This window comes from Synechococcus sp. CCY 9618 (genome assembly GCF_019038415.1).
Classification (GTDB): domain Bacteria; phylum Cyanobacteriota; class Cyanobacteriia; order PCC-6307; family Cyanobiaceae; genus Cyanobium.
In genome coordinates this window covers 1-54,621 of record NZ_JAFKRG010000052.1, presented here as the reverse complement: position 1 = coordinate 54,621, position 54,621 = coordinate 1, and the positions used below count along the sequence as shown (strand labels likewise).

The following is a 54,621-nucleotide window of genomic DNA, read 5'->3' as shown; positions in this document are numbered from 1 at the left end:
TGGCCATCGCCTTTCTGGTGGGGGGCCTTGTGGGCTGGATCAGTTCCCTGCTGCGCTCGACGCGGCTGAGCCGGGCGATCACTTTCTGGCGGCTGGTGATCTCCACCCTGTTTCTGGTGATGGGGGTCTGGATGATCCAGCAGCTGGCCTCCGGGCCGATGGCAGCGGCGGCGCAGACGGCTGCCCTGGCCCTGGCCATCGGCGTGGTGTTTCTGGTGGAGGGGGTGGTGGCGATCCTGGTGTCCGCCACCCACCGTCAGATCGTCGGCTGGCGTTGGGGACTGGCGAACGGCGTGGTGACCCTCGCCCTGGGCCTGCTGATCCTCACCATGAAGTTCTGGAGCCTGCTGTGGGTGGTGGGCACCCTGGTGGGCATCAGTTTCCTGTTCAGCGGCATCGATCTGCTGCGCTTCAGCGCCAGCTTCCATCCGGAAGAGGACTGAAGCGCCAGGGCCGCGGCCCTGGAGACGGTCAGGGGCGGCTGTCCCCGTTGGAGCCCTCCAGGGGCAGGAGCCAGATGGAGCCGGTCTCCTTGTGGATCTCGATCCTGAATTCCTGGCCCGGCTCGAGTCCCATGCGCCGGGTGTAGGCCTGGCCGATCAGCAGGTTGCCGTTGCCATGGACCCGGGTGCGGAATTCGGCCTGGCGCCCCTTGCCCGCTCCGGGAGTGCCGCTGGCCACACTGGAGGGGAAGGTGTATCCCTTGGCGGCCACCAGGGCGCGATAGAAGCTCTTCTTCAGCACCCGGCCGCTCGGGCCCACGTAGCCGCAGGCCCTGGCGATCTGGTCTTCGGGGCGGTTGCTGAGGGCACGGGCCCGTTCGAGCAGGGCCTGGCCCTCCAGCATGCCCGCGCTGGCTGGGCTCTCCTCGTTGGCTGGACCTTTCTGGGCTCCCATCAGCCTTGATTCCGGATACTTCTCTTTGAATTGTGCCGATGGTTGTGCTGAACGGGCAAGCGTTAGGGAATCAGAGCAGGTAAAGAATCCCGTAAAGGATCACCCAGATCCCATCCACGAAATGCCAGTAAAGCTCGGCCGCCTCGAGGCCGAAGGGAGCCCCGCTGCTGACCCGGCCACCCTGGCGGGTCTGCACCCAGACCAGCAGGATGCAGATGACCCCGAGGGTCACGTGCAGGCCATGGAAGCCCGTCAACGCATAGAAGGTGCTGGCGAAGAGGTTGTCCGTCAGGCCGAAGGGAAGGCTGAAGTACTCCACCATCTGGCCGGCCAGGAAGGCGGCCCCCAGCCCCGCCGTGAGCAGCAGCCAGGCCCGGCACGGACCCATGCGGCCCAGCAGCAGGTTGCGCCCCGAGCGGTGGAAGGTGTAGCTGCTGACCAGCAGCAGCACGGTGTTGATCGAGGGAAGCAGCAGCTCCAGTTCGTAGGTGGAGCCCGCCGGCAGGGGGTTCACCGCCCGGAAGGTGAGATAGGCCGCGAAGAAACCGGCGAAGGTCATCCCATCGGCCACCAGGAAGGTGGCCAGGCCGAAGAGCCTCAGGTCGGCGTGTTCGCCATGGGCTTCGGCGACAACGGCTTCGCCGGTGCTGGCGCTGGCGCTGGTGCTGGTGGCGATGCTGGTCATGGGACAGGGAGCTGATGAGCGGAGGGTCAGGAGCGATCAGCGGCGGCCGGCGCCGCTCCAGAGGTCCCTGCCGGTGGCGGCCGCCACGCTGAGGGTGTCTTCGGGGACGCCGTAACCGTAAGGGTGTTCCACCAGTGGCGCCTCACCCACCCAGTTCTCCACCGGAGGAGGCGAAGAGGTGAGCCACTCGGGGGTGAGGGCGTTCCAGGGGTTGTCGCCTGCCACCCGGCCGCGGAAGGCGCTCACCAGCACGTTGTAGAGGAAGGGCAGGCTGCTGATGGCCATCAGCAGAGCCCCCACGCTGCTGATCTGGTTGAGGGTGGTGAAGCTGGGGTCGTACTCGGCCACGCGGCGGGGCATGCCGTTGAGGCCGAGCCAGTGCTGGGGGGCGAAGCAGAGGTTGAAGCCGATGAAGGTGAGCAGAAAATGCAGCCGGCCCAGATCCTCGTTGAGCATGCGACCGGTGAACTTCGGATACCAGTGATAGATGGAGGCGAAGATCACGAACACCGTGCCGCCGTAGACGATGTAGTGGAAATGGCCCACCACGAAGTAGGTGTCGTGGACATGGATGTCGAAGGGCACCTGGGCCAGGGCCACGCCGGTGATGCCACCGAAGACGAAATTGACGATGAAGGCACAGGAGAACAGCATGGCGCTGTTCAGGGCGAGTTTCCCTCCCCAGAGGGTGGCCAGCCAGTTGAAGAATTTGATCCCCGTCGGCACGGCGATGAAGGAGGTGGCGATGGTGAAGAACAGCCGCATCCAGGGAGGTGTGCCGCTGGTGAACATGTGGTGGGCCCAGACCACCAGGCCCAGCACCACGATGGCCATGATCGAGTACACCATGGTGGTGTAGCCGAACAGGGGCTTGCGGGAGTGGATCGGCAGGATCTCGCTCACCAGGCCGAAGGCCGGCAGCACCATGATGTAGACCGCCGGGTGGGAATAGAACCAGAACAGGTGCTGGTAGACCACCACGTTGCCGCCCATGGCCGGGTTGAAGAAGCCGGTGTGGGCCACGATGTCGAAGCTCAGCAGCAGCAGGGTGCCCGCCAGAACCGGGGTGGAGAGCACCACCAGGATGCTGGTGCCGAGCATGGCCCAGCAGTACATCGGCAGCTGCATCAGCTTGAGTCCGGGCCGGCGCAACTTCAGGATCGTGGCGATGAAGTTGATGCCCCCGAAGATCGAGCTGCCCCCCAGCAGCAGCACGCTCACGATCCACACCACCTGGCCCAGGGCCGGGGTGGTGATGCTCAGCGGGGGGTAGGCCGTCCAGCCTGACTGGGCCGAGCCGGTGATGAAGTAGCTGCCGATCAGCAGGATTCCCGCCGGTGGAATCATCCAGAAGGCCACGGCGTTGAGCCGGGGGAAGGCCATGTCCCTGGCCCCCACGTAGAAGGGGATCAGGTAGTTGCCGAAGCCGCCGTTCACCACCGGCACGATCCACAGGAAGATCATCACCGTGCCGTGCAGGGTGAGCACTTCGTTGTAGGTTTCGCGACCGACGAAATCGGAGATCGGGCTGGCCAGTTCAGCGCGGATCACGCCGGCGAGGGCGCCGCCGATGAAATAGAAGATGAACCCGGTCACCAGGTACTGAAGGCCGATCACCTTGTGATCGAGGCTGAAACTGAAATAACGCAGCCAGCCCTGGGGCTGGAGGCTCTCCTGAAAGTCGTTGGGTGAGGCGACGGTCATCGGGTCTGGGGGATCTGGCGGGGGGATCGGTACGAGCCGGGATCAGGCGGTGGGAGTGAGCGAAGCACTGGCCACGGTGGCCGCCAGGGGGCTGTTCTTCTCGAACCAGGCGTCGTAGGCGTCAGGTTCGTGCACCACCACCGTGGAGCGCATGCCGCCGTGGTAAGGGCCACAGAGCTCTGCGCAGACGATGGGGTAGCTGCCGGACTTGGTGGGTGTGAAGGTGAGCACGGTGGGCTGGCCGGGGATGACGTCCTGCTTGATCCGGAACTGGGGCACCCAGAAGGCGTGGATCACATCGTTGGCCTTCATGCGCAACTCCACCGGACGGCCGTTGGGCACATGCAGTTCACCGCTGGTGATGTCCCCGTCGGGGTAGTGGAAGATGAAGGCGAACTGCATGGCCGTCACCTCCACCGGCAGCACGTTGACGTCGTCGGCTGCCACGCCGATGCCCCCCCAGACCCTGGCCGCCGGGGCTGAGACCGCCGATCCGGCTCCCACCGACGCTTCCATGGTTTCGGTCTCCGTGGGGGCCATCCGGTGCATGGCGGCGTGGTCGTTGAGGCTGCTCATGCCGCCCATGCGCTCGTAGATGTCGTAGCTGTAGAGGCCGACGAACAGGACCACGATCGCGGGGATCGCCGTCCAGACGATCTCGAGCAGGAGGTTGCCCTCGATCGCCTGACCGTCGGTGATGTCGCCGGCCCTGCGGCGGAAACGGACCAGGCTGAACAGCACTAGGCCGACGATGCCGACGAAGAGGATTGTTCCGATGCTGAACAGGACCCGGAACAAGGCGTCGTAGACGGGTGCGTTCGCGCTCGCGTCGAGGGGCAGCACATTGACGTTGTACCCGACCCAGAGGCCGGACAGAACGAGCGCCATGCCCACCAGGAGGGTGACCAGGGCGGAGGGGATCGGCACGGCTCGGGAACGGACGGACGTCGGAGGAAGCGGAGACTCCCTCAGCACGTCAGCTTATGGAAGGCCGTTGAGGGCCCGTGCGTTCGTTGTAGCCAGGGAAGCAATTTCCGAGAAATTTCACATTTAGTTCGGGTGATGTGCTGAATCGCACATCTTCCCGAGCTCGCTAACTTGAATCCCCAGAACAGCACTCGTTCATGGCCGTTGCGCCATCCGCGCCAGCTCTCTCCACTGTCGGCTCCAGCTCCCCTTTCCGCTCCAGCAACGGGGGCTGGCCCGGCCGGCTCGTGCCCCTGCTCACCGCTCACCTGGTCGTCGCCCTGGTGGCGCTGGTGGGCATCGGTGGCGCCACCCGGGTGATGGAGGCGGGCCTGGCCTGTCCCGACTGGCCCCTCTGCTACGGGGTGCTGCTGCCGGGACGGCAGATGAATCTCCAGGTGTTCCTGGAATGGTTCCATCGCCTCGACGCCTTTCTGGTCGGCCTCGCCCTGCTGGCGCTGTTCGGCCTGAGCCTGCGTTACCGCGCCCGCTTTCCGGTCTGGTTGCCCTGGAGCGCTGGCCTGGCCCTGGTTCTGGTGGCCGTCCAGGGCGGTCTTGGGGCCCTCACGGTGCTCAGCCAGCTGGCGGCTCCCACCGTCACCCTGCACCTGGCCACGGCCCTCACTCTGGTGCTGCTGCTGGCGGCCACCCACCAGGGGCTCGAGGCCTCCGGCCGCGCCGTCCCTGCTGCCGCTTCCTTGCCGCCGCCGCGCTGGTGGTGGCCCCTCCCTCCCCTGGCTGCCCTTCTTGTGGGCAGTCAGTGCCTGCTGGGAGGAGCCATGGCCAGTCGCTGGGCGGCCGATCTCTGTCTGCAGGCGGGCGAGGGCTGTCGCTGGCTGCTCCTGCATCGCCAGGGGGCCTACCCGGCGGCCCTGGTCGTGCTGCTGATGGCCCTCGGTTCCCTGTTCCTCCCCCGTGACCAGGCCAGGTCCCGCACCTTCGCCCTCGCAGCCGCCGCTCTCGTGGTTCTGCAGGTGGCGCTCGGGGTGCTCACCCTGCGCCTTCAACTCACCGCCCCGGCTGTCACCGTGGCCCACCAGCTCACCGCTGCCCTGCTGGTGGCGGTGCTGGGCGGGCTCTGGGGCCTCTCGATCCCTGTCCCTACCTTCTCAACCCGTCCCGAGGTGGCCCATGGTTAGCGCCAGTGTCGTGACGGCCGGCGCCGTTGCCGCCCCCCCCTCTCCGGCGCCGATCCGCCCCTCGGTGAAGCTGCCGGCCTGGCTGGAGGTCGCCAAGCCGCGGCTGATCCCCCTGCTCCTGGCCACCACGGTCGGCGGCATGGCCCTCACCCCCGCCTGGCCGCTGGATCCGCTGCGGATGGCCTTCACCCTGGTGGGCGGAGCGATGGCCTCGGCCGCTGCCGGTGTCCTCAACTGCCTCTGGGAGCAGGAGCTGGATGGGCGCATGCAGCGCACCAGCCGCCGCGCCCTGCCCTCGGGCCGGCTGGCCCAGCGCCAGGCCTTCGCCCTCGCCGTGGCCCTCACCGTCGCTTCGGTGCTGGTGCTTGTGCTGGGCGTCAATGCCCTGGCGGCCTCTCTGGCCCTGCTGGGCCTGTGCAGCTACGTGCTCCTCTACACGGCCCTGCTCAAGCCCCGCACCACCCAGAACATCGTCATCGGCGGCATGGCCGGCGCCATTCCCCCCCTGGTGGGGGCGGCCGCGGCCACCGGCCATCTCGGCTGGAGCAGCTGGTGGCTGTTCGCCCTGGTGATGGTCTGGACCCCCGCCCATTTCTGGGCCCTGGCCCTGCTCCTCCACGATGACTACCGCTCGGTGGGCATTCCGATGCTGCCGGTGGTGAAGGGTCTGGGGGTCACGGCCCGGGCCATCGGCCGCTACAGCTGGGTCACGGCGGCCCTGAGCCTGGCCGGGGTGGTCGCCCTGCCCAGCGGAGGCTGGCTCTACGGCCTGCTGGTGCTGCCCTTCAATGCCCGCCTGCTCCAGCTCAGTGCCAGCCTCGGACAGGATCCCCATGATCCGCGCCGGGCCCGCAGCATGTTTCGGTGGTCGATCTTCTATCTCTTCGGCATCTGTCTGCTGCTGGTGCTGGCGCGCACGCCCCTGGCCGCCTCCGTCGATCCGGCGGCCCTGCTCGCCGCCGTGGTGCGTCTGCCCTCCGGCGGGGCTGCCTAGATTGGCCCCGCTTCCGGCCCTTCGCGATTGACCCCGGCTTGATCGAGCTCCAGCACCTCAGCAAGCGTTTCGGCGGCCGCAAGGCCCAGCCGGTCCAGGCCCTGGACGACCTCTCCCTGAGCGTGCCCGCGGGCTCGCTCTACGGCCTGCTCGGCCCCAACGGGGCGGGCAAGACCACGGCCCTGCGCATCCTCTGCACCCTGCTGGCCCCCGATTCGGGGACGGTGAAGGTGGCCGGTGTCGACGCCCTGGCCGAACCCCGGTCCGTGCGGCGCCTGCTCGGCTATGTGGCCCAGGAGGTGGCCATCGACAAGATCCTCAGCGGCCGGGAACTGCTGCATCTGCAGGCAGCGCTGTATCACATGGATGCCGCCGATCGCTCGGCCCGCTCCGCCGAACTGATCGACCTGCTGGGAATGGGCGACTGGATCGATCGCCGCTGCGGCACCTATTCCGGTGGCATGCGCCGGCGCCTCGACCTGGCCGCCGGCCTGCTGCACCGCCCCAAGGTGCTGGTGCTCGATGAGCCCACCGTGGGTCTTGACATCGAGAGCCGGAGCGCCATCTGGCAGGTGCTGCGCCAGCTGCGGGATCAGGGCACCACGGTGCTGCTCAGCAGCCACTACCTCGAGGAGGTGGACGCCCTGGCCGACCGGCTGGCCATCATCGATGGTGGCCGGGTGATCGCCGAGGGCACCCCCGCTGAGCTCAAGGGAGCCCTCGGTGGCGACAGGGTGACCCTGCGGGTACGGGAGTTCAGCGATGAGCAGGAGGCCTCCCGGGTGCGCACCCTCCTCCAGGCCTGCCAGGGCGTGCGCCAGGTGGTGGTGAACCGGGCCCAGGGCTACTCCCTCAACCTGGTGGTGGAGGACGCCTCGGTGGTCGAAACCCTGCGCCGGCAGCTGGTCGACGCCCGGCTGCCGGTGTTCGCCCTGGCCCAGAGCCGCCCCAGCCTGGACGATGTCTATCTCCAGGCCACCGGCCGCACCCTGATCGATGCCGAACTCTCCGTGGCCGGTCGCCGGGACCTCAAGGAGGAACGCAAGCAGTCGATGCGATGACCCGATTCACCCCTTCCCCATGACCAGCGCAAGCCCTTCCCTCACCCCCGTGGCCGCCGGCGGCGGTGAGCCCTCCGCCCTCGCCGAGATCGCCCAGGAGACCCTGGCCCTCACCCGGCGCCTGTTCGTTCAGCTGGCCCGGCGCCCCTCCACCCTGGTGGCGGGAGTGCTGCAGCCCCTGATCTGGCTGGTGCTGTTCGGTGCCCTTTTCGCCAACGCGCCGGAGGGTCTGCTGCCCGGTGGCATGAGCTACGGCCGCTTCCTGGGGGCCGGGGTGATCGTGTTCACCGCCTTCAGTGCCGCCCTGAACGCCGGCCTGCCGGTGATGTTCGACCGCGAGTTCGGCTTCCTCAACCGGCTGCTCGTGGCCCCTTTGCGTTCCCGCAGCTCGATCGTCTTCGCCTCGGTGCTTTACATCACCAGCCTCAGCCTGGTGCAGAGCCTGGCGATCATGGGCACCGCCGCCCTGCTGGGCTACGGCTGGCCGGGGGGGGCCGGTCTGCTGCTGGTGCTGGTGACCCTGCTGCTGCTGGTGTTCGCGGTCACGGCACTCAGCCTGGGGCTGGCCTTCGCTCTGCCGGGTCACATCGAGCTGATCGCGGTGATCTTCGTGGCCAACCTTCCCCTGCTCTTCGCCAGCACCGCCCTGGCTCCCATTTCCTTCATGCCCACCTGGCTGGGCTGGCTTGCGGCCCTGAATCCCCTTACCTTCGCGATTGAACCGATCCGCGCCGCCTACACGGGATCCTTCCACCTCACCGATGTGGTGCTGGTGGCCCCCTACGGCTCCCTCACCGCCGGTGCCTGCCTCGCCATCCTGGCGGGCCTGGCGGCGGGTCTGTTCCTGCTGATCCGCCCGATGCTGGATCGCAAGCTCACCTGAAGCCCCCCCACCTTGCCCCTGTCCTCCCGCCGGCCCGAGCTCTCCAATCAGCTCCTGGAGGCCATCCGCCGTCGGGATGCCGCCACCACCGGCAGGCTGACCCGACAGTGGGTCCATCGCCATGGGGTTGGGTCCCTGGCGGCGTTCCGGCGCGACACCCTGGTCGCCGAGCATGGCCAGGACACCGATGACTGGCTGCAGGGCCAGCTGGATGCTGCGCCGCCACCACCCCTGACCCCGGACCCACCCGCCGCCGGCAAAGCCCCTGCCGCTCCGGCCCTGGCGGACGCCTTCGCCGCCCTCGAGGACGCTTTCCTTCCTCCTCCCTTGAACCTGCCGGCAGACCTGCCCGACCCGGCGGCGGCCGACGGGACCGGGCAGGGGGCCTCGGCCCTGCCCGCCGCGTCCCTGCTCCGGTCCATCCCCGCCAGCACCCAGCCGGCACCGGCGCCCGCCACCCTGGCCGACCTGCGCTCCTGGCTCTCCGGCGCCCCCCAGCATCGGCGGGCCAGCTGATTTCCCCCTTCCAGCCCGCCATGGTTTCCAACCGCCCCCTGCCCGGCCGTGCCGACCTGGCCGGCGGGTTGATCGTCTCGGTGCAGGCGCCCGAAGGTTCGCCGATGCGCGATCCGGCCGTGATCGCGGCGATGGCCGAGGCCAGCCTGCGCCAGGGGGCCGCCGGGGTGCGGCTGGAGAGTCCGGAGCACATCGGGGCGGTGCGCCGTCGTTGTCCCGGGGCCCTGATCGTGGGGCTCTGGAAGCGCAGTTTCCCCGACAGCCCGGTGTACATCACTCCTGGCTGGGAGGAGATCCGTGCCGTCTGGGCGGCCGGAGCCGATGTGGTCGCGCTCGATGCCACCGACCGCCCCCGGCCTGAGGGCCAGCGGCTGGAATCGCTCGTGGCCCGTGCCCGGGACGAGCTCGGTGCCTCCCTGATGGCGGATGTGGACAGCGTGGCGAACGGGCTGCGGGCGGCATCCCTGGGTTGCGCCTGGGTGGGCACCACCCTGTACGGCTACACCGTCGACACTGCCATCGTTTCCCCTCCCGCCTGGGACCTGCTGGCTCCGCTGAGGCGGGAGCTGCCTGAGGGGGTGGTGCTGATCTGCGAGGGCGGCATCGCCTCAAGGCAGCAGGCAGGCCAGGCCCTGGCCACTGGTGCCGATGCCGTCGTGGTGGGCACCGCCATCACCGGAGTGGATCTGCAGGTGGCCGCCTATGTGAAGGCCCTGGCCGGATGAGGCCAGGGCCAGTGGGACTCACATCATCCCGGGCATGCCCATGCCACCCATACCTCCCATTCCACCCATTCCACCCATGCCACCGTCGCCGGCCGGGGGGGCCGGAGGCTCGGGCTTGTCGGCGATCACCGCCTCGGTGGTGATCAGCAGGGCGGCGATCGAAACGGCATCCTGCAGGGCCAGGCGCACCACCTTGGCCGCGTCGAGGATGCCGACGGCCAGCAGGTCGTCATAGGTGCCGGTGAGGGCGTTGTACCCCTTGCCCTGGCTCAGGATCTGCTGCACCACCACATCACCGTTGGCGCCGGCGTTGATGGCGATCTGGCGCGCCGGGGCCGCCAGGGCCCGCTGCACGATTTCCACGCCGGTGCGCACGTCGCCATCGCAGCGGCTGGCCAGTGCCCCCAGTTCATCGGTGAGCTGCAGCAGGGTGCTGCCGCCGCCGCCGACGATGCCCTCGTCGATCGCAGCCCGGGTGGCGTTGAGGGCGTCCTCGATGCGCAGCTTGCGGTTGCGCAGTTCGGTTTCGGTGGGCGCTCCCACCTTGATCACCGCCACGCCGCCGGCGAGCTTGGCAATCCGCTCGTTGAGCTTTTCCTTGTCGTAGTCGGAATCGGTGGCCTCCAGTTCCCGCTTGATGGCCGCCACCCGATCGGTCACTGCCGCCTTCTGGTCATCGGAGGCCACGATCGTGGTCTCGTCCTTGCTGATCGTGATGCGGTGGGCATGGCCCAGGTCGGCCAGGGTGGCCTTCTCGAGGGTCATGGCCCGGTCTTCGCTGATCACCGTGGCACCGGTGAGGATGGCGATGTCCTCGAGCATGGCCTTGCGGCGGTCGCCGAAGCCGGGGGCGCGCACGGCGGCCACCTGGAGCACGCCTCGGGTCTTGTTGACCACCAGCGTGGCCAGGGCCTCGCCCTCCACTTCCTCGGCCAGGATCACCAGGGGCCGGCCGCTCTTGGAAACGGCCTCCAGCACCGGCACCAGATCCACAATGGTGCTGATCTTGCGGTCGGTGATCAGCAGCAGGGGGTTGTCGAAGGCGCACTCGCGCCGGTCCTGGTCGGTGACGAAGTAGGGGGAGGAATAGCCGCGATCGAAGGCCATGCCTTCGGTGATCTCCAGCTCGGTGGCCAGGGATTTCGACTCCTCCACGGTGATCACCCCATCGGCGCTGACCCGCTCGACGGCTTCCGCGATCATGCGACCGATCTCCTCATCGTTGCCGGAGCTCACCGTGGCCACCTGGCGGATGGCGTCGCCCGCCACGGCCTGGGAGCGGGCGGCGATGCCCGCCACCACCAGGGCCGTGGCCTGCTCCATGCCGCGCCGCAGGGCGACGGGGCTGGCCCCGGCGGCCACGTTGCGCAGCCCCTCCTGCACCAGGGACTGGGCCAGGACGGCGGCGGTGGTGGTGCCGTCGCCGGCGGTGTCCTTGGTTTTGGAGGCCACCTGCTGGATCAGCTTGGCGCCGAGGTTCTCGAAGGGATCCTCCAGCTCGATCTCCTTGGCGATGGTGACGCCGTCATTGACGATGTCGGGGGCACCGAATTTCTTCTCCAGCACCACGTTGCGACCCTTCGGCCCGATGGTGACCTTCACCGCATCGGCCAGGGCGTTCACGCCGCGCTCGAGAGATTCGCGGGACGCGTCGGCGAACTGGATCAGTTTGGCCATCGAAAGGGGTTGGCAGCAACAATCCCCGAAGCGTCCCACAGGGACCCCGCAGCCCGCATCCGGCCGCCGGTGGGGAAAGCCGAATGCCCAGTCTCCGAAAGGCTGCAGCCCCTTTGCCGAGGGGGTACCTTCGAAGCATGGAAGACCTCCTGCAGCAGACACTCGACAGCGCTGCCTCCGAATCCGCCCTGACTCCCACCGGAGCCGCGGATGGCATGGTGTTTCTGCTGATCGCCGCCCTTGGCCTGTTGATGGCCCTGGTCTACGTACCCATCCGCCTGTTCCTCACGCTCACGGCCCGCAGCCGCCGGCTGCGCCTGCTGCAGCGCATCCGCAAGCTTCGGGAGGACCTGGGCCAGCCCCTGGCACCGGAATCCTGAGCCTCAGCGCATCACCATCCCCCCGTCCACCTGCAGCACCTGGCCGGTGATGTAGGCGCCCGCCGGCTCCGCCGCCAGGAACCTCACCGCCCCGGCCACGTCCTGGGGCTGGCCCATCCGGCCCAGGGGAATGGCCGCCAGGATCGGCTCCTTGTCCAGATCCCGGGTCATGTCGCTGTCGATGAATCCCGGCGCCACGGCGTTCACGGTCACGCCCCGGCTGGCGAATTCGGCTGCGCTGCTCCGGGTCAGGCCGATGACGCCGGCCTTGGCGGCGCTGTAGTTGGCCTGGCCCGGGTTTCCCATCAGGGCCACCACCGAGGTGATGTTGATGATGCGGCCGCTGCGGGCCTTGAGCATGCTGCGGCTCACGGCCCGGGTGCAGAGGAACACCCCGGTCAGGTTGAGGTCGATCACGCTCTGCCAGTCCGCTGTCTTCATGCGCATGAGCAGGCCGTCGCGGGTGATGCCGGCGTTGTTCACCAGCACATCGAGGCGGCCTTCCCGCTCCAGCACGGCTTTCACCATGGCCTCCACCTCAGCTTCCTGGGCCACATCCGCCTGATGGCTCCAGGCCCGGCCCCCGGCCGCCCCGATCGCCGCCACCACCGCCTCGGCGGCCTCGGGGGAGCGGGCGTAGTTCACCACCACCGTGGCCCCGGCTGCGGCCAGGTCCTCGGCGATGGCCCGGCCGATCCCCCGGCTGGAACCGGTCACCAGGGCCACCTGGCCGGAGAGGGGAGCGGCGCTGGACATGGAAGTGGGGGACGGAATCAGGCGATCGTATGCCTTGCCCCCGACCGGCCAGCCCGCCTCAATCGGCCATGGGTTCGGCACTCTCCAGGGCCGGGCCGAGCACCTCGGCAAAGCGTTTGAGCTGCTCCTTGCTGCCCATCACCACCAGCAGCTGGCCAGCCCCCAGGCGCACATCGCCGCCAGGGTTGGTGACCAGCTTCGCCTCCGGGGTGCCGTAGGTGGTGCCCCGGTAGGAATAGGGATTCACCACGGTGGGGGCCGGTACCCGGATGGCCAGCACCTGGGCGCCGCTGCGGCGGCCGAACTCCATGTCCGCCAGGCTGCGCCCCTCCAGCGCGCCCATCCGCTCCCTGTCCTCGCTGAGCTGGAATTCCTCCACTTCGCAGTCGGAGCCGGCCAGCAATTCCATGAAATCGACCGCCAGGGGGCGCAGGGCGGTGGCGGCCATCACCCGGCCACCGGCCACGTAGGGACTCACCACCTGGTCGGCACCGGCCAGGCGCAGCTTGCGTCCCGCCTCCTCGCTGTCGGAGCGGGCGATCAGGCGGCAGCGGGGAGCCAGCCCCCGGGCGCTGAGCACCACGTAGAGGTTGGCGGCGTTGCTGGTGAGGGCCGCCACCAGGCTGCGGCAGTGGTGGATGCCCGCTTCCAGCAGGGTCTCGTCCAGGGTGGCGTCGGCGAACAGCACCGGCAGGCCCCGCTCTTCGGCCGCATCACGGCAGGCCGGGTCCATCTCCACCACCAGCAGGGGAACCCCCTCCCTTTGCAGCTGGTCGGCGATCTCCTGGCCGATGCGACCGAAGCCGCAGAGAATCACGTGGTTGTTCATGCTTTGGACCCAGTTGCGGAAACGGCGCTCCCGCAGGCGCCGGAAGTAGCCGGTTTCGGAGAGCCCCACCAGGTTCTGGATGGTGAGCTGCACCACCACGAGCCCCCCGGCGATGGAGAACACGGTGATGATCCGTCCCGCTGTGGAGAGGGGATGGACCTCGCCATAGCCGATGGTGGCGATGGTGATCGCCACCATCCAGTAGCAGTCGCCCCAGTCCCAGCCCTCGGTGATCCGGTAGCCCAGGGCGCTGGCGTTCACCACCACGATCATGGCGATGAGGGGGGTGATCCAGGGCCGCCGGGAGCGGGCGGACGGGGGGCGGTGCCTGCGGGCGAACCACAGGCGGCTCATCGGCGCTGCTCAGCCCAGGCCGAGGGCCTTGAGCACGTCGTTGCTGGGGAGGTCACGCAGGTGGCCATCGGAACCCAGCCCTTGTACTCCGCTCCGGCTCGGCAGGCTGTCGCTGCTGCGACCCAGTGCCACCACCGGGGTGCCGCAGAGCAGCGCCAGTTCGATGCTGACGGGGTCGCTGGCCAGCACCACATCGCTCGCGGCGACAAGGGCGGCCCGGGCGGCCAGGCCGGCGGGGGGCGCCGGAGGCACCTGCAGGCAGCGCAGGCCGCTCAGGCTGGCGCCGACGTGGCCGGGGAGCTCCTGCCAGGCAGCGTCCGGCCAGTCGCCGGGGGTGCCGGCGGGGGCCAGCAGCAGCATGGGCCCGTCGCCAGGGGGCAGGGTGGCAACAGCCTCATCGAGGGCGGCCTTGGACAGGCTGAGGCGGAAGGCGTCCGCCTCCAGGCGCACGCCGATCGGCCGCAGGTAGGCCTCCAGGGCCTGGGCGGGCCAGAGGCCCTCGGGCACGCTCACTTTTTCGGTGGCGGAGAACCCCCCGGTGGCCACCCGATTGGGGATATGGCTCATCGAGAGCATCAGATCCACCTGACGGCCGCTGGCCAGGTTGATGCAGGCCTGGAAGTCCGGCTCCCGCACCGATCCCAGCAGGTTGGCCCAGTCGGCCAGGCTGGCGTCGTCGAAGTTGAAGGGGATCACCTTCTCCACCGCCGGCAGCAGCTTCCAGAGCCCCGCCAGGGAGGGATGGCAGGCCACCTGCATCTGGAAGTGCAGTTGCTCTGCGGTGGCGGCCACGGCCGGAAAGCTCTGCAGCTGGCTGACGCCATCGCCCGGGATCAGAAACAGTGCGCGCATCGGGCGTTGGGTCGGGCGGGCCTCGCGGGCTGATTGTATGGAGGGGACTCCAGGGTTCCGCCCGGGCGGGCCATCGCTTGTGCATTTGCTGATCGCCGCCGCCGGCAGTGGCCGCCGTATGGGAGCCGCCACCAACAAGTTGTTGCTGCCCCTGGCCGGCCGTCCCGTGCTGGCCTGGACCCTGGAGGCCGCCCTCGCCTGCGAGGCGATCAGCTGGATCGGGGTGATGGGCCGGCCCGAGGACGAGACGGCCATCGGCGCGATCCTGGCCGCGGCGGAGCCCCGCCGCTCCCTGGCCGAACCGGTGACCTGGATCGTCGGCGGAGACACCCGCCAGGCCTCCGTGCGGCGGGGCCTGGCGGCCCTGCCCCCCGGGGCGGAGGCGGTGCTGATCCATGACGGCGCCCGCTGCCTGGCGGAGCCGGAGCTGCTGGAGCGCTGCGCCGTCGCCCTGAGCGAGGCCATGCTGGAGGGGGCCGGCATCATCGCCGCCACCCCCGTCACCGACACGATCAAGCAGGTGGACAGCTGCGGCGCCATCACGGCCACCCCCGATCGCAGCGGCCTGTGGGCCGCTCAGACGCCCCAGGGCTTCGGGGTGGCCCAGCTGCGGGAGGCCCATGGGCGGGCCGAGCGGGAGGGCTGGAGCGTCACCGACGACGCGGCGCTCTACGAGCGGCTGGGGCTGGCGGTGCGGGTGCTGGAGGCGCCGGCCTCGAACATCAAGCTCACCTCCCCCTTCGACCTCACCATCGCCGGCGCCGTTCTGGCGGCCCGGGGGGCATGAGTCCTGCCATGGACGCCGCCGCCCAGCTGGAGACGATCGCCGCCCGCTGGCAGGGGCGGTTCCACAACCGTCGCCAGGTGGCCGCCACCCTGGCCCGGGGCGGGCCGGTGGCGCCGGAGCTCAGCCGTGAAGCCCGCTGGATGGCGGTGGAGCGGCTGGAGGCACCCCAGCTGGGGGAGGTGGTGCTCTACTTCCAGGAGTTCCGCGCCGGCGCACCGGAGCTCGCCCACCGCCAGCGGGTGGTGGTGCTGCGGCTGGATCCCCAGCGGGAGGCCGTGCGGGCCGAGCAGCTGTTCTTCACGGGCGGCCCCACCTACGACCGGCCAGCTCTGGAGGCCTCCCGGGTGGCGGTGCTGGGGCCGGAGGCCTTCGATCGCCATCCGGGTTGCGATCTGTTCTTCACCGCCGAGCCGGAGCTGGATCGCTTCAGGGGCCGCATGGACCCCGGCGCCTGTCGCTACCACCATCCCCACGACGGGGAGGTGTGCGCCGATTTCGAAATGCTGCTCCACCCCGACCAGCTCTGGTACCGGGACCGCAGCGTGCGTCTGGCCGACGGCACGGTGCGCGGCGAGATCGACGGCTTCAGCTGGCTGCTCTTCGACCGGGCCGCCGCCGGGGAGGAGCCCGGCACGGCGCTGGATCCCGATCTGCCGGCCCTGGTGCGGCAGCAGGGGGTCTGGCGGGGCCGCTTCCGCCGCTACGGCCCGGACGGGGACCTGCTGGAAACGTTCCCCAGCACGATCACCGTGCGGGTGGTCCGGCAGCCCGGCGGCTGGCGCTACCACCAGATCAGCCTGCACGGGCCGGAGGCGGCGCCCGTGCGGCGCATCGAGGCCCATGGGGAGGTCCACTCCGGCCGTGTGTGGTTCAGCAGCGACCGCTACGAGGGCTGGGCGATGGACCTGCCCGGGGACGCTCCCGCCGGCGGCAGCCTGGTGGTGATGCAGGGGCGGGCACCCGGGATCCCGGATGTGCACGAGATCATCAGCTGCGCCCCGGATGGGGGCCGGCGCTGGCGGGCCAGCCAGCTGCTCCTGGACGGCCGGCTGGTGGGCCGCACCCTGATCGACGAGGAACGTCTGCCCGACTAGCCGGCCTGCGGCGGGATGCTGAGCCGCCCCCGGCCGGCGTCGAGCCGGGCCCGCACCCCCAGGGGCAGGGCGGCGTTGCCCGGGCCGTGGCCCACCGGCAGGCCTGCCAGCACCGGAATGCCCAGGTCGGCCGTGCGTTCCCTGAGCACCTCCTCCAGAGAGAAGCGCGGTGGGCTGGATACCCCACCCTCGCGGCCGTCGTCATCGTCGGGGTCGTCGCAGGCCTCGAAGCTGCCGAAGCCGATGGCCCCCAGACGCTGCAGGGCGCCGCAGAGGCGCCAGTGGGTGAGCATCCTCTCGATCCGGTAGGGGGCTTCGCCCACGTCCTCGAGGATCAGGATCGCCCCGTCCAGCTCCGGCAGGTGCGGCGTGCCCAGCAGGTGGGTGGCCACCGTCAGGTTGGCGGCCAGCAGCGGGCCTTCGGCCACGCCTTCCGTCCAGCCCTCCCCCTCCAGCTCGGCCAGGGGCTCGCCGAACAGCAGGGCCCGCAGCCGCTCCCGGCTCCAGGCCGGTTCGGCGGCCAGGGTGGTGAGCAGGGGGCCGTGGATGGCGCCCCCCCGTCCCGTCGCCAGGCGGTGCCAGAGCAGGGAGGTGACATCGGAGAAACCCAGCAGCCAGCCGTCGGCCACCGCGAGGGGCTGCTCCAGCAGCCGGGCCGAGCCCCAGCCCCCGCGCACGCAGGCCAGCAGGGCCGCCCCCTTCCGGCCGCCGGCGGGGCACAGGTCGCCGGCCCGTTCGGCGTCCGTGCCCGCCAGGTGGCCCCAGTGCCGCTGCCCCAGGCGAGCGGGGTCGTCATCCAGTCGCAGGCCCCAGCTCCGGAGCACCGCCAGCCCAGCCTCCAGCCGTTCCAGGTCGGCCAGGGCGGAGCTGGCCGCCACCAGCCGCACCGGATCGCCCGCCCGCAGGAACGGCGGCTGCTGGGGGGGCAGGCTGGCGGCGGCCATGGGGATCAGGCCGCGCTGGAGAGGATCACCGCCAGCAGCAGCAGGCCCCCGAGCCGCACCTGCATGGCGAAGTGGCGGCCGAAGGCGCTGCGGGGCAGGTCGGCCCTGCCCAGCAGGGTGGCCTGCTGCTGCATGGCCACGGCGGCGACGGCCCAGGGGAGCCAGAAGCCGGGGCCATCCCGGCCCTGCAGCACCACCGCCAGGGCCAGGGCGACGCAGGTGAGCCCGTAGCAGAGGGCCACCACCAGGGGCGCCTGCTCCCCCAGGCTGAGGGCGCTGCTGCGCACCCCCAGGCGCCGGTCGTCGTCCCGGTCGCTCATGGCGTACACGGTGTCGAAGCCGAAGGTCCAGCTGACGGTGGCCAGCCAGGTCAGCAACAGGGGCCAGCCCCCCCGAGCGCCTGCCAGGCCCCCCTGGGCTGCGGCCCAGGGGATCAGCACGGCGAAGCCCCAGCAGAGGGCGAGCACCAGCTGGGGGTAGGCGAACCAGCGCTTGGCGGAGGGGTAGAGCAGCACCAAGGGCAGGGTGGCCAGGGCCAGCCCCACGCACAGCAGGCGGCTGGCGGTCGGGAGGGCCAGCAGGGCGGCCAGGGCCACTGCCAGGCAGAGCAGCAGCAGCACCGCGGCCGTGCCCACGCCGACGCGGCCGTCGGCCAGGGGGCGGTGGCGGGTGCGCTCCACCAGCGGGTCGATGCGCCGGTCCCAGAGGTCGTTGGCGACGCAGCCCGCCCCGCTCACCGCCAGGCCGCCCAGCACGATCCAGCCCACCAGGGGGGCCGGCGGCGGCACGGTCGGACCCAGCCAGAGGGCCCAGCCGGCGGGGATCAGCAGGATCAGCCTGCCGCTGGGCTTGTGCCAGCGCAGCAGCTCAAGCCAGGCCCGGTCATGGCCGGCCGCCATCGGGGCTGGTTCCGGCGGGTCGGCTGCCAAGGGGACGATCACCGCTCGGGAAGGTCGGTTGGCGGCACCCTATCCAACCCCTCGCAGGCATCGTTCCTGTCCCGGTGGCAAAGTGGCGCCGCCGCTCCCCGGGCCGTTCCCCATGCCCCCGATCCCTGCCACCGCCGAGACCGCGGAACGGCGGGTGGCGGCCATCGACATCGGCACCAACTCGATCCATCTGCTGATCGCGGCGATCGATCCGGCCCTGCGAAGTTTCTCGGTGGTGGTGGCGGAGAAGTCCACCACCCGGCTGGGGGAGCGGGATCCGGAGAGCGGCGAGCTCACCCCCGAGGCCATCGAACGGGCCTTCCTCACCCTGCGCCATTGCCGCGACCTGGCCACCAGCCATGGGGTCGAGCAGATCGTCACGGCCGCCACCAGCGCCGTACGGGAGGCTCCGAACGGCCGTACCTTCCTGCAGAATCTTCAGGACCAGCTCGGGCTGGCGGTGGATCTGGTGAGCGGACCGGAGGAGGCCCGGCTGATCTACCTGGGTGTGCTCTCGGGCCTCTCCTTCGGTGATGCGCCTTACTACATCCTCGATATTGGTGGCGGCTCCACCGAGCTGGTGCTGGCCGATGGCCGCGATTCCCGGGCCCTCACCAGCACCCGCATCGGCGCGGTGCGCCTGCAGCGGGAGTTCTGCCAGGAGGATCCCCTGCCGCCGGAGCGCCGCCGCTTCCTGGAGGCCTACATCCAGGGGGCGATCGACCCGGCCGCCGCCGAGGTGAAGCGGGCCCTGCGGCCCGGGGAGACCCCCGTACTGGTGGGCACCAGCGGCACTGCCATGGCCATGGCGTCGCTGGCCTCGGCAGAAGATCCCAACCCGCCCCTGAAACTCGACGGCTACCGGCTCAGTCGCGCCCGCCTCGATGAGATCGTGGAACAGCTGGTGGTCATGACACCTGAGCAGCGCCGGTCCCTGACGGCCATCAACGAGCGCCGGGCCGAAATCATTGTGCCCGGTGCCCTGATCCTCCAGACCACCATGGAGATCCTGCAGGCGAAGGAGCTGGTGGTCTGCGAGCGGGCCCTGCGGGAGGGCCTGATCGTCGACTGGATGCTGCGCAACGGCCTGCTCGTCGATCGCTTCACCTTTCAGAGCACGATCCGCCGCCGCACGGTGCAGCATCTGGCCCGCACCTACGGGGTGGACACCAGCCGCGCTGATCGGGTGGCGAGCCACGCCCTCAGCCTCTACGACCAGACCCGTGGCCTCCTGCACGACGACGATGGTGACGGCCGTACCCTCCTCTGGGCGGCGGCCCAGCTCCATGCCTGCGGCAAGCACGTCAACATCGCTGCTTACCACAAGCACACCTGGTATCTGATCCGCCACGGGGAGTTGCTGGGCTACTCGGAAGCCGAGCACCTGATGGTGGCGGCGATCGCCCGCTACCACCGCCGCAGCCTGCCGAAGAAGCGCCATGAGTCGTGGCAGCTGATCGAGGACCGACAGCACCGCCACACCGTGTTCGCCATGGCCCTGCTGCTGCGGCTGGCGGCCTCCCTCGACCGCCGTCCGGCCCCCGGCATCGAGGCCATCACGGTGACTGCGGATCCCGCGACGGATTCTGAGCGGGCCGATCAGGCCCGGGGCTTCACGATCACCCTGCAGCCGAGGGCGTTCGTCTCCGGAGAGCCCACGGTGGATCTCAGTCTTGAGGAGTGGAGTCTGCGCTCCTGCGCCGATCTGGTGCTGGAAGCCACGGGGCTGAGGCTCACGGTGAAGCAGACGTCCCCTTGAACGTGCGCCACGCCACCTGATCGATCCGTCCCAGCGGCCGGGCTGCCTGGCCGCCGGTACTGGCGGTCACCAAGTCGGGCCGACCGGCCAGCACCCTCAGACCGCTGCCCAGGGGGAAGCTCTTCTCTCCATTGAACGTGCCGCGGAACAGGGTCACCCCGGCCGAGTCGCGGACTTCCAGCCAGCTGGGCTCCGCGCTCCGCAACAGCAGCTGGTCCGGAGGCGCCGTCGCCACCGGGCTGGCGGGGGAGGGAGCGGAGGGAGCGGCCGGCGGTGGCACCGGCGCCGTCGCCGCTCCGGGAGCCGGGAAGGGCGTCGGCAGGCGCCAGGCCTGGATGGTGGGCAGTTTCCCCTGCAGGGCAGCCACGGCCAGGGCGCCGCCGCCGAGCAGCAGCAGCCAGCCGATGGGTCCTGCGGAGCGGGTGTGGGATCTGCCGGCCGGCGGGCTGGCCGGAGGGTTCGGGATCCGCCGCTGGACGGGAGCGGAGGGCGGTCTGCGCACCTTCCGCATCATGCGGCTGTCCTGCAGATCGCTGATCTGCTGGCTGACGTCGATCCGCAGGGCTCCTGCCACCCGTTTCGCCTGGGCGACGACGAACACCGCTTCCGGCAGGTTGGCGTGGTCGCCGGCCTCCAGGGCCATCAGCTGTTCTGTGCCCAGCCGCAGCCGACCCGCCAGGTCCTCCAGACTCAGACCCTGTTCACGACGGGCTCGGCTCAGCCGTTCCCCCAGGTGAATCAGTTCCGGGATCGGAGCACTTCCATCCTCTGCGGCCATCGTTGCAGCAGGGACATCGGACAAGAGCGTTGACTCCGTAGACGCGGCGGTCTTTGCAGTATGGCGACCCGACCTGAACACGACCATCGATCCAATCCCGCAGAGCGATCCCAGAAAGTGGATCGGGCCATCGGGAAGACCGAAAACATGGGCGATACTGGATTCGAACCAGTGACCCCTTCCGTGTGAAGGAAGTGCGCTACCGCTGTGCTAATCGCCCATCAGGGATTTCGGCCCAAGCTGGCTGAGAAAGTGATCTTTCCCTGAACCGGTTGGATGTCGTCCCGGCCTTATGGCCTGATCTCTCCTACACGGTCGCCGATCTCACTGTCAAATCCCTTCCGCCACGTCAGCTCCGGCGGGATGCCCGGTGATCACCGGCGCATGGCTCAGGCTGGAAACCGTGTCCATGAGCCATCTGGTCGTCGAGCACCGGGGCGCAGAACTCTGTTCCTGGCCGCGCCAGACCCCGCCTAAGCTGCGTCCGACCTCTGGCGGTCCGCCATGGCCTCAGTGCCTGGATCCCCCTTGCCGGTGGAGGAGCTGGTGCGCCGCCTGGTGCTCTGGGGCGTGGAGGGGGCCCCCCTGCCCAGTCCCCTGCCGGGAGGAGCACCGATCCGGTTGCGGTCGGCTGCGGAGGTGGCCGGAGACTACGGGCCCCGCATTGCCCAGGTGGGCCTGGAGCGGGCGGTTCAGGAGATGATCGAGGACCAGGCCCGCTGGAACGGGGGCACCGGATTCCTCACCGGTCTGGGGGGATTCGCCCTGCTGCCGGTGCAGTTGCCTGCCGCGGTGACGGCCACCTGGGTCATCCAGACCCGCCTGGTGGCCGCCATCGCGGCGCTCCATGGATTCGATCTGGAGCATGAAGCGGTGCGCACCCAGATCCTGCTCACCCTGATCGGTGAGGAGGCCGGAGAGGTGCTCAAGCAGATCGGTGTCAAAGCCAGCCAGCAGTTCGCCCAGGCCCAGTTGCGACGCCTGCCGGCCGGTGTCCTGGCCGCGATCAACCGGGCCGTGGGTTTCCGCCTGGTCAGCCGGTTCGGGGAAGGGGGCCTGGTTCGGCTGCACCGGGTTGTCCCCGTACTGGGAGGCCTGGTGGGAGGGGGGGTCGACTACGTCATGACGCGGCGGCTCGGGGCCTTTGCCGCCCGGGAGCTGGGGCGGCGGGTACCGGCCTCCTGGACGGAGGCGGATGTGATCGACGTGGAGGTGATCGGCTAACCGGTGCCTTCGCAGCCGTTCGTCACCCGGCGGGCCACCTCCGGATCGAACTCGATGCTTTCAGGAGCGTTGAACAGATCGGGCTGGAGCGTTTTCAGGGCCAGGAAGTCCCGGTCGAGCCGTGCCTGGGCGCTCTCGATCCGCGTGGCCCGTTCCTCTCGCCAGCGGGCCCTCTGCCCGGCCACACGCTGCTCCCAGGCGTCGAAAGCCGCCTCGTAACGTTCGCGGTCGAGCTGCTGGTCCTCCTGGCGGTAGCGGGCCTCCCTGCGGGCGTCCAGGGGAGGAGGTGCCGCCTCGGAAGGCCGGAACGGGGCGTTCCTGGCCGCGGCCAGTTCCTGTTCCGCCTCCCGCAGGGAGGCCATCAGGGCGCTGATCCGCTGCTGGCGGCTGCGGCAGGCATCCAGCGCCGCCTGGCGGGCGGCAGCGGCCCTGGACGTTGCGTTCTCGATCGCCAGGCTGCGATCTGTCGTGGGCAGGCAGCGCACATAGGCCAGGGCCGCCCTCACCGGATCACCGGCCCCGGCACCCCGCTGGCGGCAGCGCTCCCGGCCGCCCTCGCTGACCCCGGTGAACTGGCAGCCGCCAGCCAGGACGGTGACGCCGAGCAGCATCAGGAGGATTCGTTTCTGTCGGTCGCCGCTGAGCCTCACCATCGCCCTCGGAACTCCGCTCAGAGGTACGCATCCATTGTCGCCATCCAGCCGCTGAGCCGACGTCTCCCTCGGCCGCCCAGGGGGGCGGCCCCACCGGCCTTCGCCCTCAGGTCGTCGGCAGAACCACCCGGAAGGTGAGGTTCAGCCGGGGGGCTGCGACCCTCAGGCGCCTCGGCAGGCCATGCTGCCAGTGCCGCTGGGTGGGCGGGTCCATCAGCAGCAGATCCCCGTGGCCCAGTTCCACCGCCACGGTGGGGGTCGCGTTGCGCTGGCGGCTCCGGAACCGCAGGGTGCGGCTGGCCCCCAGGCTCAGGGAGGCGATGGGGGCACCGGGATCCAGCTCGGGTTCGTCGTCGGCATGCCAGCCCATGGCATCGCGGCCGTCCCGGTAGAGATTGAGCAGCAGGGAATTGAAGGACCGGCCAGCGGCCGCGCCGATGCGCCGGCGGATCGCCTCGGCCAGGGGCGTCCAGGGCTCGATGGCGTTCTCCAGGCCGGAATAGCGATAGCCGCAGCCGGGGTCGGCCATCCAGCAGGTGAGCCGGGGCATGGCATGGCGCCGGCCGTAGACAGTGATGTGCTCCTGTTTCCAGGGCACCTCCCGCCGCAGCTGCTCCAGCCAGCCATCGGCCTCCGCCGCTGCGACCCAGCCGCGCAGGTGGCGCAGGCCGGGTCGGGCCGGATTCACTCCGCGCCGCCGCGGAACAGGTGGTTGTGGGCGGCGGAATAGAGCAGGGAGCGGGCCCCCTCGGCGGGCCGCAGGGCGGGGCTCACCACATACAGGGTGGTGCGGATCAGGTTCCGCTCCCGGCTGACCCGGGCCATGGCCTCCAGCGGCACCACCTGCAGCCACTGGTCGGGCCAGCTCACCCGGTAGCCGATCGCCACGGGCGTGTCGGCCGGGTAGTGCTGCAGCAGTTCGGCCTGCACCTCCTCCACATGCCGGGCGCTCAGGTAGAGGCAGAGGGAGGCCTGCAGGGCGGCGAGTCGGGCCAGGGATTCCCGCTCCGGCACGCCCGTGCGTCCGCCGGCCCGGCTCAGGACGATCGTCTGCACCCTCCCGGGGATGGTCAGCTCGGTTCCCAGAGCGGCGGCGGTGGCCTGGTAGGCGCTCAGGCCCGGAACCACCTCCACCGCCAGCCCGGCGTCGGCCAGCCGGCAGATCTGCTCCTGCAGGGCGCCATAGAGGCAGGGATCGCCGTCGTGGAGGCGCACCACCCGCCGGCCCGCCAGGGCCCGCTCCCGCACCACCTCCATCACCTCTTCGAGGGTGAGGGTGCTGGTGCGCACCGATTCGCAACCCTCCGGGGCCAGGGCGGCGATCTGGGGATTCACCAGGGAGTCGGTCCAGACCAGCACCTCCGCCGCTTCGATGGCCCGGGCGGCGCGCAGGGTGAGCAGGTCGGGCGCGCCGGGGCCTGCGCCCACGATCTGGACGGTGGCGGTCATGGGCTCACACCGGAAGGGTCAGGGAGGGGACGGCGGATGCGGTAGAGCCAGAGCAGTCCGGCGCCCCCCAGGAGGATGAGCAGCAGGCTCATCAGCTGGGCCATGCGCAGGCCGCCCGCACAGAAGGGAGGCTGGGAGAACAGGCAGAGCGGGTCGAGCCGCAGCCCTTCGATCCAGAAGCGACCGGCGCTGTAGGCCATCAGGTAGGTGCAGCTGAGGGCTCCGGCCGGGAGCCGCAGGCGGCCCTGGCTGCCGAGGCGGAACAGCAGCAGCAGCAGGGCGCAGACGCCCAGATTCCAGAGGGACTCGTAGAGGAACGTGGGGTGGAAGGAGGCCTGCTCGATGAACTGGGCCGGGCGGTTGGCCATCGGGATGGTCAGGGCCCAGGGCAGGTTGGTGGGCAGGCCGAAGGCCTCGGAGTTGAAGAAATTGCCCCAGCGGCCGATGGCCTGGCCCAGGGCCACGGCAGGAACCAGCACGTCGAGCAGGGCCCAGAAGGGCTGGCGGCGCCAGCGGCAGAAGAGAATGGTGACCAGGGTGCCGCCGATCAGGGCGCCATGGATGGCGATGCCCCCTCGCCAGATGGCGAAGACGCCGCGCCAGTCGTCCTGGTACTGGCGCCACTCCAGGGCCACGTAATAGATGCGGGCCCCGACCACGGCGCCCAGCACCAGCAGGGGCAGCAGGTCGGCGATCAGGGCCGGATCGATGCCCCGGCGTCGGCCCAGCCAGCTGGCCAGCAGCAGCCCCAGCAGCACCGCCATGGCGATCAGCAGGCCATACCAGCGGATGGAGACAGGACCCAGCTGGAAGACCAGCGGCCCCGGGGATGTGAACAGTCCGAGGGTGGAGCTCAGAAGCCCTCCGCCGCCTGGACCTTCTCCACCTGGCGCTTCTTGAGCACCAGCATGATCTGGGCCAGGGCCACGGCGGCGAAGAAGGCCAGCAGACCGTAGATGCGCACCGGGTTCTGAAGCACCACTTCGGCGTCGATCTGGCCGAAGCCACCCACGTTGGGGTCATTGGTGATGGGGGCGCCGGCCTCGACCGCATCGCCCACGGCCACCGTCAGGGTGGGACCGGCGGGGATCGTTTCGGTGACGGTGCTGCCGGCAGTGCCGGTGATCTCCACGACGGTGGTGGCGCCGTCATCAGAAGCGGTGATGGCGCTCACCGTGCCGGCCGCCGGGGCGGTGTAGATGGCGTTGTTGGTCTTCTCGCCTTCGGGGGTCACCTGGCCGCGGCCCCGGTTGCCGCCCACATGCACCTGGTACTTGCCGAAGTGGATGGCGCTGTCGGTGCCGGGATCCGGCGACAGGATCGGGAAGACGATCTCCTGGTGCTGGTCTCCGGGGAGGGGGCCCACCAGCAGGATGTTGGGCTGGTCGTCGCTGTACTGGGTGTAGTAGATGCCGGCGGTCTCCTCCTTGAGCTCATCGCTGAGGCGGTCCTGGGGGGCCAGGGTGAAGCCGTCGGGCAGCATCACCACAGCTCCCACGTTGAGGCCGGCGGGGCTGCCGTTGCCCGACACCTGCTGGACCGACGTGTCGTAGGGGATTTCCACCACCGCCTTGAAGACCGTGTCGGGGAAGACGGCCTGGGGTACCTCCACCCGGGTGGCCTTCTTGGCCAGGTGGCAGTTGGCGCAGACGATCTTTCCTGTGGCTTCCCGCGGGGTGGCGTAGTTCTGCTGGGCCCAGAAGGGGTAGGCCCAGCTGGGGCTGGCCCCCAGAAGCAGCACCCCCACCGAGAGGCTGAGGGTGAGGAGGCTGCCGAGCAGAGGGGAGAGGAAGCGGCGCATGGGGTTGGCGGTGGTGGGCGGCGGAGGGGGGATTGGGGGGGAGGTTCAGGTGCGGATCAGGCCCACCAGGCCTTGTCGCCGGTGCGGAAATCGGTTTCGGTCCACTGGCTGAGGAACACGTTGTCGTTCTCGACGCTGACGTGGGCCAGGGCCAGGGAGAGGGGGGCGGGGCCGCGCACCACCTTGCCGGCGGCGTCGTACTGGCTGCCGTGGCAGGGACAGATGAACTTGTTGGCGCCGCTGTTCCAGGGCACCACGCAGCCCAGGTGGGTGCAGATGGCGTTGATGCCGTAGTCGCCGATGGCGTCGCCGCCTTCCACCAGCAGGTAGGTGGGGTCGCCCTTGAGGCCCTGGACCAGGCTGCGGTCGCCTTCTTTATGGGTGGAGAGCCAGCCGGAGGCGGTGACGTTGTTGCCCAGTTCGTCCTTGGCGGTGACGCCGCCACCGCTGCCGGCGGCCCTGGGGGGAATGAAGTATCTGACGACCGGATAGAGGGCACCGAGGGCAACGCCGGTGACGGAGCCGAAGGTGAGCAGGTTCATGAACTGCCGACGGCCCATGCCGGGCACATCTCCGGAAGCTCCACCGTTCGAGGAGGCCGCAGGGATCTGGGTCATAGGGAACGGCTCGGTGTGTCCGATACGACGTGGCGCCCATTATGAACCTTGCCCTTCCCTGCCCGGGTCCCTGTTCCATCCCCCTGAGGCGGGCTGCAACATGCTGTTGTGGAGTGCGCCATCCGCCATGACCTCGCCTGAGCCGCTTCGCCGCCAGGAGCTGCTGGATCTGCTGCGGGCCCGCTGGCAGGCCTCCTACGACCTGCAGCTGGTGCAGCGCCGCGGCCGCCTTTACCTGCATGTGATGTGGGGCTATCTGGAGCAGCAGTCCTTTCCGCTCACGCCCCAGGCCTACGAGGAGCATCTCGAGGAGCTGGTGGGCTCCCTCAACGGCCTGGGTGTGGCCTCCCAGGTGCGCCACTGGCTCCAGACCACCGCCGACCGGCCGCGACTGGGCAAGGCCCTGTCCCTGCCCCTGGAGCTGCCGCAGGGGCGCGCCAGCGAGTTCATGCTCTGAGCGGGTCCCCAGCCCCCGCTCAGGTGGAGGGCGTCGGGGAGGGCCGCACGCTCTCCGCCAGGGCCACCAGTCCCACCCCCAGCAGGTAGAGCGCCGTGATCGCTCCGGTGAGGAGCAGCATGGTGATCGGGTCGGTGGAGGGGGTGAGCACGGCGCCGGCCAGGGCCGCCACCAGCACCACCCAGCGCCAGGCGCCCAGCATGGTGCGCCAGTCGATCAGCCCCAGGGCCCCCAGCAGCAGCTGCAGCACCGGCAGCTGGAAGGCCAGGGCGGTGGCCACCATCAGCAGCAGCACGAAGTCGAGGTAGCGCTCGATCGACCAGATCGGTTCCACCACGTCGGCGCCGTAGGACACCAGGAAGCGCAGGGCGGCCGGCACCAGGGCCCACCAGGCGAAGGCCAGCCCCGCTGCGAACAGCACCGTGGAGCCGGCCACGGCGGGCGCCACCAGCTTCCGCTCGCGCCGGCTCAGCCCCGGCAGCACGAAGGCCAGGGCTTCGAAGATCACGTAGGGCAGGGCCAGGGTCAGGCCCGCGTAGCCCGCCACCTTGAGGGACACGAACAGGAATTCGCCGGGGGCCAGCTGCAGGAAGCGGATCCCATCGGCCGGCACCTCCAGCAGCCGCACCAGCGGCCGCACTCCCACCAGGCAGGCGGCGGCTCCGACCACCACGGCCAGGAGGCTGCGCAGCACGCGCCTGCGGAGCTCCTCAAGGTGCTCCACCAGGCTCATCTGCACCTCGCCGGGGAAATCGTCCTCGGGGATGATGTCGCTCATGGCTGATCCGATGAGGGCAGCCTAGGGGGCTCCGCCAGCCGATCCGAGGCCCGCTCCGGCACCGCCCACAGCACCTCACCGCCCCGATGGCGCACGGTGCCGGGGCCGGCCCCGGCAATGCGCTGCAGATCCCCGGTGGGCACCATCACCACCGGTACCCGAGCGTTGGCCCTTGCCCGGCTGAAGTGGGCCGCCAGATCGGCCGCTTCGCGCAGGTCCTCCTCCGTGGGGCTGCCCTCCGAGCCCTTCAGCACCACATGGCTTCCCGGGCACTCCTGGGCGTGGAACCAGAGATCGCCGCGGCGGGCCTGCTGCAGGCTGATCCATTCGTTCTGGCGGTGGTTGCGCCCCACCTGCAGCCGCAGGCCGCCGCTGCTGCGCAGCTCCAGGGGGGTCGGCGCGCCGCCGGCCGATCCCCGCCGGGTGCGCCGGGAGGGACCGGAACCCTGGCCGTCCCGCGCCGGCAGCAGGGCCGGCAGGTCCTCCTCCACGGCGGTCAGCTGGGCGGCGCTCTCCGCCTGCTCCAGGAAGGTGAGACTGGCCTCGATCGCCGCCAGCCGCTGCTGGTGAAGCTCCAGCCGGGGCGTGATGGCCGCCAGCGAGCGGCGCAGCTTGCGGGCCTTGCGGTACAGCCTCTGAGCCTCCTCCACCTGCTCCCGCGACGGTGCCGGCAGGCTCAGCAGGGCGTCGGCCTGTTCCTGCATCCCTTCGCTGCCGGGCACCGCCGCCAGCAGGGCCCGTTGCTGGTCGGCGTTGCGGCGCTCCCTGTCCGCCGCGTGCTGCAGCCGTTGCCGCAGGGTCGTGCGCCGCTGCTCCAGGGCCCGGCGTCCCAGCCGTTCGTCGTAGTAGCCCGCCAGTCCACGGTTGATCGGCCAGGGATCGGGGGGCGCCGGCGCGTCGGTGGGCCCGGGGTCCCAGCAGCGATAGTCGCTGGGGCCGCCCCAGCCCAGCTGGAACCGCTCCTCGCTCACTGCCTCCAGCCAGCGGCGCCAGCGCTGCCAGAGGCGCTCCCACTGCTCCGTCTGCAGGGAGGCCACCGGCCGGGCCAGTCCCTCCTGGGCCAGCTGGCGGGCCAGGGCCGGCCCGATGCCCTGGTAGGCGCCCATCAGAGCCTCGCCCAGCGTCTGGGGCAGCAGGGTGAGACGGCGCTGCCAGGAGGCGAACGGCTCCGCCAGCCGGGGGGGCTCCCCCGCCATGGGGGGCGGCGGGACGTAGGCATCCCCCGTGCCGATGGGCCGCAGCCGGGAGCGGTCCTGCCGCACCTGGCGGGCCAGGGCGATCACCCGCCGCTCGCCGTCGAGCAGGAAGAGATTGCTGTGGCGCCCCATCGCCTCCAGCACCAGCTGCCGCTGGAGCGGCTCACCGGGACGGCGGGCGAAGCCCAGTTCCACCACCCGCTCCCAGCCCTGCTGCTCGAGGCTCACCAGGGCCAGGCCCCGCAGGCCGTGCTGGAGCTGCTGGGCCAGGGTGCTGCCATCCCCCTGGCGGGGCGGCGGGTCGATGAGCAGCAGCCTGGGGGCCTCCGCCAGCCAGCTCAGCTCCAGCCAGCGGCTGCCCTGGAGGCTGCGCAGGCCCAGCTGCAGCCGATGGCTGTCGGCTTGCTGGGCCTTCTCGAAGCGGCTGGGCAGAACCACCGGGCGCATTTCCGCCAGCACGGCGCGCAGGCTGGTCACATCCATGGCCTGGATGGGCGGGGATGGGGCCATCGCCTCGAATGCTGTCCTGTGCGGTCCACCCCTACTGTGCGCCCCAGCGCCCGCGATCCATGGCACCCTCCCCCCTTCCCGGCCGGCTCACGGTGATCACCGGTCCCAGCGGGGTGGGCAAGGGAACCCTGGTGGCCCGGCTGCAGCAGCGCCATCCGGCCCTCTGGCTCTCGGTGTCGGCCACCACCCGGGCCCCCCGGGCCGGGGAGATCGATGGGCAGCACTATGTCTTCCTTTCGCGCCCGGAGTTTGAGCGTCGGGTGGCCGAGGGGAGATTCCTGGAATGGGCCGCATTCGCGGGGCACCTCTACGGCACTCCCCGGGGGCCGGTGGAGGCCCACCTGGCCCAGGGCCAGCCCGTGCTTCTGGAGATCGAGCTGGAGGGGGCCCGTCAGGTGCGGCAGACCTTTCCGTCCGCCTTCCAGCTGCTGATCAAGCCCCCCTCCTTCGCGGAGCTGGAGCGCCGCATCCGCGGCCGCGGCACCGACGCCGAGGAGGCCATCCGCAGGCGCCTGGACCGGGCGCGGGTGGAACTGGAGGCCGAGGCCGAGTTCGATGCGGTGCTGGTGAACGCCGATCTGGAGGCGGCGGTGGTGGAGCTGGAACGACTGGTCGGTCTCGGACCGTCGCCGGCAGGATCCTGACGCTCCACTGGAAGGGGCAGCCATGAAAAAAGCGACCCGAAGGGTCGCCAGAGCCTCAGCAGAGGAATCGATCCGGCTGCGGTGCAGGCCCGGTGATTCAGAGGGGGTGGAAGAGCAGGTCGGGGAAGAATCGGTTGAATTCGATCATGATCCCGGCGGTGATGCCGAACCAGATCGCGGCGAAGACCGGGGCAGTGGTGAGGAACTTCTTCATGGAGAGGCGGTGCGATAGGGGCGGCTGATTGAGAGATCCGGAACGGTTCCGGCTTGGGAGGTCGTCCTCAGCGGGGAGAGACGGTCACCTTGCTGTCGTCTTCGAGCAGCTTGCCGCCGGTGAATTCCTTGAAGGCGGCCAGGGGCCAGCTGGCGGCGGCCAGGGTGCTCTTGAAGGCCAGGGGCAGGTCGATCTGGATCTCCTTCATGTTGGCGTCCTTGGCGCCCCGCACGGCCTGGATGTAGGAGCGACCGGCCCAGCCGATGCAGCCGGCGATGTAGAGGAAGGCGATGCCGGGGATCGTGAAGTCACCGGCGTGGTTCCAGCGACCGTCGACGATCAGGTGGGGCAGGCCATCGGTGCCGCACAGGGCCTGGCCGTACATGGCGAAGCGGGCCTTGGCCTGGTCGGTGCTGGCTCCGGCGGCGCGCTGCTGGAAGCGGGGATTCTCGCTGCAGGGGGTCAGCCCGCCGATGTCGGCCTGGGCCGATGGGGCGAAGCCGAAGAGCAGGAAGACGGACGCCACAAGGGCGAACAGTCCGGTGGCGAAGGAACGGCTGGAGAGAAAACGGCGCATGGAGAGGGGCCGCGGGTGAACTGCCGCGGGGCAGGATGGCTCGTGCGGACAGTAGGGGAGCTCTCCGGGGCACATGAGCACGGTTCTGGCCCTCGAAACAAGTTGTGACGAGTCGGCGGCGGCGATCGTGTCCGGTCGGCGGGTGCTGGCGGGGGCGGTGGCCACCCAGATGGAGGAACACGCCCGCTGGGGCGGGGTGGTGCCCGAAATCGCCTCCCGGCGCCACGTGGAGGCCCTGCCGGCCCTGATCGCCCGGGTGCTGGCGGAGAGCGGCCTGGCCATGGCCGACCTCGACGCCATCGCCGCCACCGTGGCCCCCGGACTGGCCGGGGCCCTCCTGGTGGGGTCGGTGACGGGGCGGACCCTGGCGCGGCTCCACGCCAAGCCGTTCCTGGGCGTGCACCATCTGGAGGGCCATCTCTGTTCTGTGCATCTGGGCGAGCCCCTGCCGGCGGGCCCCTACCTGGTCCTGCTCGTCAGTGGCGGCCACACCGAACTGATCCGGGTCGACGGCCCGGGGGTCTACGCCCGCCTGGGCCGCAGCCGCGACGACGCCGCCGGCGAATGCTTCGACAAGGTGGCCCGACTGCTGGGCCTGGGGTATCCGGGAGGACCGGCGATCGAAGCGATCGCGGTGGGCGGTGATCCCCGTCGCTTTCAGTTCCCCAAGGGGAGGGTGTCCCTGCCCCAGGGGGGCTTTCATCCCTACGACTTCAGCTTCAGTGGCCTCAAGACGGCCGTGCTCCGCCAGGTCCGGACGCTGAGCGACCAGGGCGGGGAGCTGCCGGTGGCCGACCTGGCGGCGAGTTTCGAGCAGGTGGTGGCCGAGGTGCTGGTGGAACGCAGCTGCCGTTGCGCGGTCGAGGCGGGCCTGGGCACCCTGGTGCTGGTGGGCGGCGTGGCCGCCAATGCCCGCCTGCGGCGCCTGATGGAGGTGGCCGCGGGCGCCCGGGGGCTGGAGTGGCGCCTGGCTCCGCTGGCCTACTGCACCGACAATGCGGCCATGGTGGGTCTGGCGGCGATCGAGCGGTTCGAAGCCGGAAACCGCAGCCGGATCGCTCTTGGGGTGGCGGCCCGGCTGCCCCTGGACCAGGCGGGAGGGCTCTATGCACCGCAGCCACCCTTTTGATGCCCCTATGGTGGGTAGGTCGCCGCAGGATCGGCCCCATGGCCTCCGCGAAACCCCTGCCACTCGACTCCCCCCTGGTGGAGACGGAACTGGTGGAGACGGAACCCGTTTCTCAGCAGGAACTCAATGCCTGGCGCCGCGGTTTCACCCCCCAGGCCGAGATCTGGAACGGCCGCCTGGCCATGCTCGGATTGTCCGTCGGACTGAGCGTGCTGCTGGTGGTTCGCCTTGCAGGCGGCTGATCCAGCCTTGCCGATGTCCTGACCCAGCGGGTCTCACCCCAGGTCTCCTCCTTTCAGTAGAGCGGCGGTTCTCGTTCAGGTCCTTCCGCGCAAGGTCTGGGCCAGCTCGCTGGGCTTGTGGCTGGCAGCCATGGCTTCCTCACCGTTGACCTTGCCCTCCTGAACAAGGCGAGCCAGATACTGGTTGGAGGTGATCATGCCATCGAAGCCGCTGCGCTCCATGATCGACTCGATCTCGTCAAGATCGGCTCTCTGGATGTAATCGCGGCAGGCATCGGTGTTGATGAACACATCGTGAAAGGATGTCCGCTTGCCATCGACCGTTTTGATCAGGCCCTGGGAGATCACGCCCAGAAGCGAATCGGACACCGCCCGACGCACCCCATCCTGTTCCTGAGGGGGGTACATCCCCAACATGCGCTCAACTGCCCGGACGGCGGAATTGGTGTGCAGGGTGCCGAGCAGCAGGTGGCCGGTCTGGGAGGCTTCGATGGCGGTGGTGAGGGTTTCCTGGTCGCGGATCTCACCGATCAGGATCACATCGGGATCCTCGCGCAGCGCCGCCCGCAGGGCCGTCTTGAAGTACTTGGTGTGGGTACCGAGTTCTCTCTGACGGATCAGCGACTGGCGGCTCTTGTGAACGAATTCCACGGGATCCTCAATGGTGAGGATGTGGCGTTTCATCGTTCGGTTGATGTGGTCGATGACCGCGGCCAGCGTCGTGCTCTTGCCCGAACCTGTGGGTCCGGTCACCAGGAGCATGCCCTTGGGCCGCAGGGCCAGATCCTTGAGCACCTGGGGCAGGTTCAGTTCATCGATGCTGGGAATGGTCTGGGGGATGAGCCGCAAGACCATCGCTGGGCCCAGAAGCGATTCCAGCAGATTGACCCGGATCCGCACGAAGCCGAAGGCGAAGGAGCCGTCATGCTCCTTCTGCTGGATGAAGCGATCAATCTCGGCGGGCTCCATGATTTCCCGCAGCCAGTCCCGGAAGGTGATGCTGTCGGTGGCCGGGAGGCCTGCAGGCAGCATGTCGCCACGGTTGCGGAAGCGGGGTTCTTCGCCGACGCCCAGGTGAATGTCGGAAAAATTACGATCGAACGCCACCCGCACGATGTCCTCGAGCTTCGGCGGCGGTCCCCCGTTGAAGAGCATCGGCGGGGCCGTTTCGGCGAGAAACATCGACCCAGGACTTGTTCCCTCCGGTGGAGGCGGCGGGGGTGCCTGTGGCATGGAAGAACTCTGCAAAACCTGGGGGCCAGCTGGAGCGTTCAAGTGTCGGGAATGATCTTAGGTGCGGATTCGTTTCCTGCGACTCCTTCGTTGCCCCATCGCCATCCGGGTCTGCGGGGAGAAGAACCTGGCCTCCCTAGGATCGGTCACCACCGCACCGGATCGTGTCCCCACTGCCTCTGGTCAGCATCGTTCTGGGTACGCGCCCGGAGGCCATCAAGCTGGCCCCGGTCATCCTGGCGTTCCAGCGGGCTCCCGAGTTCCGCACCCGGGTGGTGCTCACCGGGCAGCACCGGGAAATGGTCACCCAGGTGATGCGTCTGTTCGGCCTCATCGCCGACCACGACCTGGCCCTGATGGCGCCCAAGCAGACCCTCACCCATGTCACCTGCGCGGCCCTGCAGGGGCTGAGAGAGGAGTTCGAGGCCCATCCACCCGATCTCGTCCTGGTGCAGGGCGACACCACCACCGCCTTCGCCAGCGCCCTTGCCGCCTTCTACGAGCAGATTCCCGTGGGCCACGTCGAGGCGGGCCTGCGCACCGATGACCTGCTCGACCCCTTCCCGGAGGAGGCGAACCGACGCCTCATCTCCCAGCTGGCCCGCCTGCACTTCGCCCCCACTGCGCAGTCGGCGGAGAATCTGAGGAGATCGGGTGTGGTGGGGGAGATCCTCACCACCGGCAACACGGTGATCGATGCCCTGCTGCTGATGGCCCGCACCGCTCCCGACTGGGACCTGGCGGGACTCGACTGGCAGCATCAGCGGGTGCTGCTGGCCACCGTGCATCGGCGGGAGAACTGGGGGGATCGCCTGCAGCACATCGGCCAGGGATTTCTGGAGGTGCTCGAACGCTTCCCCGACACTGCCCTGCTGCTGCCCCTGCACCGCAATCCCACGGTGCGGGAGCCCCTGCAGGAGCTGCTGGGCAGCCATCCCCGCGCCTTCCTCACCGAACCCCTCGACTATGACCGGCTGGTGGCGGCGATGCGCGGCTGCACCCTGCTGCTCACCGATTCGGGGGGGCTGCAGGAAGAAGCCCCTGCCCTCGGCAAGCCCGTGCTGGTGCTGCGGCGCACCACCGAGAGGCCCGAAGCGGTGACGGCCGGTACGGCGAAGCTGATCGGAACCGACAGCGCAGCGATTCTGGCGGAGACCAGCCGGCTGCTGCAGGACCCGGAGGCCTACGGCGCCATGGCCCGCGCCCATAATCCCTTCGGCGACGGCGAAGCCAGCGGCCGGATCGTGGCGGCGGCGGGGCGGTTCCTCGGTGTGGGAACACCGGTCGCCACCTGAGGCAGGGCCTCAGGGCCATCGAGGCTCATCTGCGTTTGCTGGCCCAGGGGGGCAGGTCGATGAACACCCGGGTGCCGCGCTCCAGGCCCGTGAGGATCTGGGTGTCCTTGCCGCTGCTGGCCCCCAGTTCCACCGGCTGGAAGGTGGGCTCCTGGCCCTTGCCGACCAGCAGCACGCCGGGGCGGCCGTCCTCGGTGACGATCGCCACCGTCGGCACCAGCGTCCGGGCCTGGAGGGTGCCGGTCTGGAAGTCGATGTCGGCGGTCATGCCGATGCGCAGCTCCGGGGCGGGTTCGAGGAACTGCAGTTTCACTTCGAAGGAGGTGACGTTGTTGGTCTTCACCGCCCGGGGCGCGATCTGACGCACCCGCGCCTGGAAGCGGCGATCGGGGAAGGCATCCACCCGCACCGAGGCGGGCAGGCCCACTTTCAGCCGGCCGATGTCGCTCTCGGGGACCTTGGCCACCACCTCAAGCCCTTCGGCCAGTTCCACGATCGAGGAGCTGGTGGCGCCGGCGGTGGCCGAGGCGGTGGTGGTGGGGGTGACGAAGGCGCCGGGGTCGGCGTAGCGCTGGCTGATCACCCCGTCGAAGGGGGCCCGCACGATCAGTTCGTCCCGCTCCACCAGCCGCTGCTTGAGCCGTTCCCGGGCGGCCGCGGTGGCCAGGCGTCGCACCTGGGCCTCGGCCCGGAACCGGTTCATGTCATTGAGGCTGATCGCCCCCTGGCGGAAGAGGGGTTCGTTGCGGCGCAGCTCGCTGTCGCTGCGCCGCTGCTCCGCTTCCGCCGAGAGCACGTTGGCCTGCAGTTCCATCAACCGGTCGCGCAGGTCACCGTCGTCCATGCGGGCGAGGGGCTGGCCCTTGCGCACCGGGTCGCCCTCATCCACCAGCAGCTCCACCAGAATCCCCTGACGCTTGGGGCTGACATTGACCCGCTGGACGGCATCGAGTTCACCGCTCGCGGTGATCACACCGGGCAGGGACCCCTCCTTGGCCACAACGGTGAACGGAGCCAGGTCCCGGCCGGTGGCCATCCGCTGCCGCTGCCAGATCCCGGCGGCGGTGATCAGGGCCAGACCGACGGCCAGACCGATCCAGAGCCGGCGACGGCGGGTGCGGCGAGGTGGTCTGACGGGGGCTGTCGGCACTTGCGCATCCTGGGGCGGAGCGGGTGCCTGCGGCAGGGGGGTGAGGGAGGGAATGGACCGACGTGTCGCTCAGACCAGTTTCGCGCGCCCGCCCGCGGCTTGGCGATGGGGGAGGACCGAAGGCCCCCTGGCCGGCGCCATCTAGATTCCGGCCATGCTCAAAGCCGGAATCGTCGGGCTGCCCAACGTGGGCAAGTCGACCCTGTTCAACGCCCTGGTGGCCAACGCCCAGGCCCAGGCCGCCAACTTTCCCTTCTGCACCATCGAGCCCAACGTGGGGGTCGTGGCGGTGCCGGACGAACGGCTGCAGCAGCTCTCCGATCTCTCCCGTTCGAAGGAGATCGTCGCCACCCGGGTGGAGTTCGTCGACATCGCCGGACTGGTGGAGGGGGCCAGCCAGGGGGAGGGACTGGGCAACAAGTTTCTGGCCAACATCCGTGAGGTGGATGCCATCGTCCACGTGGTGCGCTGCTTCGAGGACGATGACGTCATCCATGTGTCCGGCAGCGTCGACCCGGTGCGGGATGCGGAGGTGATCAACCTGGAGCTGGGCCTGGCGGATCTGGCCCAGATCGAGAAGCGGCGTGAGCGGCTGAAGAAGCAGACCCGCACCAGCAAGGAGGCCCAGCTGGAGGACGGAGCCCTGGCCCGGCTGCAGGCGGAACTGGAGCAGGGTGGGGCGGCGCGCCGGGTGAGCCTGAGCGAGGAGGAGGAGGTCCTGGTGCGGACGCTTGGCCTGCTGACCGCCAAGCCGATCATCTACGCCACCAACGTCAGCGAGGACGATCTGGCCGGCGGCAATGCCTGGGTGCGTGCGGTGGAGGAGCTGGCAGCCAGGGAGGCGGCCGAGGCGGTGCGCATCTCCGCCCAGGTGGAGGCCGAACTGGTGGATCTGGCCGCCGAGGAGCGGGCCGACTATCTGGCCGGCCTGGGAGTGAGCGAAGGCGGCCTGCAGAGCCTGATCCGCGCCACCTACAAGCTGCTGGGTCTGCGCACTTACTTCACCACCGGCGAGAAGGAAACCCGCGCCTGGACCATCACCGCCGGCATGACCGCCCCCCAGGCCGCCGGTGTGATCCACACCGATTTCGAGCGGGGCTTCATCCGCGCCCAGACCGTGGCCTACGGCCAGCTGCTGGAGGCCGGCTCCCTGGCCGAGGCCCGCAATCGCGGCTGGCTGCGCAGCGAGGGCAAGGAGTACGTGGTGGCTGAGGGGGATGTGATGGAGTTCCTGTTCAACGTCTGAGGCTGGACACCGTGACCAAGCCCGTCGCGTTCATCGGTCTGGGGGCCCTGGGGATGCCGATGGCCTCCAACCTGCTGGCCGGGGGGTTCCCCCTCACGGTCCACAACCGCAGCAGGCAGCGGGAGCTCCCGCTGGCCGCCGCCGGGGCCCGCCGGACCGCCACAGCGGCGCAGGCGGCGGACGGCGCCGATCTGCTGGCCCTGTGCCTGAGCGACGACGCCGCCGTGGTCGAGGTGTTGCTGGGGGAAGGCCGCGGCGTTCCCGCGGCCGCTGCCGTGGCAGGCCTGGCACCCGGGAGCCTGGTGATCGACTTCTCCACCATTGCTCCGGACACCTCCCGCCGCCTGGCCGCCGCCCTGGCCGAGCGGGATGTGGCCTATCTGGATGCCCCGGTGACGGGCGGCACGGAGGGGGCCCGGGCTGCCACCCTCTCGGTGCTGGTGGGTGGTGCCGCCACCGATCTGGAGCGGGCCCGTCCCGTGCTGGAGGCCGTGGGCGGCTCCATCGGTCACTTCGGGCCGGTGGGAGCTGGCCAGGAGGCCAAGGCCGTCAATCAGGTGCTGGTGGCGGGCAGCTACGCGGCCGTGGCGGAGGCCATGGCCCTGGGGCAGCACCTCGGCCTGCCGATGGAGGCGCTGCGCCGGTCCCTGATGGGGGGGGCCGCCGGTTCCTGGGCCCTGGAACACCGGGCCGGCGCCATGTTGCGGGGCGAGTTTCCACTTGGTTTCCGGCTGCGGCTGCACCGCAAGGATCTGGCCATCGCCCTTCAGGCTGCCGCCACCAGCGGTCTGGGGCTGCCTGTGGCGGCCCAGGTGGCAGCGATGGAGGACGCCCTGATCGCGGCGGGGTACGGGGATGAGGATGTGTCGGCCCTGGCCCGCTGGTTCCCGTCGGTCTGCGATGGGTCATCCGCAGGCTGATCAGCCCTCTGCGGGGGTGCAGACGTCCTGGGTCCTTATGCTTTGCCCCAGAGGTCAGCCAGACGCGGCATGAGATTCGCCTGCGTGATGATGCAGAAGAACGAAACGATTCTGCTGGATCCATGGATTCGTTACCACGCTGATCTGGTGGGCCACGAAAATCTGTTCATCTTCGATAACGGCTCCACGTCCCGCTCCGTTGTACGGACTCTGAAGCAGGCCCAGCGCAGTGGCGTGCATGTGTTCTGGGAGTATGGGAGTCCTCGGCATCATCGCGAGCGCGGCCCGCTGATCGTCGACCTGATTCAGCGCCTGGATCGGGAAGACAGCTTCGACTTCTACTTCCTGCTGGATTGTGACGAGTTCCTCGCCTGCCAGACCGATGCCGGGTCCTCCTGTCGGCGGCAGGATCTCGAAGGGGCCTTACAGCCTTTCCTCGGCAGCGACGACGTTCTGACGATCCAGCACAAGTACTGGCATAACCCCTGCCGCAAAGACTTCTACGCCCTCACGACGTCGAGCCCCAAGTGCTTTTTTGCCTACGCAGCCTGTGGCTATCTGGACCATGGCTACCACCAGGGGCGCTCCAGGCTGGGCGACCGCAAGACGTCCACAGCAATTGTTTATTTCGAATTCCATTACAAGCCCTACCGACCCCACAGAATCAGCAGCAAGCAGCATCTCTCCGGCATCTTGCAGGATTTTTCCAGAAGGTCGCTGCTCGCTTATCGGGAGAAGCAGGGATTTTGTTTTCACTGTGCCGTGGATCTGCTGATGGGCAAGTATGACTATGTCCATTCTTTTCTCACACTCGAGGGCCTGGTGGAGATCCCGGCGATGCTCTTGATGTTTGATCGGCTTGGAATCAGCTATGGGGCGCTGTTCGAGCCCATGCCACCGATCCCGATGGCTCTGTATCTGCCTCTGCTGAGGATCAGGCAAGGCTTCATGCATCGATGGGACGTCGTCATCGATGTCCTTCGAAGAGGCCTGTGGTCTCTGCGGCGCCTGGCGCGTGGCGACTGATCGGGTTGCTGCCTCAGCCAGCGGCCACAACCCCCGGGATGGGACGGGTACCGTGAATCGGCTTCCACACCCCGTTTCCTTCGAATCCGCCTCCATGTCCGATCAGCCTTCCACGGGTGCTTGCACCACGGCAGCGATCGAACTGAAGGGGCTTCGCAAGCGCTTTCAGGAGGGAGATACGGAACGGGTGGTGCTCGAGGCCGTTGACCTCCACATCGCTCCGGGACAGTTCGTGGTGCTGCTTGGCCAGAGCGGCAGCGGCAAGAGCACCCTGCTGAACCTCATTGGCGGCATCGATACCCCGTCCTCCGGATCGGTGCGCATCGCCGGGGTGGATCTCACCGCCCTCGACGAGCGGCGCCGCACCCTCTTCCGTCGGGATCGCATCGGCTTCATCTTTCAGTTCTTCAACCTGATCCCCACCCTCTCGGTGCTGGAGAACATCACCCTGCCCGGTGAACTGGCAGGTCTGCCTCGCCCGTCTCTGGAGATCGGGGCACGCGACCTTCTGGCCCGGGTGGGACTGGCGGACCGGGCCGCCGCCATGCCCGACCGGCTCTCGGGGGGCCAGCAGCAGCGTGTCGCCATCGCCCGGGCGCTCCTGCACCAGCCCCTGCTGATCCTGGCCGACGAGCCCACCGGCAACCTGGACGAACACACCGGCGAGCAGGTGCTCCAGCTGCTGATCGCCCTCACCCGCCAGCAGGGCCGCACTCTGATCATGGCCACCCACAACGCCGCCATCGCCGAGCGGGCCGACCGGGTGCTGCGGGTTCAGGAGGGCCACCTGCTCGAGGAAGCAGCGTCCCCACCGGCGGCGATCGCCGAGGCGGCGGCGTGAGCCAGGAGCAGCCAGCCTCCGTGGTCCGTAACGCCCCCCTCTGGCGCCTGGCGGCCCGCCGGCTGCGGCGTCGCCCGCTGCAATATCTGCTCTGCATTCTCGGGATCGCCCTGGGAGTGGCGATGCTGGTCTCGATCGATCTGGCCAGTGGCTCCGCCCAGCGCGCCTTTTCCCTGTCCACCGATGCCATCACGGGCCGCGCCACCCATCGGCTGGTGGCGATCGGACCGGGCGGTGTCCCTGACACCAGCTTCGTGGCCCTGCGCCGCCGCTTCCCGGCGGTGCCTGCCGCCCCGGTGATCGAGGGCTACGGCCGGGCCGAGGAACTCGACGGTGAGCTGATGCGCCTGGTGGGCGTGGATCTGTTCAGCGAGGCGCCTTTCCGCAGCACCCTCGCCGGCGGCGACGGCGGCGGCCGTGGCTTTGTCCCCTTCCTCACCGAACCCGGCACCGCTGTGATCGCTGGCGAAACCGCCGACCGCTTCGGGCTCCACCCGGGTGCGGATGACGCCTCAGGAATGCTCCATCTGGAGCTGGCCGGGCGGACGACGGCGTTGCGGCTGGTGGGCAGCGTCAGCAGCGACACCGCCCTGGAGCGCCGGGGCCTGGAGAATCTTCTGATGGTGGACATCGCCACCGCCCAGGAGCTGCTCGATCCCGCCGGTGACGGCCTGGCCAACGCGGTGGGCCACATCGATCTGATCCTCGACACCCCAGCCCAGGAGGCGGCGATCGCTGCCTGGCTTCCTCCTGGGCTGAAGCTGGAGCCGGCGGAGGCCCGCGGTAATGCGGTGCAGCAGATGACCGCCGCCTTTGAGCTCAACCTCACCGCCATGAGCCTGCTGGCCATGGTGGTGGGCATTTTCCTGATCTACAACACCGTCACCTTCAGCGTGGTGCAGCGCCGGAGCCTGTTCGGGGTGCTGCGCTGCCTCGGGGTCACCCGGGGCCAGCTGTTCACCCTGATCCTCGGGGAGGCGGCCCTGTTCAGCCTGGTGGGCTCGCTGCTGGGGCTGGTGCTGGGGGTGGTGCTCGGGCGCACGATCGTCGGGCTGATCACCCAGACGATCAACGACTTCTATTTCGTGGTCTCGGTGCGGCAGATCACTCTGTCCGGTCTCACCCTGGCCAAGGGGATGGGGGTGGGGGTGGCCTCGGCCCTGCTGGCTTCGGCGCTGCCCGCCTGGGAGGCCATGGCGACCCCGCCCCAGATGACCCTGCAGCGCTCCAGCCTCGAAGCGGCCTGGCAGCGGCTGCTGCCCTGGTTCCTGGTGGCGGCTGTGCTCAGTGGCGCTCTTGGTGCCCTGCTGCTGCGCTGGCGCTCGGGTGGCCTGGTGCCCGCCTTCGCCGGACTGTTCGCCCTGCTGATGGCGGCCGCGCTGCTGGTGCCGCCAGTGCTGGCGGGCGTCATGCGGGGGCTTGGCCGGGCCGGCGGGGGCCTGCCGGTGCTGGCCCGCCTTGCCCCCCGCGACATCCTTCGCTCCCTCAGCCGCACGGCCGTGGCCGTGGCGGCCCTGATGGTGGCGGTGTCGGTGATCGTGGGAATCTCGATCATGATCGGTTCCTTCCGGGGCACGGTGGTCACCTGGCTCGACCAGACCCTTCAGGCCGACCTGTTCGTCTCCCCCCCCAGCACCACCGCCAACCGGGTGCTCGGCAAGGTGGATCCCGCCATCGTGGCGGCCATCGAAGCTCGCCCCGATCTGCGGGCGATGGTGACCTACAACAATTTCGATGTGCATCTGGTGGATCAGGCCAGGGATGTGACCCTGATCGCCGCCGGCGGCGACGTCTCCGCCGGCCGGCGGCCCTACGCCTGGATCCGGCCGGGCATCGACGATCCCTTCGCCGCCATGGAGGCCCATGAGGGGGTGATCCTCTCCGAGGCCGTCTACCTGCGCGACGGGGATGGAGCCATCCCCGAGGCGGTCACGATCGAGACCCCCACCGGCCCGCGGACCTTCCCGGTGATCGCGGCGTTCTACGACTATTCCTCCGACCGCGGCTCCGTGCTGATGGACCGGGCCCGGGTCGCCGAGCTCTGGCACGACGACAGCGTGGCTTCCCTGGGGCTGTTCCTGGCCCCGGGAGTGGATCCCGATGCGGTGGCCAGTGAGCTGCGTGAAGGCTTCCGCAGCCGCCAGAACCTGCTGGTGCAGACCAACGGCTCCCTGCGGGCGGGCTCCCTGGAGATCTTCGATCGTACCTTCGCCATCACCGGGGCCCTCCAGGTGCTCACGGTGGTGGTGGCCTTCATCGGCATTCTCAGCACCCTGATGAGCCTGCAGCTGGAACGGGGCCGGGAGTTCGCCGTGCTGCGGGCCGTCGGCATGACGCCCCGGCAGCTGGGGCGCCTCACCCTGCTGGAGACCGGTCTGATGGGGCTGCTGGCCGGAGCCTGCTCCATGCCCCTGGGCTTCGTGCTGGCCTGGGTGCTGGTGCACGTCATCAACGTCCGTTCCTTCGGCTGGACCCTGCAGATCGCCCTGGAGCCCCGGTTCTTCCTCCAGTCCCTGCTGATCGCGGTGGGTGCTGCTGTGCTGGCGGGGGTCTACCCGGCCTTGCGGCTCGGCCGGATGGACATCAGCGCGGCGGTGCGACAGGAATGACTCTCAGGCGGCTCCTGCGGATCCTGCTGGCCTTTGTGGCGGCCCTGGCCCTCAGCCTGGCGTGGCCGGTGCCGGTCGGGGCCGCCACCACCATGCACTGGGGGGCGGTGCCGGCCCCGGGAGGTTTCGCCCGGGCCCTCACCCCCCGCGACTGGGACTTCCCCGCCGACTTCGGCGCCCACCCCGCCTACCAGACCGAGTGGTGGTACTACACCGGCAACCTGGAAACGGCAGAGGGGCGCCCCTTCGGCTACCAGTTCACGATCTTCCGCCAGGCCCTGAGGCCCCCATCCGCCACGGCTTCCGCTCCGGCGGCGGATCCTGCCTCCCTGGGCGAACCGTCATCCTGGCGCACACCCCAGATCTATTCCGCCCATTTCACGGTCAGCGACATCGCCGCTGGCGACTTCCTGCAGGAGGAACGGTTCGGCCGGGGGGCCCTGGGCCTGGCGGGAGCCGAGGCCGATCCCTACGCGGTCTGGCTCAATGACTGGCGCATCGCCGCCGCCGGCCCAGGTCGGGTGCGGCTGCAGGCCAGCACCGACGCCATGGCCATCGATCTGACCCTCCGCCAGAGCCGGCCGCCGGTGCTCCAGGGCCGGGACGGTCTGAGCCGGAAGGGATCCGAACCGGGCAATGCCTCGCACTACTACTCGTTGGTGCAGCAGCCCACCGAGGGATCGCTCACCGTGGCGGGACGCACCCACGCCGTTCAGGGGGTCAGCTGGAAGGACCATGAGTTCTCCACCAGTGCCCTGAGCCCCGGCACCGTCGGCTGGGACTGGTTCTCGGCCCAGTTCGAGGATGGATCGGCCCTGATGCTCTACGACCTGCGCCGGGAGGATGGCGGCAGGGAACCCTTCAGCGGCGGTCGCTGGATCCATGGCGCCGAAGAACTGGAGCTGGGGCCCCAGGAGTACGGGCTGGAGATCACCGACACCTGGCGCAGCCCCCACAGCGGCGCCCGCTACCCCGCCGCCTGGACCCTCTCCATTCCCCGGCTCGACCTGCGGCTGGAGGTGACCCCCCAGATGGCCGACCAGGAACTGGCCACCACCTCGGCCACCTACTGGGAAGGGGCCCTCCGCTACGCGGGGCGCCGGGGGGAGCAGACCCTGCGGGGTGTGGGCTACGGCGAACTCACCGGCTACGCCGACCGCCTCGACAGCCTGCGGGGCGGATGATCGGCGAGGATGGCCCCAGCAGGAGCGCAGGGCCATGGCCGCAGCTGACCATCCCGGGACCCCGTCCCCCCCGTCTCAGCTCGCCGCTGAGGGCGTCGACCATCCCCATGATTTCGAGGTCCAGAAGCGGATCCACCGGCGGATCCGCAACGACCCCGACTACGACGACTGGGAGTACGGCACCGAGCCCCTGCCCCATGAGGCCTGGGTGGAGAAGGCCGCCGCCGAGCAGGCCACTGCCGCTTCAGGGGAGCCTGCGGCCGGGGTGTAAGTACCGCACCAGCAGCAACCCCCCCAGGCAGGCCAGGGCCATCAGCAGCCAGAGGCCAGCCCCGTGCCCCTGGCCGTCCAGCAGACGCCCGGCCAGCAGAGGCGCCCCGAAGCCACTGATGGCGAAGCACTGGGAGAGCAGGGCCATGGCCAGCCCCTGGTGTTCGATCGGACTGAGCTCCACCACCGCCTCGGTGGCGGTGGGCAGGAAGGCGGCCACCCCCAGGGCCAGGGGCAGCTGGGCCAGGAGCAGCACCAGCAGCCCCTGGGCGCTGAAGGCGGAGGCCGCCAGCAGCAGGTTGCCCAGCGCGAAACACAGCAGGCTGAGGCTCAGTCCCGTCGTCACGGGTCGCCGGGCCAGGGCCTGACCCACCGGCCACTGCAGCAGCAGCAGCAGGCCCAGCTGCAGCCCGATGGTGAGGGCCCCGAGACTGTCCGGCAGGGAGCGCCGCAGCAGGCCTCCCCGCACCAGATCCAGGGGCAGGGCGCTCTGCATCAGGGCAGGCATGGCCGTAGCCAGCACCGCCAGCGCCAGCAGCGGCAGCAGGGCCGGCAGCCACTGGCGCCAGGGACTGGGGTGGGCCAGCCGGTCCCTGGGGCGGGGATCGGGCAGGGTCCGGCGCTGCAGCACGAGCAGGAGCGTCAGCATGCAGACGATGTCCACGGCGTAGATCCCCCGCAGCCATCCCCGCCAGGCGAGCCCGGCCCCCAGCAGGGCGCCGGTGGCGATGCCCAGGGCATCGGCGCTGCGCATCAGGGCGAAGGCCCGCCCGGAGCTGACCGGCGCGCAGCTCAGCGGCACCGCCAGCTCCACCGCCGGCCAGTAGAAGCCCACCGCCACGCCGAGCAGCACCTGCCCCTGGAGATAGCCGGCGAAGCTGTCGGTCCCCATCAGCCGGGTGTCGCCGGCGATCGCGATCAGGGCCGCCAGCAGCACCGGGATCGAACAGTTCAGGCCCCGATCCAGCAGGACGCCGCTCAGGAGTCGGCCCACGGTGCCGGTCACGGCCGCCAGGGCCAGCCCTTCGGTGACCCGGACGGCGCTGAACCGGGCATGGTGGAACACCATCGGTGTGAGATAGAGCACGCCGCCCGCTCCGACCATGGCGATCAGGCGGATCAGGGCGACCTCTCGCAGGCCTGCGGGAAACTGGGTGAACCAGGACCACGCCCTGGCCCCCCCCTGTGCCTGTCCCAAACCGCCTTCGCCATCTCAGGGTCCTGCTGGCCAGTCTGCTGATCGCGGCACCGGCCGCGGTCCGCCCGGTCGCCGCCGCCGAGGTGCTGGAGCTCCGCTTCGATGGGCTGGAGATCCCCGTCAGCCTCGATCAGCTCGATGGCTGGTCCCGCAGCACCGGGGAGCGCCAGGGGGCCGGTGGGGATCTGGCGGTCTGGCTGAATCTGCTCGAGCCCGGCAGCCGCCGGGATCTGAAGATCCTGCTGCGGGCTCCCCTGCTGCGGGACACCGGCTTCGGCCAGCAGCTCCTCGACAGCTGGGCCGGCAGCCAGATGATGGCCCGCCTCGGCGATCTGCTCACTACCCCGGACGGCCAGAGCACCACGGCAGTGCTGCAGACCACCCTGCAGCGGATGCTGGAGGGACGCCAGGACGTCTCCACGATCGGCCTGCTGCGGGCCCTGCCCGTGCCGCGGCTGAGCCTCCGGCTCGATGGCCTCTACGACCTGGCCCTGCAGTGGCGCCAGCAGCTGGATCTGCAGCGCCGGGCGCTGCGCGGCCTTCAGGCCCTGCCCCTGCCGGAACGGCGCACGCTGCCGCTGGCCTTCGGCGACCGCACCTCCCTGCTGCCCCTGCGGCAGACCCTGGCGGTGGCGCACCGCCGCGAGCTCCTGCCCCTGGAGATCTGGCGGGCGCTGCCTCCCAGGACTCTGCCCGGGTCCCCGGCCCCCCGTCGTCCCTGGCTGCTGGTGATGCCCGGTCTGGGGGGCGATGCCAACCAGTTCGGCTGGCTGGCCAGCGAGCTGGCCGAACGGGGCTGGCCGGTGGTGGTGGTCCAGCACCCCGGCAGCGATGGGCCGGCCCTGAAGGCCGCCCTCGAAGGCCAGCAGGCGCCACCGGGGGCGGAAACCCTCGCCGTCCGGCTGGCCGACGTGGAGGCGGTGCTGGCGGCCCAGCGGCGGGGTGCCCTGCCGGTGCGCGGTGAGGGCGTGGTGCTGGTCGGCCATTCCATGGGAGGACTCTCCGCCCTGCTGGCGGCGGGGCTGGTGCCGGAGCCCGGCCTGGCGAAGCGTTGCCGGAGGGCCCTCGACCGCCTGCCGATCGCCAATCCCTCCCGGTTGGTTCAGTGCCAGCTGCCCAGCACCGGCCTGCCGGAGCTGTCTGCCCCACCCCCCGATCTGCGCGGACTGGTCCTGCTGAATGGCTTCGGCAGCCTGCTGTGGCCCGAACGGGGGCTGGCGCCCCTGCCGGTGCCCGTGCTGATGGTGGGCGGCAGCCTGGATCTGGTGACGCCACCGCTGGAGGAGCAGCTGCGTCTGTTCCTGCCCGGGGGAAACCCCGGCAGTCGACTGGTGCTGGTGGAGGGCGGCAGCCACTTCTCCCCTGTGCGGCTGCTGCCCACCGATGAGGTGCTCTTCCGCCTTGATGAGGATCTGGTGGGGGTGGATCCGGCCCGGGTGCAGGGGGCCCTGCTGCGCCTCACCACCGAATACCTTCAGACCCTGGAGCAGCCCCTGCTGCTGCCGGCCCAGCGACGTCGGCAGGAGGGGATCACCCTCGATGTGCTCGACAGCGCCGCCGCCCGTCGCTGGAAGGCCGGGCTGCGACCCTGACCTCAGAAACGGATGCGCGGATCCAGCAGGGCCACCACCAGGTCCACCAGCACGGTCACGAGCACCACCAGGGCGGCCACCACCACCACGATGCCCTGCACCAGGGGGTAGTCCCGCTGGGCGATCGCCTCCTGCAGCCGGTAGGCGATGCCGGGCCAGGAATAGGTCACCTCGATCAGCAGGGCCCCACCGATCAGGGAGGCGACGGTGATGCCGGTGATCGTCAGCACGGGCAGCAGGGCGTTGGGCAGCGCGTGGTGAAGCACCACCCGCCGCTCGCTGAGGCCCCGGCTGCGGGCGGCTTCCACGTAGTCGGAGCCGAGGGCGCGCCGGAGGTTGAGGCGCAGGGCATTGGTGAAGATGCCGCTGAGCAGCAGGCCCAGGGTGCCCGCCGGCAAGATGAGGTGGCGCAGGCTGCCGCTCAGCTGGGTCCAGTCCGAGGCCCGCAGGCTGTCGAGCAGGTAGAAGCCGGTGCCTTCCGGTGGCAGCAGGGTGGCCGGGAAGCGCCCCCCCACCGGCAGCCAGCCCAGCCAGACCGCGAACACCAGCTGCACCACCATTGCCGCCCAGAAGGGGGGCAGGGCATAGGTGCCGATGCCGTAGAGCCGGCCCGCCAGATCGATCCTGCCTTCGGGCCGGGCGATGCCGCTGAACCCCACCGCCAGACCGACCACGGCCGCCAGCAGCAGGGCCGTCAGCCCCAGCTCCAGGCTGGCGGGCAGGCTGGCCTGGATGATCCGGGTCACCGGTTCCCCGTTGGCCAGGGAGGTGCCCAGATCACCCTGCAGGAGATGGCTCAGGAACGTCCCGTACTGCTCCCCCAGGGGACGGTCCAGACCGAGCTGGGCCCGCAGGGCCGCCCGGGCCGCGGCGGGAGCGCGGGGCCCCAGCAGGGCATCGATCGGATCCCCCGGGGCCACCCGCAGCAGCAGGAACACCAGCGTGGCGATCAGCCAGAGCATCAGCGGCGCGAGGGCCAGGCGCGAGGCCAGATAGCGGGCCAGGTCGGAACGGCGGCTCACGGCGGCGACCCCCCGGCGGTGGTCGGCAGCCGATGCAGTTCGCCCAGCAGCACCCGGCCGGATCCGTCGAAGCGGGGCCGGCTGACAGGCAGCCGGCCCCAGGCCACCGGGGCGCTGAGCCAGACCGGCAGGTAGGGGCTGGCCGCCCCGACACGGCGCTGGATGGCCTCCAGCAGGGCGATCCGGTCGGGGCCCGCCAGCTGGCTGCTGCGTTCGAGCTGCTGCTGCAGGCCGGGTGCCGTCCAGAAGGTGCCGCCGAGCACGCTGTTGCCCTTCAGGCAGCGGTCGGCTTCAGCCTGGCTGCAGGCCAGCAGCGGCATCAGGAAGTTCTCCGCGTCGGGGTAATCAGCGATCCAGTCGTAGAACAGCATCGTCAGGGTGCCCTTGTCCAGCTGGGCGTAGGCGGTGGTCGATTCCATGCCGGTCAGCTCCAGGGCCACGCAGTCGCCCAGGTCCCGGCGCAGCTGGGCCTGCCAGGTGAGGGCGAACAGGCGATCGGTGGGGATGTCGGAGCGGTAGGTCAGCGGCAGGGTGAGCACCCGGCCGCTGCAGTAGCCCTCCCGGCGGTAGAGGGCACGGGCCCCTGCCGGGTCGTAGGTCGGCCACGCGCTGGGATCGGAGCCCGGCAGGCTGGGGGGGATCAGCTGACGCAGGGGCGCGCGCAGCCCCAGGGCTACCCGTTGGCTGATCGTGCCGCGATCCAGGCTCAGGGCCACCGCCTGCCGCAGGGGCAGGCGATCCAGCGGCGGTTGATCGCTCAGCAGCGACACCAGACCGATCTCCTGGGAGGGCCCCACCGCCTCGCGCAGGCGACCGGCGCCGGCATCGCGGTGCAGGGCCTCCTGGTGGTCGATCTCCAGTCCGCTGCTGAGCAGCAGATCCACTTCGCCGCTGCGCAGGGCCCCGAACAGGGCCGTGGAATTGCTCAGCGTGACCAGGTCGATGCCGCCGTTGGCCGGCCTTCGGCCCCAGTAACGGTGAAAGGGCACCAGCCGCTGCTGCTGGCCGCTGAAGAAGGCCAGGGCATAGGGGCCGGTGCCCACGAAGCGTTCGTTGAGGGGCTTGTCGCGGTACTCCCGGTAGGCCGTCGGCGACACCGGAGTCAGGAAGATGGCGCTCAGCAGCCGCGGCAGGGGGCTGAAGGGGCGCTTCAGCACCAGTTCGAGCTCATAGGGACCGGTGGTCCGCACGGCTTCGACCCGTTCGCTCAGCTGATAGCCGAGGGTGCCGATGGCCATGAAGCGCCGCAGCGAGAACGCCATGGCCTCGGCGTCGAAGCGGGTGCCGTCGTGAAAGAGCACCCCCCGGCGCAGGGGGATGCGGGCCCGCAGCCCATCGAGGCTGAGCACCGGCAGGGCCGTGGCCAGCCGCGGCTCGATGCGGCCGCTGGCGTCGATGGCATAGAGGGGGTCCCCCAGGCCGCTGAGCACCTGCATCACACCGATCCGGGAGGCCTGGGCAGGGTCGAGGGAGTCGATGCGGCTCTTGGTGGCGACGACCAGGGAAAGGCCGGGGCGCGGCGGCTGGCAGCCGGCCAGCAGCGGCAAAGCCAGCCCCAGGCTGCCCAGGACGGCCACTGCCCTGCGCTGCCGCTGTGGTCTTGGTCTCCGCGCCCTGGTCGTCGGCAAGCTCTAGGGATGCGGTGGCGCCCATTCAAGCGGCCCACCTGAAGAGCGCACTGAGGGGATCAGGATGTGCATCGTTTGTCCTTCGGTCGCTTGCCCGTGAGCACCCCCGCTCCAGACGAACAGGCGGCTGACGCTGGCGATGGACTTGTCGAGACTGGCGGGGTGGTCAGGCATTGTCGTCGTCGGGCTGCGTCAGTGGTGGCAGAAGTTGAGGACGAGGGATCGAGCCGGCTGCCTGGATCAGGCGGAAGGCCGAGAACGTCTGCGGCGCCCACCTAACAGAGACTGGAAGCTCATCCTGATCATGTCCAGCAGGGTGACCGACGACCGACCAGGTTGGGCGCCGGCGGCGAATGCAAAGGAATACGCCAGAGCTGTCAGAAGGGTGCGTGTCCCGCCCTGAATGGCGGCCCAGATCTGATTGGGCTTGGTCGCGAGGCGGTCGGCATAGAGATTTTCAGTTCGGGCGATGTTGTTCAGGAGCGCTGTTCTGACCTGATCCAGCGGCTTGTCCAGATCGTCGGGTCCCAGCCGCAGGCGGAATTCAGGGAGACGCGAAAGTTTCTGCTGCAGATCGGCTGTGCCGGTGGCGGATTCGATGGCCTGTTTGAGGGGAGCCAGGCGTTTTTCGGATTGTTCAATGAGTGCCTGCTGAGTGGTCTGCGACTGGGTGTAAGACTTCCAGGTAGCGAAACCCTGCAGAGGAATAAGCAGAAAGAACCCGATCGCGGCGAAGGTGGCCAATCGGCGAACAGTCTCAAGCCGTCGGCGGTAGAAGGGGTTGGCCGGGTTCAGGGTCGAGGCGATGTGGACGAACGCAAAACCACCCAGGGCGATCGAGCTGGAGCCCAGAAGGCGTGCCACGAAGCCCAGTTGCCACTGGGGCTTGAGGAGCTGGACAGGCAGCAATTCCACCACGGTGTTGGCGAGGAAGACCAGGAAGAGGCAACTGGCGATCGCCATGAGCAGATCGCTCCCTGCCGTACGCGCCGCGGTCTCAGCATTCAAGGGCTCATCATCGGGAGAGGGGTTCGGCTTGATGGCATCACCGGTGAGCGGATCGAGCATGGTGAGTCCGAAACCTCGTCGAGGTCCTGGAACGTCTAGGGGAAACTAGCGCCTGAAGGCCGTAACGTCCGCTATGTTCAGTCCAAAACCACAGACAGGTAGGAGACTGTCCAGATCAGACGTGCTTTGTCGGTTTAATGGACCCGGAACCTGGAACCCTGAAGCCATTGTCTGCGCGGGTTGCCCCCTCATCGGCACGACCATGCATCAATGGGCAGGGCCAATGAAGATCCTTTACCAATCGTCACAATTTGATCGTTTACGGGTCTGAACTCGGGCCACCCAGGGCCATTCATGAGGAAACGCTGAAGTCCTTTGGAGGCCTTCACCCACCTTTCACTCTTGGTGCTATTGTGAGCAAGCTTGCCAACTGAGGCATTCCGCACCATTTCAGCCCAGCCGTTCACTTCGCCACCCAACAGGCCCCACAAGCCATGAACCTCACCAAACTTCTTGCCCGAGCGGCTGGAACCGCTCTGCTGCCAGCAGCCTTTCTGTTTGGATCCGCCAACAGCGCTCACGCCTTCGGCGTTGAATTTACCCCTGTGGGTGCCGATCTCGACGCCGACATCATCAGCGACCTGGAAATTCCATTTGGTCAGGCAACTCAAGACTTCTTCTTCCAGATCAATCTCAACCAATTCGGGCTTCCATTCTTTGGATTTGCTGGATCCTCTCTGACCGCCCTGTCTTATGAACTGGGTTTTGACTCCACGGAGTGGAACCCCAATGCAGCATCAATTGCAGCCTGCAATGCCGATCCATCCTGTGAGACTGATCCGGGCGTCCCTCCTGGAGCGCTTACATCTGGTTCAGGGATTGATCAATTCTACACTATTTCCCTGAGTAACACCCCAGGATTGCTCATCACTGGTGGCCTTCAAGCCCCATTCTTCTTCCCTGGCCCCATCACAGGTGATGTCGGCGCCGCATTGCCGAACAATGGCGATGCTGACCTGTTGGCCACACTGGTGAGTTTCACTCTTACAACTCCAGGAGCAAATGGAGGCCCCGCGGTCTCCACCACCTTCTTTAACGGTCAAACTGGCGATTCTTTGCTACAGACCGTTATCTTTGGCACTCAGTCCATCAGCCTTCAAAGGCCCGCTCAAGTTCCCGGCCCTCTTCCCATCCTTGGTGCAGGTGCTGCTTTCGGGTACAGCCGTCGTCTTCGTAAGCGAGTTAAGGGCGCTAACGCTTCATTCCTCAAGGCCTGAGAGACCCCGGAAAATTTCTCAAGGTCTTCGAATCACACAAACGGTTTCCCTGCTTGGATGCATCCTTATGGATGCATCCTTTTTCATTTTATGGGGTACTTCGTGCTATTGAAGTGTTCCTCAAGGGATGCCATTGGCGTGTCATCGGCGTCTATCCAGATTTCCGTTGCTCAGTTCACCACTCGGTTTGGGAAGAGAGAGGGCACTCTCCAGAAATCAGAGATTGGCTTGGAGAAGATGCGCCGGCCCGATGGTTTTGCGTTCTCCTCTTTTCGTGGTCACTTGTTCGCACTGATTCTTTGCTAGACACGACAACAGCAGCCGATGCGGGAACGTCTGCCGACTGGAATCCCCCGTTAATGGCACCGTCCTTCAGAGAGAAGGTTCCTAGTTGTGCTTTCCCACCAGGTTGTTCATGCCTGCAGCTGAGCGAGTCGCTGCTGGGGGGTGAGGCCACCCAGGGCCATGTGGCACCTGCGGCCGTTATAGATCCGCAAGTAGGCCGGCAGCAGCTCATTGCGAGCCGCTGAGGTGCTGTGGGGCACCACATAGGCCCACTCCTCCAGCAGGGTCTTGATGAACCGCTCAGCCTTGCCGTTGGTTCGAGGGGTGTAGGGCCTTGTTTTCTTGACTTTCAAACCCATGACTTGGCAAGCCTTTCGCCAGCCGTGCGACTTGTAGGCCGATCCGTTGTCGCTGAGCACCCGCCGGCACTCAATCCCCTGGCCGTTGAACCAGGCCACCGCCCGGCTCAGAAAGGCCACCGTGGTCGGCCCCTTCTCGTTGTCAGGCGACAGCGAAAACTGGTCCGGAGGCGACACGAAAACTGGTCCACCCGGTGGAACGAGCCAGCGAGCACAACAGGGGCCGTGGAGGGGCGCCATCTCTGGAGCCGATGGCTCTGGAGACGGCGGTGCAGACCCCTCAGGACGTGGAGGCGATGCGACGGCTTGCGGCCGTCGGCTGGGGCCGACGGCGCATTGCCAGGGAACTGGGCTGCTCACCGGAAACGGTGCGCAAGTACCTGCGGCAAGGCGGCTGGCAGCCCTACGGAAAGCCTTGCCGTCACGCGGTTCTTGACGGACAGAGGGAGTGGCTGCGGCAGCGGTTTCTGGCCCACCGCGGCAATGCCGATGTGGTGCGCCAGGAGCTGGCGAGTGAGAAAGGGATCAAGGTGAGCCTGCGCACGGTGGAGCGTGCCGTGGAGCCGTGGCGGCAGGAGCTGCGCAACGCGGCCCTGGCGACAGTGCGATTCGAGACGCCACCAGGCCGGCAGCTGCAGGCTGACTTTGGCCAGTGCATGGTGAGCATCGCCGGCGAGCGGGTGCGGGTGCACCTGGCGGTACTGACGCTGGGCTATTCGCGCCGGTTGCTGGTGCGGGCGTTTCGCAGCGAGAAGCAGGAGCACTGGCTCGCGGCACTGGAGGAGGGCTTCCGCCATTGGGGCGGTGTGCCCAAGGAGGTGCTGGTGGACAACGCCCGGGCGTTGGTCAGCCAGCACGATCCGGAGCGAAACATTCTTGTTTTTGCCGAGCGACTGGAGGGATTCGCCCGCTACTGGGGGTTCAAGCCTCGCGCCTGCCGGCCGTACCGGGCAAGGACCAAAGGCAAGGATGAGCGAGGGGTGGCGTACGTGAAAAGGAACGCCATTGCCGGGCGGGAGTTCAGCAGCTGGGCGGAGTTTGAGGCCCATCTGGTGCGCTGGAGCCGCGAGGTGGCCGACCTGCGGGTGCATGGCACCACCGGCGAGGAACCGCTGCAGCGCTTTCTGCGGGAGGAAGCCCAGGCGCTGCAGCCGCTGGAGGCCAAGCCGTCGTTTCTGGCGGAGCGGGAGCTGGTGCGGATCGTGCACAGCGACTGCTGCGTGGAAGTGGAGGCCAATTGGTATTCGGCGCCGCAGGCGCTGATCAGAGCGCGGGTGAGCGTGATGGTGCGGGACCAGCAGGTGCTGATCCGCCACGGCGGGCGGATCGTGGCCGAGCACAGGAGGCAGCGGCCCGGTAGCCGCAGCCGCCAGGTGATCGACGGTCACTGGGTCGGCCTGGTGCCGCAGCGGCAGCGGCGCGAGGCCGTGCGATCGCTGCAGGACGCCAGCGCTAGTCGTGATGGGGAGCGAGAGCGGCGCACCGTGCGCAGCTCTGAGCTGGCCAGGCCTCTGGCCGTCTATGCCGAGCTGATCGGGGAGGTGGCGGCATGAGCAACCCACAACGCACCCGAACCACAGCGGCAACACCCCCGGTGCCGACCGAGGAGCTGGAGGCGATGCTCACCCGCCTGCGGCTGCCCGCGATCCGCGACCGCCTGGATGCGCTGCTGGAGGAGGCCGCGCGGCGCGAGCTGAATCTCCGAGAGGCGCTGGCCTGGCTGTGTGCGGCCGAGGTGGCCCGCAAGGACCAGCTGCGGATGGAGATGGCCCTGCGGCTGGCGCGCTTCCCCTATGTCCGGACGCTGGAGGCGTTCGACTTCAAGGCCCAGCCGTCGATCGACCCGGCCCAGATGCGTGAGCTGGCCACCTGCCGCAGGGTGGCCAATGGCGACACCCTGCTGCTGCTTGGGCCACCGGGCGTGGGCAAGACCCACCTGGCAGTGGCGCTGGGCCGGGAGGCGGTGCGGCTTGGTCACAGCGTCCAGTACGTCGGTGCCATGGAGCTGATCAGCGCCCTGGCCAAGGCCCAGGCGCAGCACGCCCTGGAAGCCCGACTGACGCAGTACGCCAAGAGCCGGCTGCTGATCATTGATGAGCTGGGCTACCTACCGCTGGAGCCAAACGCGGCGTACCTGTTCTTCCAGCTGATCTCGCGCTGCTACCAGCGCGGCAGCGTGCTGATTGACGTGACCCCCATCAGTGGTCCAGTTCCTATGAGAGCTGGTGGGGTGATCAGGCCGCTTTCCATTGCTGGAGGACTTCCATAGGCGTACGCC

56 protein-coding genes and 1 tRNA gene (1 of these 57 only partly in view) are annotated in these 54,621 nt (G+C 69.3%); 28 read left to right on the top strand and 29 right to left on the bottom strand.

What is annotated here, in order from left to right:
- Positions 1-443: the 3' portion of an HdeD family acid-resistance protein gene (locus KUG41_RS14125; protein ID WP_216904851.1), read on the top strand. Its footprint begins 148 nt before the window's first position; the window shows 443 of its 591 coding nt (coding positions 149-591); its start codon lies off the left edge, out of view; it ends in the stop codon at positions 441-443.
- Between the two features lie 28 nt (positions 444-471).
- On the opposite strand, the gene KUG41_RS14120 is transcribed toward KUG41_RS14125, so the two are convergent.
- The 4 genes from KUG41_RS14120 to KUG41_RS14105 all read right to left on the bottom strand — a co-directional run bounded on the left by KUG41_RS14120 (position 472) and on the right by KUG41_RS14105 (position 4,213).
- Positions 472-846 (bottom strand): AbrB family transcriptional regulator, encoded by a 375-nt coding sequence (locus KUG41_RS14120; RefSeq protein ID WP_216904856.1) that lies wholly within the window; start codon positions 844-846, stop codon positions 472-474.
- A 121-nt stretch (positions 847-967) separates the two neighbouring features.
- Positions 968-1,582: a cytochrome c oxidase subunit 3 gene (locus KUG41_RS14115; protein ID WP_216904850.1), complete on the bottom strand. Its 615-nt coding sequence runs from the start codon at positions 1,580-1,582 to the stop codon at positions 968-970.
- Positions 1,583-1,618: 36 nt separating this feature from the next.
- Positions 1,619-3,286 carry a cytochrome c oxidase subunit I gene (gene ctaD, locus KUG41_RS14110; RefSeq protein ID WP_216904849.1) on the bottom strand — a complete coding sequence of 556 codons (1,668 nt, stop codon included), beginning with the start codon at positions 3,284-3,286 and terminating at the stop codon, positions 1,619-1,621.
- Between the two features lie 42 nt (positions 3,287-3,328).
- Entirely contained in the window at positions 3,329-4,213 is an 885-nt protein-coding gene (locus KUG41_RS14105; protein ID WP_216904848.1) for a cytochrome c oxidase subunit II, read from the bottom strand.
- Positions 4,214-4,410: 197 nt separating this feature from the next.
- Here KUG41_RS14105 and KUG41_RS14100 point away from each other — a divergent pair, with 197 nt between their 5' ends.
- From KUG41_RS14100 to KUG41_RS14075, 6 genes are read left to right on the top strand one after another with little or no spacing between them, the layout of a single operon-like run.
- A complete protein-coding gene (locus KUG41_RS14100) occupies positions 4,411-5,391 on the top strand; it encodes a heme A synthase (RefSeq protein WP_216904847.1) in 981 nt (326 codons plus the stop codon).
- Positions 5,384-6,385, top strand: coding sequence for a heme o synthase (locus KUG41_RS14095; protein ID WP_216904846.1), 1,002 nt, complete (start codon positions 5,384-5,386; stop codon positions 6,383-6,385). The genes KUG41_RS14100 and KUG41_RS14095 overlap by 8 nt, the downstream gene beginning before the upstream one ends.
- A 38-nt stretch (positions 6,386-6,423) precedes the next feature.
- Positions 6,424-7,446, top strand: coding sequence for an ABC transporter ATP-binding protein (locus KUG41_RS14090; RefSeq protein ID WP_216904845.1), 1,023 nt, complete (start codon positions 6,424-6,426; stop codon positions 7,444-7,446).
- 19 nt (positions 7,447-7,465) lie between these two features.
- Positions 7,466-8,329 (top strand): ABC transporter permease, encoded by an 864-nt coding sequence (locus KUG41_RS14085; RefSeq protein WP_216904844.1) that lies wholly within the window; start codon positions 7,466-7,468, stop codon positions 8,327-8,329.
- A gap of 12 nt (positions 8,330-8,341) precedes the next feature.
- Positions 8,342-8,845: a hypothetical protein gene (locus KUG41_RS14080; protein WP_216904843.1), complete on the top strand. Its 504-nt coding sequence runs from the start codon at positions 8,342-8,344 to the stop codon at positions 8,843-8,845.
- Between the two features lie 20 nt (positions 8,846-8,865).
- Positions 8,866-9,570, top strand: coding sequence for an N-acetylmannosamine-6-phosphate 2-epimerase (locus KUG41_RS14075; protein ID WP_216904842.1), 705 nt, complete (start codon positions 8,866-8,868; stop codon positions 9,568-9,570).
- An 18-nt stretch (positions 9,571-9,588) separates the two neighbouring features.
- On the opposite strand, the gene groL is transcribed toward KUG41_RS14075, so the two are convergent.
- Positions 9,589-11,247 (bottom strand): chaperonin GroEL, encoded by a 1,659-nt coding sequence (groL, locus tag KUG41_RS14070; RefSeq protein WP_216904841.1) that lies wholly within the window; start codon positions 11,245-11,247, stop codon positions 9,589-9,591.
- 137 nt (positions 11,248-11,384) lie between these two features.
- Between groL and KUG41_RS14065 the strand changes: the two genes are divergently transcribed.
- On the top strand, positions 11,385-11,627 hold the full coding sequence (locus KUG41_RS14065; protein WP_216904857.1) for a hypothetical protein: 243 nt from the start codon (positions 11,385-11,387) through the stop codon (positions 11,625-11,627).
- Between the two features lie 3 nt (positions 11,628-11,630).
- Here KUG41_RS14065 and fabG read toward each other — a convergent pair whose 3' ends face one another.
- Genes fabG through KUG41_RS14050 form a run of 3 tightly spaced genes read right to left on the bottom strand, consistent with a single transcriptional unit; the run spans position 11,631 to position 14,418 of the window.
- On the bottom strand, positions 11,631-12,383 hold the full coding sequence (gene fabG / locus KUG41_RS14060) for a 3-oxoacyl-[acyl-carrier-protein] reductase (RefSeq protein ID WP_216904840.1): 753 nt from the start codon (positions 12,381-12,383) through the stop codon (positions 11,631-11,633).
- 58 nt (positions 12,384-12,441) lie between these two features.
- Positions 12,442-13,566, bottom strand: a complete 1,125-nt coding sequence (locus KUG41_RS14055; RefSeq protein WP_216904839.1) for a TrkA family potassium uptake protein — start codon at positions 13,564-13,566, stop codon at positions 12,442-12,444.
- Positions 13,567-13,575: 9 nt separating this feature from the next.
- Complete coding sequence (locus KUG41_RS14050) at positions 13,576-14,418, bottom strand: glycosyltransferase family 9 protein (RefSeq protein WP_216904838.1); 843 nt, start codon at positions 14,416-14,418, stop codon at positions 13,576-13,578.
- A gap of 79 nt (positions 14,419-14,497) precedes the next feature.
- Here KUG41_RS14050 and ispD point away from each other — a divergent pair, with 79 nt between their 5' ends.
- Together ispD and KUG41_RS14040 are read left to right on the top strand one after the other, a co-directional pair.
- On the top strand, positions 14,498-15,205 hold the full coding sequence (gene ispD, locus KUG41_RS14045) for a 2-C-methyl-D-erythritol 4-phosphate cytidylyltransferase (protein ID WP_216904837.1): 708 nt from the start codon (positions 14,498-14,500) through the stop codon (positions 15,203-15,205).
- The gene (locus tag KUG41_RS14040; RefSeq protein WP_216904836.1) at positions 15,202-16,299 is read left to right on the top strand and encodes a CpcT/CpeT family chromophore lyase; all 1,098 of its coding nucleotides are present in this window, start codon (positions 15,202-15,204) and stop codon (positions 16,297-16,299) included. The genes ispD and KUG41_RS14040 overlap by 4 nt, the downstream gene beginning before the upstream one ends.
- Here KUG41_RS14040 and KUG41_RS14035 read toward each other — a convergent pair.
- Together KUG41_RS14035 and KUG41_RS14030 are read right to left on the bottom strand one after the other, a co-directional pair.
- Entirely contained in the window at positions 16,296-17,243 is a 948-nt protein-coding gene (locus tag KUG41_RS14035; RefSeq protein ID WP_216904835.1) for an LD-carboxypeptidase, read from the bottom strand. The genes KUG41_RS14040 and KUG41_RS14035 overlap by 4 nt on opposite strands.
- A 5-nt stretch (positions 17,244-17,248) precedes the next feature.
- On the bottom strand, positions 17,249-18,142 hold the full coding sequence (locus tag KUG41_RS14030; RefSeq protein WP_216904855.1) for a 4-hydroxybenzoate polyprenyltransferase: 894 nt from the start codon (positions 18,140-18,142) through the stop codon (positions 17,249-17,251).
- A 142-nt stretch (positions 18,143-18,284) separates the two neighbouring features.
- Here KUG41_RS14030 and KUG41_RS14025 point away from each other — a divergent pair, with 142 nt between their 5' ends.
- Positions 18,285-19,931, top strand: coding sequence for a Ppx/GppA phosphatase family protein (locus KUG41_RS14025; RefSeq protein WP_216904834.1), 1,647 nt, complete (start codon positions 18,285-18,287; stop codon positions 19,929-19,931).
- Here the strand turns inward: KUG41_RS14025 and KUG41_RS14020 are convergent.
- Both KUG41_RS14020 and KUG41_RS14015 read right to left on the bottom strand, forming a co-directional pair.
- On the bottom strand, positions 19,906-20,709 hold the full coding sequence (locus KUG41_RS14020; RefSeq protein WP_216904833.1) for a helix-turn-helix domain-containing protein: 804 nt from the start codon (positions 20,707-20,709) through the stop codon (positions 19,906-19,908). The two genes, KUG41_RS14025 and KUG41_RS14020, sit on opposite strands and share 26 nt — an antisense overlap.
- A 148-nt stretch (positions 20,710-20,857) precedes the next feature.
- Positions 20,858-20,929 (bottom strand) — tRNA-Val (locus KUG41_RS14015).
- A gap of 284 nt (positions 20,930-21,213) precedes the next feature.
- Here KUG41_RS14015 and KUG41_RS14010 point away from each other — a divergent pair.
- On the top strand, positions 21,214-21,933 hold the full coding sequence (locus KUG41_RS14010) for an EcsC family protein (RefSeq protein ID WP_216904832.1): 720 nt from the start codon (positions 21,214-21,216) through the stop codon (positions 21,931-21,933).
- Here the strand turns inward: KUG41_RS14010 and KUG41_RS14005 are convergent.
- From KUG41_RS14005 to petC, 6 genes are all read right to left on the bottom strand, one after another.
- Entirely contained in the window at positions 21,930-22,544 is a 615-nt protein-coding gene (locus KUG41_RS14005) for a hypothetical protein (RefSeq protein WP_216904831.1), read from the bottom strand. The two genes, KUG41_RS14010 and KUG41_RS14005, sit on opposite strands and share 4 nt — an antisense overlap.
- 148 nt (positions 22,545-22,692) lie before the next feature.
- Entirely contained in the window at positions 22,693-23,274 is a 582-nt protein-coding gene (locus KUG41_RS14000; RefSeq protein WP_216904830.1) for an alpha-ketoglutarate-dependent dioxygenase AlkB, read from the bottom strand.
- Complete coding sequence (cobM, locus tag KUG41_RS13995) at positions 23,271-24,035, bottom strand: precorrin-4 C(11)-methyltransferase (RefSeq protein WP_216904829.1); 765 nt, start codon at positions 24,033-24,035, stop codon at positions 23,271-23,273. The genes KUG41_RS14000 and cobM overlap by 4 nt, the downstream gene beginning before the upstream one ends.
- Positions 24,032-24,874 (bottom strand): prolipoprotein diacylglyceryl transferase, encoded by an 843-nt coding sequence (lgt, locus tag KUG41_RS13990; RefSeq protein WP_216904854.1) that lies wholly within the window; start codon positions 24,872-24,874, stop codon positions 24,032-24,034. The genes cobM and lgt overlap by 4 nt, the downstream gene beginning before the upstream one ends.
- A gap of 14 nt (positions 24,875-24,888) precedes the next feature.
- On the bottom strand, positions 24,889-25,836 hold the full coding sequence (gene petA / locus KUG41_RS13985; RefSeq protein ID WP_216904828.1) for a cytochrome f: 948 nt from the start codon (positions 25,834-25,836) through the stop codon (positions 24,889-24,891).
- Between the two features lie 56 nt (positions 25,837-25,892).
- The gene (gene petC / locus KUG41_RS13980) at positions 25,893-26,453 is read right to left on the bottom strand and encodes a cytochrome b6-f complex iron-sulfur subunit (RefSeq protein WP_216904827.1); all 561 of its coding nucleotides are present in this window, start codon (positions 26,451-26,453) and stop codon (positions 25,893-25,895) included.
- 127 nt (positions 26,454-26,580) lie between these two features.
- Between petC and KUG41_RS13975 the strand changes: the two genes are divergently transcribed.
- Positions 26,581-26,910, top strand: a complete 330-nt coding sequence (locus KUG41_RS13975) for a DUF3067 family protein (RefSeq protein ID WP_254217305.1) — start codon at positions 26,581-26,583, stop codon at positions 26,908-26,910.
- 19 nt (positions 26,911-26,929) lie between these two features.
- On the opposite strand, the gene tatC is transcribed toward KUG41_RS13975, so the two are convergent.
- Positions 26,930-27,688, bottom strand: coding sequence for a twin-arginine translocase subunit TatC (gene tatC, locus KUG41_RS13970; protein WP_216904825.1), 759 nt, complete (start codon positions 27,686-27,688; stop codon positions 26,930-26,932).
- Positions 27,685-29,394, bottom strand: coding sequence for an NFACT family protein (locus KUG41_RS13965; protein WP_216904824.1), 1,710 nt, complete (start codon positions 29,392-29,394; stop codon positions 27,685-27,687). Before KUG41_RS13965 ends, tatC begins: the two co-directional genes overlap by 4 nt.
- 59 nt (positions 29,395-29,453) lie before the next feature.
- Between KUG41_RS13965 and gmk the strand changes: the two genes are divergently transcribed.
- On the top strand, positions 29,454-30,038 hold the full coding sequence (gene gmk / locus KUG41_RS13960; protein WP_216904823.1) for a guanylate kinase: 585 nt from the start codon (positions 29,454-29,456) through the stop codon (positions 30,036-30,038).
- 97 nt (positions 30,039-30,135) lie between these two features.
- On the opposite strand, the gene psaJ is transcribed toward gmk, so the two are convergent.
- Both psaJ and KUG41_RS13950 read right to left on the bottom strand, forming a co-directional pair.
- Positions 30,136-30,252: a photosystem I reaction center subunit IX gene (psaJ, locus tag KUG41_RS13955; RefSeq protein WP_035834007.1), complete on the bottom strand. Its 117-nt coding sequence runs from the start codon at positions 30,250-30,252 to the stop codon at positions 30,136-30,138.
- A 67-nt stretch (positions 30,253-30,319) separates the two neighbouring features.
- Positions 30,320-30,829 carry a Photosystem I reaction center subunit III gene (locus tag KUG41_RS13950; protein WP_216904822.1) on the bottom strand — a complete coding sequence of 170 codons (510 nt, stop codon included), beginning with the start codon at positions 30,827-30,829 and terminating at the stop codon, positions 30,320-30,322.
- Positions 30,830-30,902: 73 nt separating this feature from the next.
- Here KUG41_RS13950 and tsaD point away from each other — a divergent pair, with 73 nt between their 5' ends.
- Together tsaD and KUG41_RS13940 are read left to right on the top strand one after the other, a co-directional pair.
- A complete protein-coding gene (gene tsaD / locus KUG41_RS13945) occupies positions 30,903-31,958 on the top strand; it encodes a tRNA (adenosine(37)-N6)-threonylcarbamoyltransferase complex transferase subunit TsaD (RefSeq protein WP_216904821.1) in 1,056 nt (351 codons plus the stop codon).
- Between the two features lie 38 nt (positions 31,959-31,996).
- Complete coding sequence (locus KUG41_RS13940) at positions 31,997-32,200, top strand: high light inducible protein (RefSeq protein WP_216904820.1); 204 nt, start codon at positions 31,997-31,999, stop codon at positions 32,198-32,200.
- Positions 32,201-32,275: 75 nt separating this feature from the next.
- On the opposite strand, the gene KUG41_RS13935 is transcribed toward KUG41_RS13940, so the two are convergent.
- Entirely contained in the window at positions 32,276-33,382 is a 1,107-nt protein-coding gene (locus tag KUG41_RS13935; protein ID WP_254217304.1) for a type IV pilus twitching motility protein PilT, read from the bottom strand.
- A 215-nt stretch (positions 33,383-33,597) separates the two neighbouring features.
- Between KUG41_RS13935 and wecB the strand changes: the two genes are divergently transcribed.
- Positions 33,598-34,728 carry a non-hydrolyzing UDP-N-acetylglucosamine 2-epimerase gene (gene wecB, locus KUG41_RS13930; protein WP_371734161.1) on the top strand — a complete coding sequence of 377 codons (1,131 nt, stop codon included), beginning with the start codon at positions 33,598-33,600 and terminating at the stop codon, positions 34,726-34,728.
- Positions 34,729-34,753: 25 nt separating this feature from the next.
- Here the strand turns inward: wecB and KUG41_RS13925 are convergent, their stop codons facing one another.
- Positions 34,754-35,878 carry an efflux RND transporter periplasmic adaptor subunit gene (locus KUG41_RS13925; protein ID WP_216904818.1) on the bottom strand — a complete coding sequence of 375 codons (1,125 nt, stop codon included), beginning with the start codon at positions 35,876-35,878 and terminating at the stop codon, positions 34,754-34,756.
- Between the two features lie 154 nt (positions 35,879-36,032).
- On the opposite strand from KUG41_RS13925, the gene ychF reads away from it, so the two are divergent.
- The 7 genes from ychF to KUG41_RS13890 all read left to right on the top strand — a co-directional run bounded on the left by ychF (position 36,033) and on the right by KUG41_RS13890 (position 43,975).
- On the top strand, positions 36,033-37,124 hold the full coding sequence (ychF, locus tag KUG41_RS13920) for a redox-regulated ATPase YchF (protein WP_216904817.1): 1,092 nt from the start codon (positions 36,033-36,035) through the stop codon (positions 37,122-37,124).
- Positions 37,125-37,135: 11 nt separating this feature from the next.
- Positions 37,136-38,044, top strand: coding sequence for an NAD(P)-dependent oxidoreductase (locus KUG41_RS13915; RefSeq protein WP_216904816.1), 909 nt, complete (start codon positions 37,136-37,138; stop codon positions 38,042-38,044).
- A gap of 69 nt (positions 38,045-38,113) precedes the next feature.
- The gene (locus KUG41_RS13910) at positions 38,114-39,070 is read left to right on the top strand and encodes a glycosyltransferase family 2 protein (protein WP_216904815.1); all 957 of its coding nucleotides are present in this window, start codon (positions 38,114-38,116) and stop codon (positions 39,068-39,070) included.
- 94 nt (positions 39,071-39,164) lie between these two features.
- The gene (locus tag KUG41_RS13905; protein ID WP_216904814.1) at positions 39,165-39,911 is read left to right on the top strand and encodes an ABC transporter ATP-binding protein; all 747 of its coding nucleotides are present in this window, start codon (positions 39,165-39,167) and stop codon (positions 39,909-39,911) included.
- Positions 39,912-39,931: 20 nt separating this feature from the next.
- Positions 39,932-42,520 carry an ABC transporter permease gene (locus KUG41_RS13900; RefSeq protein WP_371734160.1) on the top strand — a complete coding sequence of 863 codons (2,589 nt, stop codon included), beginning with the start codon at positions 39,932-39,934 and terminating at the stop codon, positions 42,518-42,520.
- Complete coding sequence (locus KUG41_RS13895) at positions 42,517-43,704, top strand: lipocalin-like domain-containing protein (protein ID WP_216904812.1); 1,188 nt, start codon at positions 42,517-42,519, stop codon at positions 43,702-43,704. Before KUG41_RS13900 ends, KUG41_RS13895 begins: the two co-directional genes overlap by 4 nt.
- A 34-nt stretch (positions 43,705-43,738) precedes the next feature.
- Complete coding sequence (locus tag KUG41_RS13890; protein WP_216904811.1) at positions 43,739-43,975, top strand: hypothetical protein; 237 nt, start codon at positions 43,739-43,741, stop codon at positions 43,973-43,975.
- Here KUG41_RS13890 and KUG41_RS13885 read toward each other — a convergent pair.
- The gene (locus KUG41_RS13885; protein WP_371734159.1) at positions 43,949-45,172 is read right to left on the bottom strand and encodes an MFS transporter; all 1,224 of its coding nucleotides are present in this window, start codon (positions 45,170-45,172) and stop codon (positions 43,949-43,951) included. The genes KUG41_RS13890 and KUG41_RS13885 overlap by 27 nt on opposite strands.
- On the opposite strand from KUG41_RS13885, the gene KUG41_RS13880 reads away from it, so the two are divergent.
- On the top strand, positions 45,160-46,764 hold the full coding sequence (locus KUG41_RS13880) for an alpha/beta hydrolase (RefSeq protein WP_216904809.1): 1,605 nt from the start codon (positions 45,160-45,162) through the stop codon (positions 46,762-46,764). The two genes, KUG41_RS13885 and KUG41_RS13880, sit on opposite strands and share 13 nt — an antisense overlap.
- Positions 46,765-46,766: 2 nt before the next feature.
- On the opposite strand, the gene KUG41_RS13875 is transcribed toward KUG41_RS13880, so the two are convergent.
- The 3 genes from KUG41_RS13875 to KUG41_RS13865 form a co-directional block, all read right to left on the bottom strand.
- A complete protein-coding gene (locus KUG41_RS13875) occupies positions 46,767-47,786 on the bottom strand; it encodes an ABC transporter permease (RefSeq protein WP_216904808.1) in 1,020 nt (339 codons plus the stop codon).
- Positions 47,783-49,363, bottom strand: coding sequence for an ABC transporter substrate-binding protein (locus KUG41_RS13870; RefSeq protein WP_371734158.1), 1,581 nt, complete (start codon positions 49,361-49,363; stop codon positions 47,783-47,785). The genes KUG41_RS13875 and KUG41_RS13870 overlap by 4 nt, the downstream gene beginning before the upstream one ends.
- 291 nt (positions 49,364-49,654) lie before the next feature.
- Positions 49,655-50,482 (bottom strand): hypothetical protein, encoded by an 828-nt coding sequence (locus tag KUG41_RS13865; protein ID WP_216904807.1) that lies wholly within the window; start codon positions 50,480-50,482, stop codon positions 49,655-49,657.
- A gap of 434 nt (positions 50,483-50,916) precedes the next feature.
- Between KUG41_RS13865 and KUG41_RS13860 the strand changes: the two genes are divergently transcribed.
- Positions 50,917-51,699 carry a hypothetical protein gene (locus KUG41_RS13860; RefSeq protein ID WP_216904806.1) on the top strand — a complete coding sequence of 261 codons (783 nt, stop codon included), beginning with the start codon at positions 50,917-50,919 and terminating at the stop codon, positions 51,697-51,699.
- Positions 51,700-52,112: 413 nt separating this feature from the next.
- Here the strand turns inward: KUG41_RS13860 and KUG41_RS13855 are convergent, their stop codons facing one another.
- Positions 52,113-52,520, bottom strand: a complete 408-nt coding sequence (locus tag KUG41_RS13855; protein WP_216904805.1) for an integrase core domain-containing protein — start codon at positions 52,518-52,520, stop codon at positions 52,113-52,115.
- Between the two features lie 74 nt (positions 52,521-52,594).
- Here KUG41_RS13855 and istA point away from each other — a divergent pair, with 74 nt between their 5' ends.
- Complete coding sequence (gene istA, locus KUG41_RS13850) at positions 52,595-53,896, top strand: IS21 family transposase (RefSeq protein ID WP_216904804.1); 1,302 nt, start codon at positions 52,595-52,597, stop codon at positions 53,894-53,896.
- Positions 53,893-54,612, top strand: a complete 720-nt coding sequence (locus KUG41_RS13845; RefSeq protein WP_216904803.1) for an ATP-binding protein — start codon at positions 53,893-53,895, stop codon at positions 54,610-54,612. Before istA ends, KUG41_RS13845 begins: the two co-directional genes overlap by 4 nt.
- Positions 54,613-54,621 lie beyond the last annotated feature (9 nt).

What these genes read in the sequence shown, in the direction of transcription:
- KUG41_RS14120 (WP_216904856.1), bottom strand. Translation starts at nt 846, where the DNA reads ATGCTGGAGGGCCAGGCCCTGCTCGAACGGGCCCGTGCCCTCAGCAAC.
- KUG41_RS14115 (WP_216904850.1), bottom strand. Translation starts at nt 1,582, where the DNA reads ATGACCAGCATCGCCACCAGCACCAGCGCCAGCGCCAGCACCGGCGAA.
- ctaD (WP_216904849.1), bottom strand. Translation starts at nt 3,286, where the DNA reads ATGACCGTCGCCTCACCCAACGACTTTCAGGAGAGCCTCCAGCCCCAG.
- KUG41_RS14100 (WP_216904847.1), top strand. Translation starts at nt 4,411, where the DNA reads ATGGCCGTTGCGCCATCCGCGCCAGCTCTCTCCACTGTCGGCTCCAGC.
- KUG41_RS14095 (WP_216904846.1), top strand. Translation starts at nt 5,384, where the DNA reads ATGGTTAGCGCCAGTGTCGTGACGGCCGGCGCCGTTGCCGCCCCCCCC.
- KUG41_RS14085 (WP_216904844.1), top strand. Translation starts at nt 7,466, where the DNA reads ATGACCAGCGCAAGCCCTTCCCTCACCCCCGTGGCCGCCGGCGGCGGT.
- KUG41_RS14075 (WP_216904842.1), top strand. Translation starts at nt 8,866, where the DNA reads ATGGTTTCCAACCGCCCCCTGCCCGGCCGTGCCGACCTGGCCGGCGGG.
- groL (WP_216904841.1), bottom strand. Translation starts at nt 11,247, where the DNA reads ATGGCCAAACTGATCCAGTTCGCCGACGCGTCCCGCGAATCTCTCGAG.
- KUG41_RS14065 (WP_216904857.1), top strand. Translation starts at nt 11,385, where the DNA reads ATGGAAGACCTCCTGCAGCAGACACTCGACAGCGCTGCCTCCGAATCC.
- fabG (WP_216904840.1), bottom strand. Translation starts at nt 12,383, where the DNA reads ATGTCCAGCGCCGCTCCCCTCTCCGGCCAGGTGGCCCTGGTGACCGGT.
- KUG41_RS14055 (WP_216904839.1), bottom strand. Translation starts at nt 13,566, where the DNA reads ATGAGCCGCCTGTGGTTCGCCCGCAGGCACCGCCCCCCGTCCGCCCGC.
- KUG41_RS14050 (WP_216904838.1), bottom strand. Translation starts at nt 14,418, where the DNA reads ATGCGCGCACTGTTTCTGATCCCGGGCGATGGCGTCAGCCAGCTGCAG.
- KUG41_RS14040 (WP_216904836.1), top strand. Translation starts at nt 15,202, where the DNA reads ATGAGTCCTGCCATGGACGCCGCCGCCCAGCTGGAGACGATCGCCGCC.
- KUG41_RS14035 (WP_216904835.1), bottom strand. Translation starts at nt 17,243, where the DNA reads ATGGCCGCCGCCAGCCTGCCCCCCCAGCAGCCGCCGTTCCTGCGGGCG.
- KUG41_RS14030 (WP_216904855.1), bottom strand. Translation starts at nt 18,142, where the DNA reads ATGGCGGCCGGCCATGACCGGGCCTGGCTTGAGCTGCTGCGCTGGCAC.
- KUG41_RS14025 (WP_216904834.1), top strand. Translation starts at nt 18,285, where the DNA reads ATGCCCCCGATCCCTGCCACCGCCGAGACCGCGGAACGGCGGGTGGCG.
- KUG41_RS14020 (WP_216904833.1), bottom strand. Translation starts at nt 20,709, where the DNA reads ATGGCCGCAGAGGATGGAAGTGCTCCGATCCCGGAACTGATTCACCTG.
- KUG41_RS14010 (WP_216904832.1), top strand. Translation starts at nt 21,214, where the DNA reads ATGGCCTCAGTGCCTGGATCCCCCTTGCCGGTGGAGGAGCTGGTGCGC.
- KUG41_RS14005 (WP_216904831.1), bottom strand. Translation starts at nt 22,544, where the DNA reads ATGCTGCTCGGCGTCACCGTCCTGGCTGGCGGCTGCCAGTTCACCGGG.
- cobM (WP_216904829.1), bottom strand. Translation starts at nt 24,035, where the DNA reads ATGACCGCCACCGTCCAGATCGTGGGCGCAGGCCCCGGCGCGCCCGAC.
- petA (WP_216904828.1), bottom strand. Translation starts at nt 25,836, where the DNA reads ATGCGCCGCTTCCTCTCCCCTCTGCTCGGCAGCCTCCTCACCCTCAGC.
- petC (WP_216904827.1), bottom strand. Translation starts at nt 26,453, where the DNA reads ATGACCCAGATCCCTGCGGCCTCCTCGAACGGTGGAGCTTCCGGAGAT.
- KUG41_RS13975 (WP_254217305.1), top strand. Translation starts at nt 26,581, where the DNA reads ATGACCTCGCCTGAGCCGCTTCGCCGCCAGGAGCTGCTGGATCTGCTG.
- tatC (WP_216904825.1), bottom strand. Translation starts at nt 27,688, where the DNA reads ATGAGCGACATCATCCCCGAGGACGATTTCCCCGGCGAGGTGCAGATG.
- KUG41_RS13965 (WP_216904824.1), bottom strand. Translation starts at nt 29,394, where the DNA reads ATGGCCCCATCCCCGCCCATCCAGGCCATGGATGTGACCAGCCTGCGC.
- gmk (WP_216904823.1), top strand. Translation starts at nt 29,454, where the DNA reads ATGGCACCCTCCCCCCTTCCCGGCCGGCTCACGGTGATCACCGGTCCC.
- psaJ (WP_035834007.1), bottom strand. Translation starts at nt 30,252, where the DNA reads ATGAAGAAGTTCCTCACCACTGCCCCGGTCTTCGCCGCGATCTGGTTC.
- KUG41_RS13950 (WP_216904822.1), bottom strand. Translation starts at nt 30,829, where the DNA reads ATGCGCCGTTTTCTCTCCAGCCGTTCCTTCGCCACCGGACTGTTCGCC.
- tsaD (WP_216904821.1), top strand. Translation starts at nt 30,903, where the DNA reads ATGAGCACGGTTCTGGCCCTCGAAACAAGTTGTGACGAGTCGGCGGCG.
- KUG41_RS13940 (WP_216904820.1), top strand. Translation starts at nt 31,997, where the DNA reads ATGGCCTCCGCGAAACCCCTGCCACTCGACTCCCCCCTGGTGGAGACG.
- KUG41_RS13935 (WP_254217304.1), bottom strand. Translation starts at nt 33,382, where the DNA reads ATGTTTCTCGCCGAAACGGCCCCGCCGATGCTCTTCAACGGGGGACCG.
- ychF (WP_216904817.1), top strand. Translation starts at nt 36,033, where the DNA reads ATGCTCAAAGCCGGAATCGTCGGGCTGCCCAACGTGGGCAAGTCGACC.
- KUG41_RS13910 (WP_216904815.1), top strand. Translation starts at nt 38,114, where the DNA reads ATGAGATTCGCCTGCGTGATGATGCAGAAGAACGAAACGATTCTGCTG.
- KUG41_RS13905 (WP_216904814.1), top strand. Translation starts at nt 39,165, where the DNA reads ATGTCCGATCAGCCTTCCACGGGTGCTTGCACCACGGCAGCGATCGAA.
- KUG41_RS13895 (WP_216904812.1), top strand. Translation starts at nt 42,517, where the DNA reads ATGACTCTCAGGCGGCTCCTGCGGATCCTGCTGGCCTTTGTGGCGGCC.
- KUG41_RS13890 (WP_216904811.1), top strand. Translation starts at nt 43,739, where the DNA reads ATGGCCGCAGCTGACCATCCCGGGACCCCGTCCCCCCCGTCTCAGCTC.
- KUG41_RS13865 (WP_216904807.1), bottom strand. Translation starts at nt 50,482, where the DNA reads ATGCTCGATCCGCTCACCGGTGATGCCATCAAGCCGAACCCCTCTCCC.
- KUG41_RS13860 (WP_216904806.1), top strand. Translation starts at nt 50,917, where the DNA reads ATGAACCTCACCAAACTTCTTGCCCGAGCGGCTGGAACCGCTCTGCTG.
- istA (WP_216904804.1), top strand. Translation starts at nt 52,595, where the DNA reads ATGGCTCTGGAGACGGCGGTGCAGACCCCTCAGGACGTGGAGGCGATG.
- KUG41_RS13845 (WP_216904803.1), top strand. Translation starts at nt 53,893, where the DNA reads ATGAGCAACCCACAACGCACCCGAACCACAGCGGCAACACCCCCGGTG.